48 protein-coding genes (1 of these 48 running past the window's edge) are annotated in these 57,671 nt (G+C 36.6%); 20 read left to right on the forward strand and 28 right to left on the reverse strand.

Annotated features, from left to right (window positions below; genetic code table 11):
• Positions 1-210: 210 nt before the first annotated feature.
• Both QM491_RS09855 and QM491_RS09860 read right to left on the reverse strand, forming a co-directional pair.
• The gene (locus QM491_RS09855) at positions 211-927 is read right to left on the reverse strand and encodes an MBL fold metallo-hydrolase (RefSeq protein WP_283327330.1); all 717 of its coding nucleotides are present in this window, start codon (positions 925-927) and stop codon (positions 211-213) included.
• Positions 928-948: 21 nt separating this feature from the next.
• Positions 949-2,151 (reverse strand): MFS transporter, encoded by a 1,203-nt coding sequence (locus QM491_RS09860; RefSeq protein WP_283327331.1) that lies wholly within the window; start codon positions 2,149-2,151, stop codon positions 949-951.
• 274 nt (positions 2,152-2,425) lie between these two features.
• Between QM491_RS09860 and QM491_RS09865 the strand changes: the two genes are divergently transcribed.
• The 3 genes from QM491_RS09865 (at position 2,426) to QM491_RS09875 (ending at position 5,400) form a co-directional block, all read left to right on the forward strand.
• Positions 2,426-3,307 (forward strand): LysR substrate-binding domain-containing protein, encoded by an 882-nt coding sequence (locus QM491_RS09865; protein WP_283327332.1) that lies wholly within the window; start codon positions 2,426-2,428, stop codon positions 3,305-3,307.
• A gap of 55 nt (positions 3,308-3,362) precedes the next feature.
• Complete coding sequence (locus tag QM491_RS09870; RefSeq protein WP_283327333.1) at positions 3,363-4,262, forward strand: helix-turn-helix domain-containing protein; 900 nt, start codon at positions 3,363-3,365, stop codon at positions 4,260-4,262.
• Positions 4,263-4,380: 118 nt separating this feature from the next.
• Positions 4,381-5,400 carry an aldo/keto reductase gene (locus tag QM491_RS09875; RefSeq protein ID WP_283327334.1) on the forward strand — a complete coding sequence of 340 codons (1,020 nt, stop codon included), beginning with the start codon at positions 4,381-4,383 and terminating at the stop codon, positions 5,398-5,400.
• A gap of 211 nt (positions 5,401-5,611) precedes the next feature.
• On the opposite strand, the gene QM491_RS09880 is transcribed toward QM491_RS09875, so the two are convergent.
• Positions 5,612-6,607: an alpha/beta hydrolase gene (locus tag QM491_RS09880; RefSeq protein ID WP_283327486.1), complete on the reverse strand. Its 996-nt coding sequence runs from the start codon at positions 6,605-6,607 to the stop codon at positions 5,612-5,614.
• Positions 6,608-6,780: 173 nt separating this feature from the next.
• Positions 6,781-7,653, reverse strand: coding sequence for a helix-turn-helix domain-containing protein (locus QM491_RS09885; protein ID WP_283327335.1), 873 nt, complete (start codon positions 7,651-7,653; stop codon positions 6,781-6,783).
• 88 nt (positions 7,654-7,741) lie between these two features.
• Between QM491_RS09885 and QM491_RS09890 the strand changes: the two genes are divergently transcribed.
• On the forward strand, positions 7,742-8,293 hold the full coding sequence (locus tag QM491_RS09890) for a DNA-3-methyladenine glycosylase I (protein WP_283327336.1): 552 nt from the start codon (positions 7,742-7,744) through the stop codon (positions 8,291-8,293).
• Positions 8,294-8,361: 68 nt separating this feature from the next.
• Here QM491_RS09890 and QM491_RS09895 read toward each other — a convergent pair whose 3' ends face one another.
• Both QM491_RS09895 and QM491_RS09900 read right to left on the reverse strand, forming a co-directional pair.
• Positions 8,362-9,018: an RloB family protein gene (locus QM491_RS09895; protein WP_283327337.1), complete on the reverse strand. Its 657-nt coding sequence runs from the start codon at positions 9,016-9,018 to the stop codon at positions 8,362-8,364.
• A 3-nt stretch (positions 9,019-9,021) separates the two neighbouring features.
• Entirely contained in the window at positions 9,022-10,401 is a 1,380-nt protein-coding gene (locus QM491_RS09900; protein ID WP_283327338.1) for an AAA family ATPase, read from the reverse strand.
• 365 nt (positions 10,402-10,766) lie between these two features.
• Between QM491_RS09900 and QM491_RS09905 the strand changes: the two genes are divergently transcribed.
• The gene (locus QM491_RS09905) at positions 10,767-12,503 is read left to right on the forward strand and encodes an Eco57I restriction-modification methylase domain-containing protein (protein WP_283327339.1); all 1,737 of its coding nucleotides are present in this window, start codon (positions 10,767-10,769) and stop codon (positions 12,501-12,503) included.
• Here the strand turns inward: QM491_RS09905 and QM491_RS09910 are convergent.
• The 4 genes from QM491_RS09910 to QM491_RS09925 all read right to left on the reverse strand — a co-directional run bounded on the left by QM491_RS09910 (position 12,490) and on the right by QM491_RS09925 (position 14,829).
• Positions 12,490-13,209, reverse strand: a complete 720-nt coding sequence (locus QM491_RS09910; protein ID WP_283327340.1) for a hypothetical protein — start codon at positions 13,207-13,209, stop codon at positions 12,490-12,492. The genes QM491_RS09905 and QM491_RS09910 overlap by 14 nt on opposite strands.
• Positions 13,210-13,211: 2 nt before the next feature.
• Positions 13,212-13,430 carry a helix-turn-helix domain-containing protein gene (locus QM491_RS09915; RefSeq protein WP_283327341.1) on the reverse strand — a complete coding sequence of 73 codons (219 nt, stop codon included), beginning with the start codon at positions 13,428-13,430 and terminating at the stop codon, positions 13,212-13,214.
• Positions 13,431-13,665: 235 nt separating this feature from the next.
• Positions 13,666-14,112 carry a carboxymuconolactone decarboxylase family protein gene (locus QM491_RS09920; RefSeq protein ID WP_283327342.1) on the reverse strand — a complete coding sequence of 149 codons (447 nt, stop codon included), beginning with the start codon at positions 14,110-14,112 and terminating at the stop codon, positions 13,666-13,668.
• A 129-nt stretch (positions 14,113-14,241) separates the two neighbouring features.
• Positions 14,242-14,829: a Crp/Fnr family transcriptional regulator gene (locus QM491_RS09925; RefSeq protein ID WP_283327343.1), complete on the reverse strand. Its 588-nt coding sequence runs from the start codon at positions 14,827-14,829 to the stop codon at positions 14,242-14,244.
• 326 nt (positions 14,830-15,155) lie between these two features.
• Here QM491_RS09925 and QM491_RS09930 point away from each other — a divergent pair, with 326 nt between their 5' ends.
• Together QM491_RS09930 and QM491_RS09935 are read left to right on the forward strand one after the other, a co-directional pair.
• On the forward strand, positions 15,156-17,978 hold the full coding sequence (locus tag QM491_RS09930; RefSeq protein WP_283327344.1) for a glycoside hydrolase family 2 protein: 2,823 nt from the start codon (positions 15,156-15,158) through the stop codon (positions 17,976-17,978).
• A 187-nt stretch (positions 17,979-18,165) separates the two neighbouring features.
• Positions 18,166-21,492, forward strand: a complete 3,327-nt coding sequence (locus QM491_RS09935; RefSeq protein ID WP_283327345.1) for a DUF5107 domain-containing protein — start codon at positions 18,166-18,168, stop codon at positions 21,490-21,492.
• On the opposite strand, the gene QM491_RS09940 is transcribed toward QM491_RS09935, so the two are convergent.
• Positions 21,487-22,383: an AraC family transcriptional regulator gene (locus tag QM491_RS09940; RefSeq protein WP_283327346.1), complete on the reverse strand. Its 897-nt coding sequence runs from the start codon at positions 22,381-22,383 to the stop codon at positions 21,487-21,489. The genes QM491_RS09935 and QM491_RS09940 overlap by 6 nt on opposite strands.
• Before the next feature lie 64 nt (positions 22,384-22,447).
• Here QM491_RS09940 and QM491_RS09945 point away from each other — a divergent pair, with 64 nt between their 5' ends.
• Together QM491_RS09945 and QM491_RS09950 are read left to right on the forward strand one after the other, a co-directional pair.
• A complete protein-coding gene (locus QM491_RS09945) occupies positions 22,448-23,773 on the forward strand; it encodes a sugar porter family MFS transporter (protein ID WP_283327347.1) in 1,326 nt (441 codons plus the stop codon).
• Between the two features lie 424 nt (positions 23,774-24,197).
• Positions 24,198-25,532, forward strand: coding sequence for a rhamnogalacturonan acetylesterase (locus tag QM491_RS09950; RefSeq protein ID WP_283327348.1), 1,335 nt, complete (start codon positions 24,198-24,200; stop codon positions 25,530-25,532).
• A gap of 282 nt (positions 25,533-25,814) precedes the next feature.
• On the opposite strand, the gene QM491_RS09955 is transcribed toward QM491_RS09950, so the two are convergent.
• From QM491_RS09955 to pgi, 3 genes are all read right to left on the reverse strand, one after another.
• Positions 25,815-26,645, reverse strand: coding sequence for a phosphatase PAP2 family protein (locus QM491_RS09955; protein ID WP_283327349.1), 831 nt, complete (start codon positions 26,643-26,645; stop codon positions 25,815-25,817).
• Between the two features lie 326 nt (positions 26,646-26,971).
• Positions 26,972-27,751 carry a carboxylesterase family protein gene (locus QM491_RS09960; protein WP_283327350.1) on the reverse strand — a complete coding sequence of 260 codons (780 nt, stop codon included), beginning with the start codon at positions 27,749-27,751 and terminating at the stop codon, positions 26,972-26,974.
• Between the two features lie 330 nt (positions 27,752-28,081).
• Positions 28,082-29,728 (reverse strand): glucose-6-phosphate isomerase, encoded by a 1,647-nt coding sequence (pgi, locus tag QM491_RS09965; RefSeq protein WP_283327351.1) that lies wholly within the window; start codon positions 29,726-29,728, stop codon positions 28,082-28,084.
• A 399-nt stretch (positions 29,729-30,127) separates the two neighbouring features.
• On the opposite strand from pgi, the gene QM491_RS09970 reads away from it, so the two are divergent.
• Entirely contained in the window at positions 30,128-30,325 is a 198-nt protein-coding gene (locus QM491_RS09970; RefSeq protein ID WP_095162902.1) for an MbtH family NRPS accessory protein, read from the forward strand.
• Between the two features lie 163 nt (positions 30,326-30,488).
• Here the strand turns inward: QM491_RS09970 and QM491_RS09975 are convergent, their stop codons facing one another.
• Together QM491_RS09975 and QM491_RS09980 are read right to left on the reverse strand one after the other, a co-directional pair.
• Positions 30,489-31,721, reverse strand: coding sequence for a DUF819 family protein (locus tag QM491_RS09975; RefSeq protein WP_283327352.1), 1,233 nt, complete (start codon positions 31,719-31,721; stop codon positions 30,489-30,491).
• A gap of 324 nt (positions 31,722-32,045) precedes the next feature.
• On the reverse strand, positions 32,046-33,926 hold the full coding sequence (locus tag QM491_RS09980) for an SPFH domain-containing protein (RefSeq protein WP_283327353.1): 1,881 nt from the start codon (positions 33,924-33,926) through the stop codon (positions 32,046-32,048).
• Between the two features lie 261 nt (positions 33,927-34,187).
• On the opposite strand from QM491_RS09980, the gene QM491_RS09985 reads away from it, so the two are divergent.
• The gene (locus QM491_RS09985; protein ID WP_283327354.1) at positions 34,188-37,490 is read left to right on the forward strand and encodes a UvrD-helicase domain-containing protein; all 3,303 of its coding nucleotides are present in this window, start codon (positions 34,188-34,190) and stop codon (positions 37,488-37,490) included.
• 141 nt (positions 37,491-37,631) lie between these two features.
• Here the strand turns inward: QM491_RS09985 and QM491_RS09990 are convergent, their stop codons facing one another.
• Positions 37,632-38,873 carry a hypothetical protein gene (locus QM491_RS09990; RefSeq protein WP_283327355.1) on the reverse strand — a complete coding sequence of 414 codons (1,242 nt, stop codon included), beginning with the start codon at positions 38,871-38,873 and terminating at the stop codon, positions 37,632-37,634.
• A gap of 553 nt (positions 38,874-39,426) precedes the next feature.
• On the opposite strand from QM491_RS09990, the gene QM491_RS09995 reads away from it, so the two are divergent.
• Together QM491_RS09995 and hslV are read left to right on the forward strand one after the other, a co-directional pair.
• Positions 39,427-41,082 (forward strand): dihydrolipoyl dehydrogenase family protein, encoded by a 1,656-nt coding sequence (locus QM491_RS09995; protein WP_283327356.1) that lies wholly within the window; start codon positions 39,427-39,429, stop codon positions 41,080-41,082.
• A 137-nt stretch (positions 41,083-41,219) separates the two neighbouring features.
• A complete protein-coding gene (hslV, locus tag QM491_RS10000) occupies positions 41,220-41,762 on the forward strand; it encodes an ATP-dependent protease subunit HslV (protein ID WP_095162887.1) in 543 nt (180 codons plus the stop codon).
• Between the two features lie 111 nt (positions 41,763-41,873).
• Here hslV and QM491_RS10005 read toward each other — a convergent pair whose 3' ends face one another.
• On the reverse strand, positions 41,874-42,338 hold the full coding sequence (locus QM491_RS10005) for a DinB family protein (protein WP_166552401.1): 465 nt from the start codon (positions 42,336-42,338) through the stop codon (positions 41,874-41,876).
• Between the two features lie 231 nt (positions 42,339-42,569).
• On the opposite strand from QM491_RS10005, the gene QM491_RS10010 reads away from it, so the two are divergent.
• Positions 42,570-43,205, forward strand: coding sequence for a peroxiredoxin (locus QM491_RS10010; RefSeq protein WP_166552402.1), 636 nt, complete (start codon positions 42,570-42,572; stop codon positions 43,203-43,205).
• Between the two features lie 405 nt (positions 43,206-43,610).
• Entirely contained in the window at positions 43,611-44,414 is an 804-nt protein-coding gene (locus QM491_RS10015) for a glycoside hydrolase family 25 protein (RefSeq protein WP_283327357.1), read from the forward strand.
• Between the two features lie 77 nt (positions 44,415-44,491).
• On the opposite strand, the gene hisS is transcribed toward QM491_RS10015, so the two are convergent.
• Complete coding sequence (gene hisS, locus QM491_RS10020; protein WP_283327358.1) at positions 44,492-45,856, reverse strand: histidine--tRNA ligase; 1,365 nt, start codon at positions 45,854-45,856, stop codon at positions 44,492-44,494.
• Positions 45,857-46,164: 308 nt separating this feature from the next.
• Here hisS and QM491_RS10025 point away from each other — a divergent pair, with 308 nt between their 5' ends.
• A complete protein-coding gene (locus QM491_RS10025; protein WP_283327359.1) occupies positions 46,165-46,320 on the forward strand; it encodes a hypothetical protein in 156 nt (51 codons plus the stop codon).
• A 24-nt stretch (positions 46,321-46,344) separates the two neighbouring features.
• Here the strand turns inward: QM491_RS10025 and QM491_RS10030 are convergent, their stop codons facing one another.
• The gene (locus QM491_RS10030) at positions 46,345-46,824 is read right to left on the reverse strand and encodes a hypothetical protein (RefSeq protein WP_283327360.1); all 480 of its coding nucleotides are present in this window, start codon (positions 46,822-46,824) and stop codon (positions 46,345-46,347) included.
• A gap of 121 nt (positions 46,825-46,945) precedes the next feature.
• Positions 46,946-47,476 (reverse strand): hypothetical protein, encoded by a 531-nt coding sequence (locus QM491_RS10035; protein ID WP_283327361.1) that lies wholly within the window; start codon positions 47,474-47,476, stop codon positions 46,946-46,948.
• Between the two features lie 177 nt (positions 47,477-47,653).
• On the opposite strand from QM491_RS10035, the gene QM491_RS10040 reads away from it, so the two are divergent.
• Positions 47,654-48,415, forward strand: a complete 762-nt coding sequence (locus QM491_RS10040; protein WP_166577489.1) for a 3-keto-disaccharide hydrolase — start codon at positions 47,654-47,656, stop codon at positions 48,413-48,415.
• A gap of 62 nt (positions 48,416-48,477) precedes the next feature.
• Here QM491_RS10040 and QM491_RS10045 read toward each other — a convergent pair whose 3' ends face one another.
• From QM491_RS10045 to QM491_RS10055, 3 genes are all read right to left on the reverse strand, one after another.
• Positions 48,478-49,236, reverse strand: a complete 759-nt coding sequence (locus tag QM491_RS10045; protein ID WP_283327362.1) for a hypothetical protein — start codon at positions 49,234-49,236, stop codon at positions 48,478-48,480.
• Positions 49,237-49,446: 210 nt separating this feature from the next.
• Positions 49,447-49,980: a hypothetical protein gene (locus QM491_RS10050; protein WP_283327363.1), complete on the reverse strand. Its 534-nt coding sequence runs from the start codon at positions 49,978-49,980 to the stop codon at positions 49,447-49,449.
• A gap of 2 nt (positions 49,981-49,982) precedes the next feature.
• The gene (locus tag QM491_RS10055; protein WP_283327364.1) at positions 49,983-50,225 is read right to left on the reverse strand and encodes a hypothetical protein; all 243 of its coding nucleotides are present in this window, start codon (positions 50,223-50,225) and stop codon (positions 49,983-49,985) included.
• A gap of 394 nt (positions 50,226-50,619) precedes the next feature.
• Between QM491_RS10055 and QM491_RS10060 the strand changes: the two genes are divergently transcribed.
• Positions 50,620-52,848, forward strand: coding sequence for a transferrin receptor-like dimerization domain-containing protein (locus QM491_RS10060; protein WP_283327365.1), 2,229 nt, complete (start codon positions 50,620-50,622; stop codon positions 52,846-52,848).
• Between the two features lie 274 nt (positions 52,849-53,122).
• On the opposite strand, the gene QM491_RS10065 is transcribed toward QM491_RS10060, so the two are convergent.
• Positions 53,123-53,380: a hypothetical protein gene (locus QM491_RS10065; protein WP_283327366.1), complete on the reverse strand. Its 258-nt coding sequence runs from the start codon at positions 53,378-53,380 to the stop codon at positions 53,123-53,125.
• 296 nt (positions 53,381-53,676) lie between these two features.
• Between QM491_RS10065 and QM491_RS10070 the strand changes: the two genes are divergently transcribed.
• Together QM491_RS10070 and QM491_RS10075 are read left to right on the forward strand one after the other, a co-directional pair.
• Positions 53,677-54,264 carry a TetR/AcrR family transcriptional regulator gene (locus tag QM491_RS10070; protein ID WP_283327367.1) on the forward strand — a complete coding sequence of 196 codons (588 nt, stop codon included), beginning with the start codon at positions 53,677-53,679 and terminating at the stop codon, positions 54,262-54,264.
• Between the two features lie 63 nt (positions 54,265-54,327).
• Positions 54,328-55,308, forward strand: coding sequence for a ketoacyl-ACP synthase III (locus QM491_RS10075; protein ID WP_283327368.1), 981 nt, complete (start codon positions 54,328-54,330; stop codon positions 55,306-55,308).
• A gap of 166 nt (positions 55,309-55,474) precedes the next feature.
• On the opposite strand, the gene QM491_RS10080 is transcribed toward QM491_RS10075, so the two are convergent.
• The 3 genes in view from QM491_RS10080 to QM491_RS10090 are tightly spaced (each overlapping or abutting the next) and all read right to left on the reverse strand, a layout consistent with a single transcriptional unit that may run on beyond the window.
• On the reverse strand, positions 55,475-56,185 hold the full coding sequence (locus tag QM491_RS10080) for a hypothetical protein (protein ID WP_283327369.1): 711 nt from the start codon (positions 56,183-56,185) through the stop codon (positions 55,475-55,477).
• Positions 56,185-57,321 (reverse strand): AAA family ATPase, encoded by a 1,137-nt coding sequence (locus QM491_RS10085; protein ID WP_283327370.1) that lies wholly within the window; start codon positions 57,319-57,321, stop codon positions 56,185-56,187. Before QM491_RS10085 ends, QM491_RS10080 begins: the two co-directional genes overlap by 1 nt.
• Positions 57,290-57,671: the 3' end of a DUF262 domain-containing protein gene (locus QM491_RS10090; RefSeq protein ID WP_283327371.1), read on the reverse strand. It continues 791 nt past the right edge of the window; 382 of the gene's 1,173 nt are visible here — the last part of the coding sequence; its start codon lies off the right edge, out of view — the gene reads right to left on this strand; the stop codon is at positions 57,290-57,292. Before QM491_RS10090 ends, QM491_RS10085 begins: the two co-directional genes overlap by 32 nt.

The raw sequence follows: 57,671 nt of genomic DNA on the forward strand, positions 1-57,671 counted from the left end.
TAGTTAATGTGTTAATTTTGTTCATGGCTCGTCTTTTTTAGTTTGTTTGGTTTTGCAACTACAAATCTAAAAAATTCAAGCCTTTTTTTATGATACTTCTGAAACCGTGATAATGTCTAATAATTCTTATTAAATGGATTTAGGTTTGATCTCGGGCTTTCGAAATCCTATTTTACTCCTGAACAAAATGTCATAAAATCGGAAAACAATCTATATCATCGTTTTTTCCATATCATGATAAAGTAAGATTTTCCAATTTTCTTCTTGGGCTTGATGCTTCCATTGAGTTCTTAGATCTCTGGCTTTTTTACCGTCATAATCCGATTTGTAGGCAATGCTATGTTGCCAGTAACTTTCCTGTGGAAGATTATCTGAGCCAAAGAAATAGGTTTCAGCACCGTCTCTAATCCAAAATACTTGTAAATATGGTGAGTGCCCTCCTACTACTTGATAGGAGATTTCAGGTGTGAGTATTCCGCTATCTTCCTGCATCCAAACCATGTTAGGTAGATGCTGTAATGGTATTAGTTTTGAGAAATTATAGGAGGTACTTTGTGTTTGCAAAAGTGCATATTCGTATTCTCTCTGTTGTCCAAAAACTTGGGCATTTGGAAAATTTATTTGGTATTTCCCATCCTTGATAACTCCCAAACCATCAATATGATCTTTATGAAAATGCGTCAGAAATACCTTAGTTATTTGTTCGGGACGAATTCCCTCTTTGGCTAACAAATCAAGGATAATCGGGCGCCCTAAGTCCTCGTGCCCCGAACCAGTTTCGATAAGGATATAATCGGTATTGGTAATGACTAGAAAAGGTTGCACTGCTAGTTTTAAACCTTGCTCATGTATCGCAGAGGTCAATGGGATAAACGCTCGATTTTTATCAACAAAATAGTTGCCTTCTTGTAAGGGGACAATTTTCATATTTTCAAGTGGAGTATGAGCCTATACACTCAGTACACGGCTCTTATTCAATATTTTATTTCTTAAAACAACCATGGTAATGATATTGACAAATGCCAAAACTACCAATAAACTGACAAATTTTTTGACACTAAAATGAGCAATCATATAGCCACTCAGCAGAGGTGTCAGCGCTTGTGCAACCATTGGTAGACCCGCTAATCTGCCCATGATTGTTGCATACGAGTCGGCGCCAAATATCCATAAAGGTAATGTTCCTCGCAAAATTGAGCGCATTCCATTGCCCAAACCAAAACAAATTACCGCTAAAAAAGCTATTTGCTGACTCATTAAAAATAACACCAGCCCAACAAAAATGGTTACTGACGATACCAAAGCTGAATTTAAAGGTGTTTTTTTAGGTAAAATTGCATCCAAAAATCGTATTCCCACTTGACTTGGCCCTAACATGGCACCAACACTTATTGCCATAGTCAAGGGAAGTCCATTGTCATTTAAGATTTCTACTAAATGGACTGAAATCCCAGTCATCAAGATAGAACCAATGGTAAAATTTACTAAAAGTATCGTAAACACACTGGTATTTTCTAAGCCTGTTGGGAGTTCTTGTTGAATATTCGTTGAGGTATTTTCCTCCTCTATCATTTGTACTTTTTCTGGAATCAAAAATTTGTGAACTGGAAAAACCCAAACGATAAGAATTCCTGCATACACAAAACAAGCATTGCGCCAGCCATAATGATTCAATAAAAAAGAAAGTAAAGGCCAAACAACCGTTGTGGTAAACCCAGAAATTAGAGTTACTTGTACAATAGATTTACGGGCGATTTTACCATATTTTTTACCTAAAGTAGCAAAAAGTGCATCATACAAACCCATTGCCATAGCTACACCAACCACACACCAGCCTAATAAAAATAGCAAAAAATGATGGGATAAACCTATGATAATAAGCCCCGCTCCCATGACAAATCCTGCATATAACAAATTGTAATTTTTAGCGATTGTCTCAATCATTTTTCCCACTTTAGATGCCAACATTCCTGATACCAACATCGCCAAAGACAAGGCGCCATACACCAATTGGTGCGACCATCCTGTTTCTGCAATAATTGGTTTGGCTAAAATAGCCAGCAAGAAAAATGACCCACCCCAAAGCAATATTTGGGTAAATCCTAAGATAAAATTTTTCGGTAATGAAACCGCCTTATATTCGATATTCATGAATTGGGATGTTTTACGTTATGCAACATTCTTCTCAATATCATCCACACTCTAGAAATGCTTCATGATTACGCTACAAAGTTGTAGAGAAGTTTTAAATTCGTAAAACGCTTTTTTTCTATCACATCAATCGGTATTTTCGATTTATAAAAGCCTTCTCAATTTCGGATTTGGGATATTTGATTTCGGATTTATAACAAATAAACCAAAATAGGGAATCCCCTAAAACAAACGCCAATTCACAATTCACTAACTCACAACTCACTAAATACCCATGGAGCTTCGTCAATTAAAATATTTCCTCAAGGCTAAAGAATTACTCAATTTTACAGAAGCAGCAGAGCAACTCAATATTAGTCAGAGCACTCTTTCTCAGCAGATTAAGCAGCTAGAAGATGAACTCGATATACCGTTATTCAATCGTATTGGCAAACGTGTTAACCTTACCGAAGCGGGTGCATTATTTGCAGATTTTGCTTTTCAAAGTATCAATAAGGCACAGGATGGATTGCTGATGCTAAGGGACTTACACAATTTTCAAACAGGAAAAATTACGATAGGGGTTACTTATGGACTGCGTTATGTACTGACTCCTGCACTGATTCGTTTTGCGACGCAATACCCACAAATTAAGATAAAAATCGTATTTGGTACTTCAGAAGAATTGATAGATAAATTAAATCATTTGGAACTTGATTTTGCCCTAAGTTTTTTTGGGGATATAGCTGTTGAAAAACATTTTGATTATCAAAATCTATTTTGCTCACCTATGACAGTTGTGACAGCTCCAAATTCAGCATTAGCGCAAAAAGAGATGATAACTTTAGAACAGATTACGCAATATCCATTGGTTCTTCCTGCCAAAGGATATATGACCAGCAAATTTGTTCATGATTTATTTGAGCGCCATGCCTTGTCGCCTAATATTGCGATTGAAATCAATGATATTCCGACTTTATTGGAATTGGTCAAAACAGGAAATTGGCATACGATTTTGGCAAAAACTTCGGTTAGTCAGAAAGACGGATTGGCAACGATTCCGCTTCTTGGTGAAAATATGGACCGAACGGCTATGATTATTTCAATGAAAGAAGTTTATCAGAAAAAGGCTGTCAAAGAATTTTATCGAATTCTGCATGAGGAAATTAACTTGTAATATAGTTTTCTCGTTGTCTTTTACATGTTCGTTTGATTTTTTATAACTTTACTTCATGGAAAAGGTTCATACATTAGAAGATTTTTATCTAAATAGCGCAGATTGTTTACCCGAAAACCTCCGTAAAGACGTAGGGCATTTCAATGTATTCAAGATGGAGGATTATATTGGTAAACCGACAAAATCTGTGCCTTATAGTCGCAAGGACTATTACAAAATTTCGTTGATTATTGGCAATAATATTTATCACTACGCTGACAAATCGATTGAAGTAAAGTCTGCAGGAATCTCATTTGCTAATCCTATGATTCCTTACAAAATCGAACGAATCGGGGAATCTCAGCGAGGATATTTTTGCGTGTTCACAGAAGCTTTTTTGAATCAAATTCCTAACATCAAAGAATATCCTATTTTCAAGCCTGGCAGTTTTCCCATTTATAATCTCGATGAGGAGCAAATTGAGGAGTTTCGACTTACTTTTGAACAGATGTCAGCTGAAATAAATGTCGATTATGCCTTCAAATACGATTTTTTGAGAGCATTAGTACAACAGGTTATTCATAAAGCCATGCGCTTGTCGCCCAATGATAATATCCAAAAACATACACATTCGGCCAATAATCGTATTACCTCTTTATTTGTGGAATTACTCGAAAGACAATTTCCGATTGAATCGCCTTTACAAAGAATGAAACTACGCATTCCTGCCGATTTTGCGGGGCATCTTTCCATTCATATCAATCACCTCAACCGTGCCTTGAAAACAGTTACAGGTAAAACTACCTCTCAGTTGATTCAAGAAAGGGTTTTGCAAGAGTCGCAAACCCTCCTCAAACATACCGATTGGAATATTGCGGAAATAGGATACGCCGTTGGATTTGACGATCCTTCGCATTTTACTTCCTTTTTCCGTCGTTCGTTGCAAACCACTCCAAAGTTATTCCGAGAAATATAAATTGTTTGATTTTTTATAGTTTCTGTTTCGTTTGGGATAACTGTACACAAGAGTTTTGTAAGAAATTTGCATCAGATTTTTAGTAAAAACTTTTTCAAAAACTAATAAAACAAAACCTATGAAATACAATTATGTAGGCGAAACTGGTCTTTTGGTATCAGAATTATGCCTCGGAACTATGACTTTTGGCGGACAAGACGCTGGTATGTGGAGTAACATTGGACAACTTCAACAGGAGGAAGTAAACCAATTAATCAAAGCAGCGATTGATGCAGGAATTAACTTTATCGATACGGCCAACATTTATTCATTTGGTCAGTCTGAACAACTACTCGGACAGTCACTTATTGACCTCGGTATCCGTCGTGATCAGGTGGTGATTGCAACCAAGGTTTTAGGCAGAATGGACGAATCGCCTAACAGTGCAGGCTTGTCACGCTATCATATTTTTAACTCAGTAGATGCAAGTTTGAAACGTCTTCAAATGGATTATGTGGACATTTTGTATGTTCACGGCGTTGACCCTCGTACTTCGGTTGAGCAAATTGTACATACCTTAAATGATGTAGTAAATGCAGGAAAAGCTCGCTACATTGCCATTTGTAACTGGCCCGCATGGATGGTGGCTACAGCGCAAGAAATTGCCAAAAGCCACAACTGGCATCATTTCATTGGTTTACAGTACTATTACTCGGCTGTTTCTCGTGATATTGAGCATGAATTAGTACCGATGGCACAGCATCACAAATTAGCAATTTTCCCTTGGAGTCCATTGGCTGGTGGTTTCTTAAGTGGCAAATATACCCGTCAGCAGGTAGTAGCGGGGTCGAGAAGAGAGAATTTTGATTTTCCTCCAATCGACAAAGAAAAAGCTTATGATTTGGTAGATGTTATGCAGGAAATTGCAATAGCTAATCAAACCACCGTGGCACAAGTAGCTTTGGCATGGGTTCGTCATCAACCAGGTGTTACCAGTACGATTATCGGAGCTAAAACAATTACTCAGTTACAAGACAATATTGCTTCGACTCAGATACAACTTTCGGCTGAAGATTTGCAGAAAATTGATGCAGTGAGTCCACTTCCAATGCAATACCCAGGCTGGATGGTAAAACGTCAAGGAGATTATAGAAAATAATTGAGTGGATTGTGATTTAGTGATTATTCTTCGTGAATTTAACTTGTAGAGACGCAACGATTGCGTCTGAGGATGTGTCAATGGGGAATAGAATAAATAATCAAAAAAGGCGTTCGAAATGAGTTTTTCGAACGCCTTTTTTGATTCTAATACATTTTACAATAATCCCTCAATCAAAAATCACTAAATCTAGGGAATGTCTCTTTTTTTGCTATTTCAACGCTTCTTTGATTGCTAATGCTGCTTGCAAGACGGCAACTTTAGAGGCCGTAACACCTGAAATAGGGTTCAACATACCGTAGTCATGAATCAATCCATTATATCTTGCTAAAGTAACTTTTACACCTGCTTCATTGAGCTTTCTCGCATAAGCCTCCCCTTCGTCACGTAACACATCATTTTCGGCTGTTTGTACCAATGCCTCTGGCAAACCTTTTAATTGCTCTACCGTAGCTTGTAAAGGTGAAGCGTAGATTTCTTGACGTTTTTCTACCTCTGGCAAATAGTTGTCCCAAAACCATTTCATCATATTTTTAGTCAAAAAGCGACCTTCTGCAAACTCGTTATATGAACCTGTCTCGAAGTTGGCGTCGGTAACAGGCCATAAAAGTACTTGTAGTTTTATCGCTGGTCCGTGGTTATTTTTTGCCATAAGCGCAACTACCGCTGACATGTTCCCTCCTACACTATTACCTACTACTGCTAAGTTTTTACCATTTACGCCTATCTCTTTACCATGTTCGGCTACCCATTGTGTAGCAGCATAAATTTCATTGATTGCTACTGGATACTTTGCTTCTGGCGATGGAGTATAATCAGGAAAAACAGCCACGGCGCTACTATTTACCACTAGGTCACGGACTAATCTTCTATGTGTTGGATAGTCTCCTAACACCCAACCTCCTCCGTGCACAAAGATAAAAACAGGTGCGTTTGGTTTTACGCCTACAGGCTTGGTGATATGTACTTTTACTTTATATCCATTTTGAGAAATTACTTTTTCGCTCTCTTGAATTCCAGAATAATCTACCTGAACCGATTTCTGAGCACCAATCAATACTTGACGTGCATCGGCTGGACTGAGTTGTTCGAGCGGTTTACCATTACTTGTGTTGAGTGCTTTCAAAAACAGTCTTATTTCGGTAAAAACTTGTGGGTCATCCTGACCAGCATAAGGGCGTAATTGACCCAATGTGATATGCGCCATTAAAGCGAATAATAGTACTAAAAATGATTTTACAATTGTTAATTCTTGAGTGCTGCCATTATTTAAGGCAAGTGCTTGAGCTTTCATGTTTTGATTTGTTTAGTTGTTGTTTCAAATTGATATGACAAAATTACTCCAACGAACCACCCAGATAAAGGCACAAAAGCATACAACTATTGTACTTTTTTCCCATGAAGGTATTTATTTCTAAAATTAGTCGTCGTATCACCTACTTTTTGAGCAAAAAGGCGATTAAAATAGGCAGGGTCGTCATACCCCAAGTGATACGCAATTTCTTTAGCGCTCATTTGTGTGTAGGTCAGAAGGCGTTTTGCCTCCAAAATAATACGGTCTTTGATTACTTCATTGGGCTGAGACAAATGCAATCTTTTAAATTTATGTGTCAAGGTTTTTGGGGCAAACCCCAATAAGTCCGCATAGTCAGCGACGCTATGTTTTTCTTTATAATGGATTTCTACCAATCGACTAAAATCTCGATAAAACTCCATGTCACTATTAGTTCCGTCTTGAACTTGGTGTAGTTCTTGCTTTTTCCAGATGCGAGTCGCACGAATGATTAACTGTTTCAAATATACTCTTAACATTTCTTCCTGCCCTGATTCGTTCATGGTCAGCTCCTCCTCTATTTGTGCCCAAAGTTGATTTGCCCATCCCTGTTCGCTTGTAGGAAGTTCCACCATCGGCATATTTTGCAAATTGTTAAACAATAAACCATCGCAAGCCACCTCGGCATCATGAATTTGAATACAATAAAAATCACGGTTGTAATACAACATGTATCCTATCTGCTCACCCACTTGGTCTATCTGTAAAAACTGATTGGAGTTCACAAAAAACAAACTCGGTTCTACCGTTTGGTATTCTTGAAAATCTACTTTTAGTTGGTATCCTTGGGGCAAGTACAAGACCTTAATAAATGGTTTGTACATATCACTATTAGCTGATGCCAAAGTATCCGTTGAAAGTGGTAATAAACCTAATTTTTTATAATGTGATTCGAAAATAGAAGGCGTTTGCTGAGTCATGTTAGCGGGAGGTAAGGATTCCTTTTTTAAAAGAACTATTTCGAAATTACTTACGTTGATTGAGTTTAACAAATCTATAACCCGACCTATGTCTTATTGCAAAGCTATTCAAAATATGCAAGCTGCCGACCGCAAGGCCTTGCATGCCAACTATCATGACTATCACTACGGCTTCCCGATTCACGACGATAATGCACTATTTGGAAGATTGATTTTAGAAATCAACCAAGCGGGTTTGAGCTGGGAAACAATCCTCAAAAAAGAACATGCCTTTAAAGAAGCCTATAGTCATTACGATATCAACAAAGTAGCTTCTTACACAGAGGAAGATAGAGAAAGGCTTTTATCAGATGCTGGCATTATTCGCAATCGCTTAAAAATCAATGCAGCGATAGAAAACGCAAAAAAAATTCAGGTTTTGCAAAAGGAATATGGCTCTTTCGAAAAATGGCTAGAAGCACACCATCCCAAAACCAAGGAAGAATGGGTAAAACTTTTCAAAAAGACTTTCAAATTTACAGGAGGTGAAATTGTAGGCGAATTTTTGATGAGCATTGGCTATCTCAAAGGTTCACACGACGACGATTGTCCGACACAACAAAAAGTACTTGCCCAAAACCCTAAATGGGCGGAAGTTTAATGGTGAATTCATTCTGGTTTCCCTCCTTTAAATGGGTTTAGAGGAGGGGCAACTAGGATATGAAATAGCTACCCATGTTTTTTTAGTTTCATAACAACTTTATAAACGTGAGAGCCTAAATTTTTAGGATATTCTTCATCTTTTTCATCTAATTGCTTTGCTTGTTCGATAGCAAAATCAACGGTTGGAAGAAATAACTCTGGCTTGGGATTACTTTTATTATACGCACCTAAAATTTCCACTATTTTAGCATCTACGTAATTTTTCTTGCTACTTACTTTCCCATTTTTCAACATTAAATTAAGCTCTTCTTCACTGTATTCTGCGATATCTTTAATGTGTAAAAGTAACCAAAACTCAAAGCAAGGATTACTCACAGCGACAAACATATTTGACTGCTTTTTACATTCTGAAATTATATCTGGAATGTTTTTCCATCTATCTGTATCAATTATCATCCAAAGCTCATCGGTATCCTTAAAATTATACTCATCTTTTGCTTCCTTTTTCAGTTTTCTAAAGACGTGATTTGGAGCACTATTGGTGTCTTTTTTAGGTCGTTTTAGGAGGTGTAAAAATATCAAGGCATCATTGAAAACCTCTGAGTTCTTAAATTCCTCAAAATAGATTTCTTCCGTATCGTTCCCTTCAAAGGCTAAAACTATTATTTTTTCTTTTTCTAAAGAATTGCTTTCTCTAAATAAATCCTCTCTTTCTCTTGGCATAATTTACAATAAATGATGATTTAAAATTGTAAGCTTATTTCTATTGCCTATGCGAGGTACTGCCTTAAATCTTCCTAATAAATAATCTTTTCTAATTTCTTTGTCGAATCGTACATTGTAATCTTCGAGAGAATGAAGTTTACTGGCTCCAAAATTATCTTTTACCACAAACCAAACTTCATCTTTTCGTAATAATTTTTGAGTTAATACAGATGATTCGTGACTAGCCAAAATAAGTTGGCTATTAATATTTGTAGCTTTTGAAATAAACAAATCGATTAAATCGTACATCAGATTAGGGTGCAGACTCCTTTCCATTTCGTCAATAATAAATACATTATCACCTTTTAACAAGTCCATTAAAAGTGGTATAAAATCCATTATTCTATTTGTTCCGTCAGACTCATCACTTGTATCAAACTTTTCTAATTCGTCCTGTCCTTTAACAGAATGCTTAGTCATAAATTTCTCTACAACTAAATCTGTATCTTTTATAGAAAGAAAATAGGTGGTATTTCTATTTGACAGAATTGAAGCTCTTACATTTTCTGACTTCTTACTTAATAGATCTTCTTTTATTTTACTTAAAATTGATTTAGGCACATCTACGCTATCAAAATCAACTTTTTCAAGGCATACACCATTAATACCAGTATCAAAATATTTTAAAAACTGCTCAAATGTTGTTAATAACTCTTCATCTTGATTCAATTCAAACTTCAAACCCTCATTGTATTTGTCATCAGGAAAAATAACTTTTAAAGAGTTTTGAAACCAATCTATCACATTCAGTATATCTTCAATTTTTGAAACATTTTCTTTAACTTTTCGAGTTCTGATTTCATTTAAAAACAACTGATTATTAGGTGTTCCTTTTGCGATAAATTTCAAAAATTGCTTTTCTTCGTCAGATTTGATATTTTTCACAATATTATCCAAATCATATATTTGGCTATTATTGATGTTTCTTTCAAATATTTTCACTTCGCTCTTCAAGCTCACCTCAAATAGCCATTCCTCCTTTATGGCAGTGGAATCAAAAACAAATCCATAAGCATAATTTTTGCCATTGTGTTGGATAACATATTCGATTCTAGAATCTTTATTAGTACAATTTTTATCTAATCTGAATTTTTGATAGTCAATAATAGATTCAGGATTTGTTCCTCGTAATACCAATCTTTTTCCAAATTCGATTGCTTTGATGAGGTTTGACTTTCCAGAAGCATTGGCACCAAATAACACGGAAGTTTTAAGGACAGAGATTCCTTTGATTTTTTTTGTCTTATGTTCTCCCTTTAGCGTTCCTTTGCCTGGTAATAATGAGAAATTCTGTCTGCCATTAAATGACGAAAAATTCTCTACAGAAAACTTAATTAACATACATTTTAGTTTTATCTATGCAAATTTAGTGATTTTTTCACAAATAGTGTATTTTTAATAGGTTTTAACAATCGGTATAAAGGCATTCTGAAAAAAATAAGGGCGTGCATATTAGCATAAGCTACTTTTATCCCCCTAAGCTTCTAAAACATCTATTTAAGCTAAGATTTGAACAAAAAAACCTCCTCTAAAATGGGTTTAGAGGAGGGGAATAAAATATTGGGGGTTGCAATAGAAATGACTGTTATCTATTAGTATTCTGTCATTCAAATATTTAGTCTATTCAGCAGAAAAGTACTTGTAGTTTATAAGTATCATTGTATATTTTTTTACATTTGTCAATGTTAATTAAACGTAATAGTATAATGCTAATTAAAGAACTTAAAAGTACAAGTCAAATCTCATCCTTTCTTCTAAGAATTGCCTTTGGTCAAAACGACTATGAACAAGGTTTAGACAAAATTGATAGGAAGAAAAAGGGTGTTTTCTTTACAAACTCTGTTAACACAGTCGAAAATTTACTAGATGTTGTTTTAATTGATTCAGGAATTTTTACCAAAAGAATCCTTGAACCGTCTTGTGGTCAAGGTATTTTTATTTTACAATTGTTATCCGATATTTATTTAAAGTTTCCTGATGCTTTACTGATTTCAAACTTTATAACAAATAATATTTTCTTTGTTGATGTCCAAGATGAAATGGTTGAAAAAACCAAAAGTAATATTCAAAAATTATACACTTTTCTTTTTGATGAAGCTTTTCAAGGTTCATTTAACGGAATAACTTGGGATTTTACAGATAAAGTTTCTTCTGGATTATCGCTGTTTGATGAAGTTAGGACTACTCCATTTTCTAATTTATATAATTCGTTCGATTATGTAATCGGCAATCCACCTTATATTACATTGTATGGAAGAAGAGATAAAAAGGAGAATGAAGAACAAAGAATAAATTACTTAAATAATTATCATCAATTTCCCAGTTCAGTAAAAAATGGGAAACTTAATCTTGTGATGTTATTCATAGAACACTCGCTTGATTTTTTGAAAGAGAACGGTCAGTTGAGTTTTATTATTGATGTTTCTTTTTTTGAAACAGCTTATGAGTTTACAAGAAAATATTTATTAGACAATACAACTATTGATGAGTTGCAGGTAAACATTAAAGATTTTGATGTTGCGAGTGGTCAAGTAATTATTAAACTTTCAAAAACTAAAAGTGTAAATCATAATGTACAAATCATTGACCATAAAACAGGAAATCGATATTTGGTTGAACAGTCAAGTTGGTATAATAAAAATGATGAGTATAAATTCAGATACAATGGGTGCTCCATTTCAAAGCAAATTTTAGACAAGGTTGAAGCCAAAAAAGATAAAACCATATTACAATTATACCCAAACAAGAATTTACGTACTTGTGTGATGCTTTTAGATATGGAAGATAAATTTACTTTCATAGACAAAGGAAATAGAGAAGAAAATTTATTGTATCCCTATTATCAAGGTTCAAAAGCGCTTTCCGAAAAGTATGGTAAACTGGATTTTAAAAAATATTTTTATTACGATAAATCCTTACAAGATTCTATTAATGATGAGTTAAAAATGGAACTTGAAAAACAAGGCATTAAGAATAAAAAAAGATTAGGGTTAGGCGAAACGATTATTTATGATAATCCAAAATTGTTTATTAGACAGTCGGCAAAAGAGATAATTGCTACAATTGATTTAGGTAAAAGTTCGGCAAATAATAGTCTTTACGTTTTTTCACTGAGAAATAATTCTGCAGAAACAATTGAATTTTTATATTTTTTATGTGGCTTTCTGAATACAGACTTTGTAACTTACTATGCTCAACAAATGAATATAATAAGGTTTTCACAAGGCAAACAACCGCAAATAAAAATTGGTGATTTAGGAACTATTTATATCCCTAGTGACATTAAATTACAAAATGAAATATCAAGATTCTGTAAAGAAATCTACACCAATTTTGGCTCAAAAGATTCAGTCAAAACTCAAATAGATAAATTGGTTTACTCTTACTATGAGTTGTCTAATATTGAAATTACTACGATTGAGGCAAGTATCAAAGATTTTTGATACTTGCTTCTTGTGATTTATTAAGCTCTTTGAGCTGGTCTAATGATAAGTCTTTTTTGAAATTACCTTGTTTTAAATTTTCTAATTCTTCCGTTGCCTTTTTCAGTTTTCTTTCGTTAGATTCAATTTTCTTTTGAAGTAAAAACTCTAAAAATTCTTCTCGGGTTCTGTATATTGGTTCTGCAAAACCATTGACTTGCATTTGGTTTGCAGGTGTTATTCTCATTGTACTACTAACATCCTTAAGGAAATATGATTTTACAAATATCTCCTTATTTTTCACAAACTCTAACCCTGTTTCATTTCCTTTGTAATAGACAAGAATATAAGCTAAATAAAAATACCCACTATTGATCAATGTCAGTATTTTGTCTGGTGTACCACTATCAGGATTTGTGTCGTCATTATCAACATTAATGGCTTTAAAATCAATCCAAAGCAATTCTTTGTGGTTGTTGATTTCAAAAAATGTTTGTATATCAAAAGGATTTTTTGTTTTCCCTTCGGGTGAAGCCAAAGACTCTTTAAAGTATTGATGTTTTTGGGTAAATTCTACAAACTTGCTTTCAAGAAATTTGCTAATTCCATCTCCAACTCGTTCACCCTTCTTAACAGCAATATTTAATTTGGGATTTGCAATGATTATATCTCTTACAAGTTCATCTAATTGATTAGTAATAAGTGTTTCGTATGCTTGAATATCCATATTTACTTAAATAATTCTGATTGAAAAAATTGATAAACAGACATATCAAGAGCTTTTGCAATTTTTTCAATGTTTGCTATTGAAACATTTCTTTTCCCTTGCTCAATACTTGCGATATAGGTCCTATCAAGCTCACAAATAAATGAGAACTTTTCTTGACTAAGCCCCTTTTCATTTCTAAGTTCTTTAAGCCTTATTCCTAGTTTAATTCTTATGTCCATGTGTATAAAGTTCCTTGTTTGTAGTTTATAAAACAACGGACTATAAGTATAGTTATGGATATTATTTGAAATAATTGCACATCATTTAATAATTATAGCCTCGATTCTGTGAGCTTGCTACCAACGAAAATCCCCCCCAACAACTTTCTTACCCAACGTCAATATACCAATAAAACCCTGACAGAAATATCCATTTCCATCAGGGTTTGTGTCACTATTAGCGTTTCTGGTTAAGCTAAAACTTCTCTCCTACGGTAATGTGTGTGCTTACCGAAATACGATTCCATGCATTTATTGCAACTACAATCATAATGACTTGGGCAATGTAATCTTCGCTGAAGTATTTCAGGGCGTTTTGATAGGTTTCTTCTGTCAAACCTTTCTCACTGATGAGCGTAATTTCTTCTGTTATGGCTAATACCACCTTTTCCTCCTCCGTAAATAGGTCTGTTTCTCGCCAAGCATCTAGTAATAGAAGGCGCTGCGTTGTTTCACCATTTTTTAGGGCGTCTTTGCTGTGCATATCGATACAAAAAGCACAATGGTTGATTTGTGAGGCACGCAACTTGATAAACTCTTTGTGAGTTTTACTTACTGAGGTCGTTGTCAAATATTGTTCTAATCCGTACATGGCTTTCCAAGCCGCTGGCTGTGATGCGTGAATTTTTACTCTAGTTGTCATGGTATGATGTCAATTTGTCGTTTAAAAATATCCATCGAATTTTATTATTATTTTCGTCGCTGGACTACATGACAAAGTTCACTTTTTGACTAAAGAAAAAACTTAAACCAGTTTAAGAACGCTCAAATGCTACTTTTTTTCTAAGGTTTTTTTCTTGCGAAGTTCACTCAAATACTCTGGTGAAAAACCCAGAAATGATGCCAATACTTTCTGCGGAATCCGCTGAACAAATTCGGGGTAATGCGAGGCAAAATGTTCATAAAAAATATCTTTCGACATCGTATAAAGGAATTTGACCCGAAGCAAGGACGCCGAGTACGCTCGTTGGTAGACTTTTCTAAAATACCGTTCCAATTTGGGTACTTCACACAAGAGTTTTTCCAAACTCTCGTGAGTAATTACCATCACCTCTACTTTTTCGAGTGCTTGTATGCTAAAACCCGATTCTCCAGATTTTTCGAAGGCCATCAGATCGGTCATCCACCACGTTTCAAGCGCAAATTGAATGGTTTGCTCCTGCCCTTTTTCATTCATAAAATACAATCTCAAACAGCCTTTCGACACAAAAAATAAGTTCTTACAGATATTACCCTCTTGTAACAAATGCTCTTTTTTTTGATATTCTTGCCCTTGAAAATAACTCAAAACACAAGCAATTTCGGTATCTGTCAATGTAATTTGTTCGGTTATATGTGTAATAAGTGGATGTTGAGACATGGTTTGGAGAGTTTAAATTGGCTTGTAGTTTTTGTATTTTTCACTTGATTCAGCAAACATAATTTCGTCTGTCGGATATTCATAATCAAATCAGAAAAGACTGTCAGATAGCCAGAAACAAAACCATAATTTTATCCATCTTTTTCAAGATTCTATCCATTTTACCTCAAAGTATAAATAGTGAATTTTGTATAAGTTTTTAAACTATTTCAACAGAGAAATAGCTTTAGGCTTCGTATCCACATAAACCTAGCCACTATATTATATTGATTTATGGATTTTAAATGTTGATGCTACATCAACTCACCCTTTTTCAACGCATAAACATGGATAAAATTAAACTTTACCTCGTTGCACTTTTATTGTTAAATACTTTTTCTATTTTTTCACAAAACAGTCTCAATTTATCAGGACAATGGCAAGTAAAACTTGACCCTGAAAATGTGGGCTTAAAGGAGCATTGGTGGTTTTCTGCGTTTTCAGAAAAAGCAAATCTCCCTGGTTCATTAGCCGAAAACAATTTAGGAAATGATATTACTCTTCAAACGCCTTGGGTCGGCGATGTGATTGATAGTTCTTATTTTTTTTCACCCAAATATGCCAAGTATCGTTCGGGAGACCTCAAAATTCCCTTTTGGCTTAAGCCTAAAAAAAGCTTTGTAGGCGTGGCATGGTACAAGCGTTCATTTGATATGCCTCAAAATTGGACAAAAAAACGTATTATTCTCCATCTTGAACGTTGTCATTGGGAAAGTTCTGTTTTTGTCAATGGTAATTTTTGCGGTACTCAAAATAGCCTAGTAGCCCCACACGATTACGACATTACGGATTACTTAAAGGCAAAAGGCAATAGTATTTCCATCAGGGTTGATAATAGCGTTCGACTATATATCGGTCCTAATTCTTCGAGTATTACCGACCACACTCAAACCAACTGGAATGGTGTAATTGGCGATATTAGTCTGCAAGTGCAAGAACTTGTGCACATTGCCGACGTCAAAGTTTATCCTCATATCAATACTTCTGAAGTTGAGGTAAAAGTGTTAGTAGAGAACAAGTCCAAAGAAGATTTTTCGGGTAAATTAGCATTAAATATCAGTTTAAAAAACGCTGATAATCAATCTTTTTCAGAAAACATTTCAGTCACTTCTCATGCTCAATGGATTATTAAAACCATCAAAATTAACAATCCTAAATTCTGGGATGAATTCAATCCTAATCTTTATACGCTAGTAGTAAATTTAACCAAAGAAAATCAAACACTTGATGCGCACAAGCTTCAGTTTGGTATGCGAGAAATCAGTGTTAAAAATAAAAGGATTCATCTGAACAACCGTCCTATTTTCCTCCGTGGCGATGTCGATTGTGCAGGATTTCCTCTCACAGGCTATCCTTCTATGGAGCGTTCTTATTGGGAGAAAATAGGTACAACCATCAAAAATTATGGTCTCAACCATTTGCGTTTTCACTCGTGGTGCCCACCAGAAATAGCGTTTCAAGTGGCAGATAGTTTGGGGATATATCTATATGTAGAAGGACCACTTTGGGCGAATCAAGGTAGTGCCGTAGGGACCGACGGGTTGATAGACCAGTTTATTTTCCAAGAATCTGAGCGAGTGGTACAAACTTACGGCAATCACCCTTCATTTATCATGATGTCTTATGGCAACGAGCCTGCTGGTAGTAAACAAAACGAGTTTTTTGCTCGTTTTGTCAAACACTTCCAAGCTCTCGATACCCGTCACCTCTATACGTCGGGCGCTGGTTGGCCGATGATTCCAGAAAGCGACTTTCATATTCATTCAGATGCTCGCATACAGCGTTGGGGCGAGGGCGTTAATAGTATCATCAACGCCAAAGCTCCTTCGACTACTTACGACTGGTCGGGAATCATGGGCAAAATAGACAAGCCTTATATCAGTCATGAAATTGGACAATGGTGCGCCTATCCCAACCTCGACGAAATCGCCAAATACAAAGGCGTTTTGAGAGCAACCAATTTTGAGATTTTTAAAGAAACCTTAGAAGAAAATGGGTTGGGCGACCAAGCGAAGGACTTCTTATACGCTTCTGGACGATTGCAAACTTTATGCTACAAAGCTGACATAGAAGCGGCATTGAGAACACCTAATTTTGGAGGGTTTCAACTTTTAGGGCTACACGATTTCTCAGGACAAGGCACAGCACTTGTGGGTGCACTTGATGCTTTTTGGGAATCTAAAGGTTATACTTCTGGAGACGAATATCGTCAGTTTTGTAACTCAACGGTGCTGTTGGCACGTATGCCAAAGCTTATTTTAACAAACCAAGAAAACTTTGAGGCGGCTTTAGAAATAGCGCATTTTGGTGCAAAACAGCTCTTGAATCAAACGATTCAATGGCGTATTCATGACGAATCAGGGAAGATTTATCAAAAAGGTTCGTTTATAAAACCAGAAATACAAATCTCTAATAACCAAATCATTGGCAACATTTCTGCATCGCTCAGAAACTTCAAAAAAGCACAAAAGCTCATTCTTTGGACAACCATAGCGGGCACTACTATTCACAATTCGTGGGAGTTTTGGGTATATCCATCACAAGTAGATTTGAAATCGGCACAAGGCAATGTCCTTATCGCAGAAGAACTAAGTCCAGAAGTAATGACTGCTTTGGAAGTGGGCAAAAATGTATTGCTTTTGACCCATGGTAAAATCAAAAAAGGCAAAGGCGCTGAAGTAGCTATTGGCTTTTCGAGTATCTTCTGGAATACCGCATGGACAAGTGGACAAGCTCCGCATACGATGGGATTATTGAACAACACACAGCATCCTATTTTCAAAGATTTTCCGACAGAAAAGTTTAGCAATTACCAATGGCAAGACATGCTATCTCATAGCCAAGTGATGTTGCTCAATGATTTTCCTAAAACGCTCAAAGCTACAATCCAACCTATCGATACATGGTTTGAAAACCGTCGTTTGTCACTAGCTTTTGAGGCAAAAGTTGGAAAAGGCAAGCTCATGGTGTGTAGTATAGATTTGGTGAAAGATTTAGAAAATCGACCGTCTGCACGACAATTCAAATATAGCTTGCTCAAATACCTCAACAGCAAAGACTTTAACCCAACACAAAACCTAGAGACAAAAGCAATACAAGCGCTTTTCTAATAAGTAGGAAGACGTTATTAGTTAATAGTATATGGGTTTTGTGAAGGCATTGTTATAACCAAACCATACCTTAAAAATACTATTAATTTAACCTTTCTTATTACTTAAAACACAACAGTTCAAAGGTAAATCCAGTGGTTCAAGGATTTACCTTTGAACCCACCTTTTTATACAACACTATATCAAAATGGAAGTAAAAGTTTGGGAAGAAGCCATCATCATTCCCACCTATGGCGTCGGGGAATCAGAAAAAAATCCCATGTTTCTCGAAAAAAGAGTCTATCAAGGTTCAAGTGGAGTGGTGTATCCTCATGCCGTAATCGAGAAAATCGAAGATACCAAACATGACCAAACCTATCAAGCTGTTTTTCTAGAAAATCAATACCTTAAAATCATGATTTTGCCCGAACTCGGTGGCAGAATCCAAATGGCTTTCGACAAAGTAAAACAACGACATTTTATCTATTACAATCAAGTCATCAAACCCGCTTTGGTAGGACTCACAGGTCCTTGGATTTCGGGTGGAATCGAATTCAACTGGCCACAACATCACCGCCCTAGCACTTTCGAACCCGTTGATTTTACGATAGAATCCAACACCGATGGCTCTCAAACCGTATGGGTAAGTGAAGTAGAACGAATGTTTTCGACCAAGGGCATGGCAGGTTTTACGCTATATCCTGACAAAGCCTATCTCGAAATCAAAGGAGTATTGTACAATCGTACCGCCTTACCACAGACTTTTTTGTGGTGGGCCAACCCAGCAGTGAAAGTCAATGACCATTATCAATCGGTATTTCCGCCCGATGTGTATGCCGTTTTTGACCATGGCAAAAGAGATGTATCTTCCTTCCCTATTGCCACGGGGACGTATTACAAAATTGATTATTCGCCCGGCACGGATATATCGGGTTACAAAAATATCCCTGTCCCAACTTCCTACATGGCAATTCAGTCCAAATATGACTTTATGGGCGGTTATGAAAACGATACCAAGGGAGGACTTTTGCACGTGGCTAATCATCATATATCCCCTGGCAAAAAACAATGGACTTGGGGGAATGGTGAATTTGGCTATGCTTGGGATAGAAACCTTACCGACGAAGATGGACCCTATATCGAACTCATGACGGGGGTATTTACCGACAATCAGCCTGATTTTTCGTGGATAATGCCTAACGAAGAACGTCGATTTACGCAGTATTTTATGCCCTATAGCGAAATCGGCATGGTCAAAAATGCGACGAAAGAAGCGGCTGTAAACTTACTTTGGACTGCCTCTGAAGTACAAATAATGGCTTATGGTACTGCCCCATATCATGCTGTTAGTATTATTTTCCGTAAAAATGACCACATAATTTTTGAAGAAAAAACGGATTTATCTCCTGAAAAACCATTCATCCAATCCATTGCTTGGACAATCGATACGCCCGAAGCCTATACCCTTGAGGTGATTTCTCAAGCAGGAAAAGTGTTGGTGAGTTATACCCCAGACGTTTATCAAACTCCCGAATTGCCAGAACCTGCCATTGCTGCGCAAGCACCTTCGGCTATTGAGCATATCGAGCAGTTGTTCTTAACAGCACAACATATTGAGCAGTATCGTCATGCCACCTACTCGGCGATGGATTATTATGAAGAGGCACTTCGTCGTGACCCTCATGACTTTCGTTGTAACAATGCTATGGGGTTATGGTACTACAAAAAAGGGCAATTTGTCAAGGCAAAACCTTATTTTGAAAAAGCCATCCAAACACTTACTGCTCGCAATCCAAACCCTTACGATAGTGAACCTTATTATAATTTGGGACTTTGTCTCAAGCAACTCAACGAATTAACGCATGCCTATACCGCTTTTTTCAAAGCCTCTTGGTCGGCAGCATGGCAAGATGCTTCTTTCTTGGAATTAGCACGAATTGCGAGTATTCAGCATAATTATGAAGAAGCGCTAAATCACGCCACAGACTCTTTGTATCGTAATTGGAAAGGGCATAGCACTCGACAATTGAAAGTTTCTTTGTTAAGAATTTTGGGTAGAAAAGAGGAAGCCTTACAACTGATTTCAGAAAGTTTAGCCTTTGATCAGTTTAACATGCTTTGCTATTTTGAGAAATATCTGCTTCAAAAAGACCAGCCAGAAGGTCTTGAAAGCTTGAATCAGTTCAAAAAATTGATGCGTGGGTATGTCCACAACTACCTCGAATATGCCAACGATTATATCCAAGCAGGACTATATTCGGAAGCATATCAGTTGTTGGAAACCTATTTACTAGAATTGTATTTATCGGAAAAAGACAAATCCAAAACTTATCCGATAGCCTTATATACCTTGGCATTTTTGGCAGACAAGCTACATTTATCTGCTCAAAAAGCAGGGTATTTGCAACAAGCGCAACTAGCATCGCCAGATAAAGTTTTTCCGAATAGGTTATTTGAACTAAACACTTTGCTTTGGGTATCTCAAGAAAGTACAAATGATGGTAATGTATTTTATTTCTTAGGAAATTTTTGGTATGCCCACAGACAATATCCTGAAGCGATTAGTGCATGGGAAAAATCGACTCACTTAAAACCTGAGTTTCCTACCTCCTATCGTAACTTGTCCTTGGCATATCACAATAAGCAAAATGAACCTGAAAAGGCGTTAAAAGCTTTAGAAAAAGCCTATTTTCTTGACCCAACGGATGCTAGGGTTTTGATGGAATTAGACCAATTGTACAAAAAACTCAACGTGGCTCCAGCAACTCGATTAGCATTTTTACAAGAACGTCAAGACATTTCGCTTCAAAGGGATGATTTGTATTTAGAGTATATTGCTTTGCATAATCAAACGGAGCAGTTTGAGGAGGCTAGAGTTTTACTGTCAACGCGCAACTTTCACCCTTGGGAAGGTGGCGAAGGAAAAGTAGTTGGACAATATCTTTTTACGCATATCGAACTTGCCAAAATAGCTTTTGCGCAAAAGAACTTTTATCAAGCCTTAGTTTTATTAGAGCAAGCCGAAACATATCCTGTCAATTTAGGAGAAGGCAAGTTGCTAGGAGCACAAGAAAACGATATTCATTATTGGAAAGGGCTTAGCTATGAAGCTTTAGGCAACAATGAATTGGCATTAAGTTATTTTCAAAAAGCCTCCTCAGGCATTTCAGAGCCTGTTCAAGCGATTTTTTACAACGATCCACAACCTGATAAAATATTCTATCAAGGCTTGGCTTGGCAAAAATTAGGCAAAGTTCAGAAGGCGCAAGAGATTTTTGAGCGATTGATTCAATTTGGCGAAAAGCACCAATATGACGCTATTAAAATCGACTATTTTGCGGTATCTCTTCCCGATTTGTTGGTTTTTGATGTTGATTTGGACGAAAGAAATCATATTCATTGTCAATATTTGCAAGGCTTGGGCTGTTTAGGTTTGGGTAAAAACCAAGAAGCCAAACAATTCTTTGATGCGGTATTAGCCAAAAACATCAATCACCAAGGCGCATTGATACATCAGAAAATGTTGGTTTTATAAATAATCAACTCCCTGTACCTTATCATTTCGAAAATCACGGGGCGATTTTCCCATGATGTTGGTAAATACCCTTGAGAAATGATAAGGATCGTGGTAGCCCATTTGAAAGGCAACTTCCTTGACTCTTAAGGTGGTAAACTCCAAAAGATAACAGGCTCGTTGCATTTTCAAAAAGGTAAAAAAGTGAACAGGCGTACTTTGTAATTTTTGACGAAATACTGCCGAAAAATGCGAGGCTGACATACCTGCTATTTGAGCAAAATCTTCCAGCGTTTTGATTTCAGACAGATGTTCTTTCATGAAATGAATCACATTTGAAATAGGGTCGTCTTGCTCAGCAGAAGTAGCAACAGTAGTAAAATGGGTGATTTTGAACGAATTCAAATACTGTCCCAAGGCAAGGTTGGCATATACCACATGTTCTTGATGATATGACATTTCGATATGAGCCAAAATATCCTTAAATAAAGCATTTCGTTCTTTGTTTTCAGGAATATCCTGCACCCAAACACTCTGATTTGGGAACAAATACTGAAGATATTCCTTGGCATTTTGACCTGTAAAATGTATCCAATAAATACTCCAAGGGTTAGATACATCAGCGCCGTATTGGTGGGGCGTTTGGGCTGGAATCACAAAAAACTGATGAGGTTTTATGACCCTACGAACTTCATTGACAGAATACCAGCCTTCGCCATCGACACAATAAATCAAAATGTATTGTTCGCAACCGCTGGCTCGCTCTCGATTGTGAAACGATGCTCTGGGATAATATCCAATATCAGTAATATACAATCCTTTGGATAAAGGATGTTGTTGGTTAGACAATATGAGGTAGTCGGGTAATACAAAAGACCTCTGTCCAATAAACCCCTCGCTTTTTTTGAGCATATCTGTTTGAAGTGCTTAATCTATTTTTTCAAACCCCTAAAGGCTTTTACAAATCTATTTGATTATGAAACATAATTCCAACTATACTCTACTCATTTCAGCAATTTCGGCGTTGGGTGGCTATCTTTTTGGCTTTGACTTTGCGGTGATTGCTGGTGCATTACCCTTTCTCAAAACTATTTTCGAGCTCAATGCTTGGTGGGAAGGCTTTCTGACAGGCACTTTGGCGATTGGTTGTATGATAGGCTGCTATTTGGCAGGAAAAATCGCCGAAAAATTTGGTCGTCGTCCTTCCTTGATGATTGCGGCTATCACATTTGCTTTATCATCTTTAGGAATGGCCTTTTCTTCTAGCCTAACTCTTTTTCTTGTTATGCGCTTGATGGCGGGTGTGGGCGTAGGTATGGCATCGATGCTCAGCCCAATGTATATCGCAGAAGTTTCGCCAGCCGACATTCGGGGTCGCAATGTATCTATTAATCAACTTACCATCGTATTTGGGATTCTCATCACCAACCTTGTCAATTATGCCATAGCCGATACAGGCGCAAATGCTTGGCGTTGGATGTTTGGCTTGGGAGCAGTACCTGCTTTGGCTTTTCTAGCAGGTTTATTTTGGTTGCCCGAAAGTCCACGTTGGTTGATTTTACAAGGGAAAAGGACCGAAGGTTTAGCTATTTTGCATAAAATTGGCGGAGAAGATTTTGCCCTCAATACACTCAATCAAGTGGAATCAAGTGTCAAAAAAACAACCACACAAGTTTCGATTTTTACCCCACAATATCTTCCAGTTTTGTTTGTAGGTATCGGATTGGCGGTATTTCAGCAGCTTTGCGGTATCAATGTGGTGTTCAATTACACCTCTACCATTTTCGAATCAGTGGGTGCAGATCTCAATAGACAGCTTTTTGAGACAGTTTCTATTGGTGTTGTCAATGTCATTTTTACGATACTCGCCATGTTTTTAGTAGATAAAATTGGTCGCAAACCACTGATGCAAGTCGGCTCGTTGGGATTAGCAATCGCCTATATTTTGATTGCTATTTTGCTAAAAACACAAGCCCCAGCGCTGTACCTATCCATTGTAGTCCTGCTTTCTATCAGTATTTACGCTACTACGCTTGCACCAGTAACATGGGTATTAATTTCTGAAATATTCCCCAATGCAATTCGAGGAAATGCAACATCTTTCTCAATCCTATGCCTATGGGCTGCCTATTTTATTTTGGTATTTACCTTCCCTATTTTGGCAGAAAAACTAGGTACTTATGGTCCTTTTGCTTTGTACGCACTAATATGTACGATAGGTTTTGTTTTTGTCAAAACTCAAGTAAAAGAAACCAAAGGCAAAACGCTCGAACAAATGGAGGAAGTTTTCACAGGACACTAGCCGCTTTAATATAGCATTTTGAGTTAGGACTGTACGAAAGATTTCAAACCATTGTGGATTTGGGATTTCTGATTTCGGAAATTATAGAAATATACTTTTATTTTTTACAAAATATAGAAGCTTACACTTCCGAAATCCAACATCCGATATCCGAATTTAATCCTTCGTACACTACTAGTGTCGAGTTGTAAATATTAATTCTCAAAGCTCCGTAGGTGTGATAGACTTTTACGGAGCTTTTAAATGGGTTAATAAAACGCTGGCTTATTCTGAAAAAATCAGTAAGTTATTGCTAGTTTTTGCTTTATTTATACGTAAAACGTATTATACCTTTTACAAAAATCCCCTATAAAATCGATATTATTACAATCAACTGTTGAAAACAAAGTGTTTATTCCGAGGCAATTAACTAAAAACAAAACAAATGTTTTCACAAAAATCCGTTTTATCACTCTGCCTGTTGATAGCAGTAAATTTGACTGCTTTTTCACAAGTAAAAAATTCATTTAAGTTTGATTTTGGTACAGGTGCTGTTGCCAAAGGTTATCAAGCTGTAAGTCCAAGCGACTATTATTCAAAGGCTAAAGGTTTTGGGTTTATGCCCAACGCTAAAATCTTATCCGAAAATCGAGCTACTAAGGATGCAATTACCTCAGATTTCTGCACCAGCAATACTTCCTTTTTCTTTACGGTTGATATTCCTGAGGGAAATTATGATGTCAAAGTAATCTTGGGCGATGCCGAAGGGACTTCTGCCACAAGCGTTAAAGCCGAATGTCGCCGATTAATGTTAGAAAAAGTAGAGACCGAGAAGGGAAAATTTGTCACTAAAAATTTTACTGTAAATGTTCGCTATCCCGAAATTTCAGATTCTTCTAGCGTAAAACTCAAAACTCGAGAAAAGGAATATTTACATTGGGATCACCAACTGACGCTCGAATTTAATGGTAAATCGCCCAAAGTCTGTGCCATAGAAATTACGCCTGCCTCGAGTAAAATCCCAACTGTATTTTTGGCAGGAAACTCCACCGTTGTAGACCAAGCCATTGAACCTTTTGCCGCTTGGGGACAAATGATTCCAAGTTTTTTCCAAGCAAGAAAAGTAGTTTTTGCCAACCATGCCGAGTCAGGCGAAACTATTAAAAGTTTTACTTCTGAAAAACGTCTTGAAAAAGTCATGAGTCAAATCAAAAAGGGCGATTATTTCTTTATTGAATTTGCACACAACGACCAAAAACCAGGCTCTGGACTCAAATCTCAAACTACCTACAAAGAATATTTGATTAGTTTCATCAAAAAAACGCGTGATAAAGGGGCTACTCCTGTACTAGTTACCTCAATGCATCGCCGTAGATTTGATGAAAATGGTAAAATCATTAATACGCTTGAAGATTTCCCTGAAGCTATGCGTCAGGTTGCCAAAGACGAACATGTAGCCTTAATTGATTTGAATAATATGAGTAAAACACTTTGGGAAACACTCGGCGTAGAAAATTCAAAAAAGGCTTTTGTCCATTATGAGGCTAATAGTTTTCCGAATCAAGAAAAAGCTATTCATGACGATACACACTTCAGCAACTATGGCGCATACCAATTGGCAAAATGTATCGTAGAAGGAATCAAATCCAATCATTTAGGGATAGAAAAGTATCTCAACAAAAATTTTAAAGCCTATAATCCAGCTCAACCCGATGATTTGAACACATGGGATTTCCCTGTAAGTCCTTTGGTTTCAGTAAGCAAACCTGATGGAAACTGATTGGAGTTGTGAGTTTTGAGTGCGGAGTTGTCCTTGCCTAAAATAGGTTGCCCTGAGTTTTGAAACAAGGACAAGTCCTAATTCACCATTTTCAACTAGGACTGTACGAAGGATTATAAAAACTGTTTATTTCGGATATCGGATATTGGATTTCGGAAGTATAAGCTTCTGTATTTTGTAAAAAATAAAAGTATCTTTCTATATTTCCGAAATCAGAAATCCCAAATCTGAAATATTTAGAAATCCTTCGTAAAGTCCTAATTCACCATTCACAACTCACCATTAAAATGCCAACGTAGCCGCTACTCCCCCAAATTGTGGAGAATAGATCGGTTGAAAACTTAAGTTTTTCTTTTGTTGTAATCGTTTATGAAATTCAGGAACGAGAATACCACAAATAGCTCCCGATACAAAACCTGTAATTACATCTGATTTAAAATGCTTACCAGCTTCTGTTCGGTAATAGCCAACCAAGGCTGGCGGAATGGCAGCAAGCGTAAACAGTCCTATTCTTTTCAATCCTTTTATTTGATGGTAATCAGTATAAACTTTTGCCAAGAAAAAAGTCGCTGTTGAACTAAAAGAAACGTGTCCACTAAAAAACGAGTTACTTCTTCCATCTCCCATTTTTTCCTCCGCAGTCAAATTGGGATTGTACGTCAGCGGACGTGGTCGACGAATAGAATACGCCGCACCAAAATACAGAGCATTATCTACAGCATGGCTCATCATATACATACTCAGTAAGTCAACCCAATCTTTTCGGATATTTTTATCAAGCATCAATAGCGCTGGACTTACCAGCGAAAGATTTAAGAATAAGTCAGAATTCTTCTCGGCAGAGGCAAAATTGGCAGGATTTTTAAACGCAATCGGTCTATCAAAACTATTCAAATCGTTGGGATTCAGTTTTAGAATATCTTCTTTTGATAAGTGCGCTACCTTATCTAATTGTCGAAAACCGAAAAAAGACGCTACCGTCAACCCAATGCCTGTGGTTAATTCAATTTTGGGTTTTACAAAATAGATTTTTTGATGCACCAATGAGTCATTTTGTCCGTAAGACTGAGCACATATCGATAAAAAAAGGAGAACTGAGAAAGTTAATTTCATAAATAATGAATTAAAAACATAAAAAGTAAGTTGGTGGGCAAAATTAAATTAATTTTACCCGCATTAATCTCTAGTTTTTTGCATTCGGCTAAAAGTTAAAAAGTATTTCTCATGAAATAATAGAAGCTTTTTTGCCTAATGCCTACAGCTTATAGTCTAAAGCGTATTAATGTAATTTTATTTTGCATGAATACTTAAGTAATCGTGCAAAATAAAATCTAAGAAATTGATGAGATAAAATATTAGTAATCATAAAATTACACTCAAAATTCAGCACTCATACTTAAGTCTTGTTATCATAGTATTTTAAATAAGTCGACTCAAAACTATTTCTTATGCTCAAACAACCAAGGTAGTAGATTTGGTTCAGCAAAAGCGTTATCCCAGCTATTATGATTCACATTGGGATACTCGGTATATTTCACTTCTTTGGCTTCCAAAGCACGCAAGGCCGCATACATATCTCTCGAATAGCCAACTTTTACGACACCATCAGCATCGCCATGAAATATCCAAACGGGAATAGTCTGAGCATATTTTTTGGCCCAAGTCAGATTGGCTCCTCCACAAATTGGCGCGGCAGCGGCAAATAATTTTGGATTGCGAGCAATTGCCTCAAATGTCCCCATGCCTCCCATCGACAAGCCCATGATATAGATACGATTTTTATCTACTTTTTCAGTTTTACTGATTTGTTTTACTAAATCTACTGCGGCAGCTAACGGCCAGTTAGGTTGTTCGTTATAAGTAAAATCAATATCTAATGGAGACTTACTTCTATCAATTTTAACAGAAGCCCAATAACTATCTGTAGGACATTGTGGAAAAATAACAATGGCAGGAAATTTCTGGCGATTTTCAGGGCTCAAAAATAATTTAGAACCATGTGTCAACTGCTTTTCATTATCGTTGCCACGCTCGCCTGCACCATGTAAAACTAATACGATAGGATATTTTTTTGAGGCATCGTAATTCTCTGGAAATAAAATTCTGTATGGCAATATATGCCCTTCTTTATCAGTAAAGATTCTTTTCTCAAAAGTTTCAGATTGCGAGAAACCCGAGATTGTTGATAATAGTAAAAATAAGTTGAGAAGGTATTCCATAATTATTTTTGGGGTTTGAGTGAAAGCACGTTATTAGTTAACGGTATATCAGTTAATAGAACAAAACAAATAGACACTGTGCAGTGCCCTAGCATTTGCAAGTTACAAATAACAAATTCGAGAATTTATCTCGGACTATCACTCTTCAATTACTAAAATTTAGTTTTAACAATAATCAATCAAAAAAGGCGGTCAAAAACAAATTTCGACCGCCCTTTTTGAAGCTATAATTCCAGTTGATATATCCTCAGACGCAAACATTGCGTCTCTACTCGTAAAAAATCAATCACTAAATCACAACTCGCTCAATCACTAAATTCATCACTCACTCTATCTCCAAGCTTTGTATGCGTTAATCAAACCGTTAGTTGAAGAGTCGTGCGAGGTAATGCTATCTTCCGAAGCTAATTCTGGTAAAATCTTATTTGCCAACTGCTTACCTAATTCTACACCCCATTGGTCATAACTAAAGATATTCCAAATAACTCCTTGAACAAAGATTTTGTGCTCGTACATTGCTACCAAGCTACCCAAAGTGCGTGGAGTTAATTTTTTGAACAAGATAGAGTTAGTTGGTCTGTTTCCTTGAAAAACTTTGAATGGTGCTAATTCAGCAATTTCTTCAGCAGATTTACCCGCTTTCTCGAATTCCGCTACTACTTCTTCATACGTTTTGCCGTTCATCAATGCTTCAGTTTGAGCAAAGAAGTTCGACAACAATAATTGATGGTGATTGCCAATCACATTTTGAGATTGTGCAGGCGCCAAGAAATCACAAGGAATCAATTTTGTACCTTGGTGAATCAATTGATAGAAAGCGTGCTGACCGTTTGTTCCTGGCTCGCCCCAGATAATTGGACCTGTTTGATAATCAACCGCTTTTCCGTCTCGTCCTACATATTTACCATTTGACTCCATATCTCCTTGTTGGAAATATGCTGCAAAACGGTGCATATATTGGTCATAAGGCAACAAAGCGTGAGAATCAGCATCGAAGAAGTTATTATACCAAATACCAACTAATGCCAAAATCACGGGGATATTTTCGTTGAAATCTGTAGTTCTGAAGTGCTTATCCATAGCGTGAGCACCTTCTAACAGTTCAATAAAGTTTTCGAAACCAATAGAAAGGACAATCGATAAACCAATAGCCGACCACAAAGAGTAACGACCACCAACCCAATCCCAAAAACCAAACATATTGGCAGAGTCGATACCGAATTTAACCACTTCTTTTTCATTAGTCGAAATGGCTACGAAGTGTTTGGCAACAGCCTCTAATGAACCACCGTTTGCTACAAACCAATCACGAGCAGAATGTGCATTGGCCATAGTTTCTTGTGTTGTAAAAGTTTTAGAAGCAATCAAAAACAAGGTTGTTTCTGGATTAACTTTCTTTAAAACTTCTGCAATATGAGTACCATCTACATTAGATACAAAGTGTAAATTAAGGTGATTTTTGTATGGTTTCAAGGCCTCTGTTACCATTACAGGTCCTAAATCCGAACCACCGATACCGATATTTACCACATCGGTAATAGCTTTGTCAGAATAACCTTTCCAAGCACCTGAAATAACTTTTTCAGAAAAGTCTTTCATTTTATCCAAAACAGCATTTACCGCTGGCATCACGTCTTCGCCACCTACTGCGATGGGTGTATTTGAGCGATTACGTAGCGCTACGTGCAATACTGCACGGTTTTCTGTTTTGTTAATCAAATCGCCAGTGAACATACGTTCGATGGCATCATCCAATTCACATTCGTTGGCCAAAGCAATCAAAGCTGCTTTTGTTTTTTCGTTGACAAGGTTTTTAGAATAATCAACTAAAATGTCTTCAAAACGGATTGAGTATTTCTCGAAACGCTCTGAATCGGCTGTGAAAAGTTCTTTAAGAGGTGTTTGTTCGACTTCAGCTTTTAATTTTGTTAAATGTTGAAAGGCGACAGTTTGGTTGAACGGGACAGATTTAAGCATGATTAGTCTTTAAATTTATAAAAAGGAATTGTTGGACAAAAGTACGAAAACCAGTTATAAGATACCGAAAAAAATAGCTTTTTAGCTTTGGTAATTTTTATTAGGTGTAAAATAAGAATAGAATCATCCAAAACCATAACCATATCGCCAAAATTCTGGAATGATACAGACCTATTACACTCTTTCTATTAACATTGATAGTCAAATGTTTATGGAATAATTTTCTCAATTATATACAAAAATCAAAGCTCTTCACCACAATCCCTATTAACAAAATAGATTTTAACCATTTATTGATAATTATTTAATAGTTTTTTTGCTACTTATGTAATTTTTTCTTGATTTTTTTGTTATATTTATAATTCGTATTCTAATCACTTTACGTAAATAAGTGCTGCAATGAAACAAGAAACAATCTATCAGGTGATTTGTGATGGTCATATTCATACCATCATTCCTGCGGAAAATGATGTTCCAGCAGGTTGGAAAACAACGGGTCGTTCGGGGACAAAAGATTTGTGCCTAGAGTATATCGACGAGGTAACGAGAAATTCAATCATTTCTTTTTTGAGGAACAGAGGTAATTGTACCTATTAGGCGTGAGAGCAGGATTGTGAATGTCACATCGTATCCATCATTTGCTCCTCAAAATTTCTAGATTTCAAAACGATTTTTTCCAAATAATAAAGGGTTCTAGCTGAAGCTAGAACCCTTTTCTTTTAGATTTTATAAAAAAATTACTTAATCACCAACCACTAAATTACAGATTATTAACCCATTGCATCATCAAACCTGTCAGATAACCACAATACGTGCCCAAGGCATAACCCAATATTGCCAGCAAAACACCTACCGAGGCCAAAGAAGGATGAAAAGCCGCCGCTACTACCGACGCCGAAGCTGCACCACCTACGTTAGCCTGAGAGCCCACAGCCGTGAAAAAGAAGGGAGCTTTGACAATATAAGCCGCTAGCAAAGTAAATCCTGCATGAAAAGACATCCAAATAAGTCCAATCAGAAATAGCTGAGGTTTGTCTAAAGCCGAAATAACGTTCATCTGCATACCGATGGTTGCAATGAGGATATACAAAAAAAGTGACCCAAATTGTGAAGCTCCCATACGTTCTATCTGACGAGCTTTAGTTTGTGATAATGCCAGTCCAAACAGTGTAACCAAAGAAATCACCCAAAATGATGACGAGGTAAGACTAAATTTCTTCAAATCAGGATAATGAGTTTCGATAAATGGTACAATTATATCGGCACAGGCATGAGCAAAGGCTGTAGTTCCAAAGCCCACAAACAAGACCATCATCAAATCTTTCACACTCAAACTTTGTTGTTGGTTGGCTGCCTCTGCTTCCATTTTCTGCTTTACTTCCTCCACGGCTGTCGTATCAGCACCAAGCCATTTGTCTAGTTTGGCACTACGAGCTACCCCAAATAGCAATACAGCCAGCCAGAGTTCAGCTGTAATCACATCAACGGCAATTGCTTGAGAAAAGACCTCAGGACTAGGTTGAAAAACTTCCTTCAATGCTGTCTGATTGGCACTTCCTCCTATCCAACTACCTGCAATAGTGGCTAATCCACGCCATACTTCTCCTGCTAGTACTTCTGGCCATATTGTTTTGACTACCCAAATTGAAACGGGCCCGCCAACCATAACGCCCAACGAACCTGCCAAAAACACAATTAAGGCTTTAGGACCAAGTTTTTTGAGTGCCTGAAAATCGATACTTATGGTAAAATAAACTAAACAAGCTGGCAACAGAAACTTAGACGCTACTGCATACAATTTAGATTCTTCTCCAGAAATAATATGAAAAGAATTGAGTAACCCTGGCACAAAATAGCAAACCAGAATACTGGGAATAATTTGATAGAACTTTTGCCAAAAAGAAGATTTAATACTTGAAGTATAAAAGGTAAAAGCAATGATTCCAATAAGTAAACCAAAAACAATGGCATCGTTTGTAATGAGTGTCTGCATAGAAAACTGAGGTAAGTATATATTCTGTTAATCAGCAAATTAAGGGATTATTGCGAAACAGACAAATATCTATATTCCTCTCAGTTTCTTATTCCTGATATTATTTCTACTCAAAAAATGCGACAACAAAACAATCTTTATAGCCTTATTTTAGAAAAAGAAAGCATATTTCGAGGGTAATTATATCAAATAATAGCAGTGTATTAGAGTCGGCCTGGTACAAGAATTAAATTAATAGAGTATTCAAAGTGAATGTCATTTCAAAACACCGACTGCCAAATTGCTAGTCGGTGTTTTTGTTTTTGTAGTTTTTATTCCTGACAATTATTCAGCAGGATTTTCTTCATTTTTTTGTTTTTTGGTCATTTCTTCCATCAATTTTAATCCTAAAAGCCCACTCAATGGACCACCTTGTTCATTGTTACCTCCAGTAATTAAAATATCTGGCATTACTTTGATTTTTTCTTTACCGATACTTTCAGTGATTTTCAATTGTGTAAAATTATCACCACCCATAGCAGATACTTGTAACTGATACGATTCTGCTTCGGCTTTACCAATGGCCAAAATTTTCTCGGCCTCTGCATTACCAGTTTTACTAATTTTTTCGGCTTCCGCAGTTGCCAACAACTTCACTCTTTCCGACTCGGCACTAGCTTGGAGTTTTACTCTCTCTGCTTCTGCTCCAGCTTGTAATTTCAAACTTTGGGCTTCGCCTTGTGCTTTTTTCACAGCAGCGTCAGCAATTCTTTCCGCAATTAATACACCTTGGTCAGCTTTTACAATATCTTTCTGAATATCAGCAATCGCCGTTTCTTTCTCTAATGCCTGACGGGTTTCTTGCGCCATTTTTTGTGTATCATAGGTTACTTTTTGCTCTTCAGCCAACTTCCGATCGGTCAAAGTTTTCATCAAAGATTCTGGCGGAACGATATCCCCTATCAGCGTATCTACGGCATTTACATTGTATTGATTGAGTACTTCGGCAATATATCTTCGGGCTGTATCTTGGCGCTCGGCACGAGAACCTAAAAATGAAATTACGTCTGAATCCTGTGCCGAATTTCTGAAATAGTTACCAATCGTTGGTTCTAGCACCTGACTAACCAAGTTGTTCATATTACCAAAACGAGCAATTACTTTTGGTGCTTCATAATTAGGAATATGAATGATTTGCGAAACATCCAGATTAAATGGAAAACCATCTTTAGAACGCACTGTAATCGTCGAAAGATTTTTATCCAACTGGTGGGATTCAGAACGGGCACTTGCCCAGTTTAATACTAAGTTGGTTGTTGGTACCAATTCAATTTTTTGCACATAAGTATTCAAGGGATATTTACCAGGACCGAGAGGTTCATTCCATACACCTTTAAAGCCTTTTTCGACAATATTGCCATGCTTAAACTCCGTCCCACTTATATCTACGCCGTCTTCGCCTACATACGAAATCACAACCCCAACGTGTCCAATCGGAATCTCGGTCATGTGGATTTCTTCGACGCGGGCAAACCACGGATTGAGGTTATACGAACCTGCCAAGATTACTTGCTGTTGCAAACCTTTGTTACCTCCAGCATTCAGAAACTGGTCGGCGTCTTGAAAGTTATTATGCCCTTCGATAGGCTTACCAGAAATTTGTCCGACAGGAATCGACGCACCATCCATTGTGGTGATAATTCCCACCATATTCTCCTGAATTTCTGTGATGTCTGTAATTTCTACTTCAAATAAAAGTGTGTTTATGCGGTAAGAACCCGCTGTGATTACGGCAGTTTGTCGACCTTTTCGACCACCAATTTTCAAAAATGCTTCAGCATCTTGAAAACCATCGCATTCGACCTTGCGTGCCAAAATACTACCTGTTTCTAACTCCTTACCATCACGTGCCAAAACCAAACCAATTTTACCTGTTGGCACTACGGTAAGAGGTTGTAATACGACATCATACTGCCAAATCCAAAGCCAAAAGTAAATCCCTGGCGCTAATGGTTTTGCTTGAAAACCAGCCTCTCCTTCGGTAGCAAAAATCCTGCCTTCGGGCAAAGACTTTTTATCACCAAACAAGACAAACTTCTTGGTTACTAGACCAATACGGTCTTCTGGAACAATAATAATACCTAATAAACGGAAAATAAATTTGTAAAAAATGAGGCAAAGTATGGGTATCAAAATCACCACATACGTAGAATAGGATGTTAACATTGAAGTATGTATATTATGTAAAAGTATCAAACCGCTGATTAGCAGTGGTTCACGTGCTAAATTTGGCGGGAAGTCAGACTCATTATACTGCTTTTGTGAAGAATGGTAGGCGGTTAGGATAAAAGGAGCTTTTTGATTTTATCCTAAAAACACCTTTAAAATCTGAATATTTTTTCAGTTTTCGTTTTAGAAAAATAGCCTAAATATTTCTCTAAATTTGTATCTCCAAAATGTACCTCCTCAGCTTTAACAGCAAAACTTATGACGGATTTTTTGAGTGCATCTCAGCACGAAACATATTTCAAAATATATTCTTCCTCGGCAGGTTCGGGGAAAACCTACACTTTAGCAAAGGAATACATCAAACTAGCGCTTCGTTCCAAATCTCCTTGGTATTTCAACCATATCTTGGCAGTAACATTTACGAACAAAGCGGCGGGCGAAATGAAAGAACGTATCCTGAAATATCTCCGTATTTTTTCAAGTAACGACCCGCAAGAACAAGCGACGGAACAAGGACTTTTTAATCAGATTTTAGAAGAATTACAGCAAGAAGGTATCGAGATAGACGACGTTACCTTACGTGCCCGTGCCTCCGCTACTTTCAAGCATATCATACACGAATACGCTAACTTTTCGGTTTCGACTATCGACTCCTTTGTTCAGCGAGTGGTAAGTGCCTTTACAGAAGAATTAGGTTTTCCGTTCAATTTTGAAGTAAACCTCGATTCTGAAGTGCTATTGGATGCTGCTGTTGAGCAATTATTACAAAAAACTAATACCGAAACCTACGAGCAAATTACCGAGGCTATCAAAAGTTTTGCATTAGACAAAGCTACCGATGGGCGCTCATGGAATGGTATCAATGACGAAATTGCCAATTTTGGTCGAGATTTATTGAATGACCAATTTCAAGAACATATTGAAAAATTAGGCGCACTAGAGCCTCTGGATTTTCTAAAAATTGAACAGCAACTCAAGGATTTTAATCAAGGTGTCGAAAAACATATCAAAGAAATCGTGGCGATTGCGCTTGAAACTGCCAACGAAAATGATTTGACGGTAGATGATTTTCCATTCAAAAAGTCTGGTCCGTTTGGTTATTTTATTCAATTGGCCAATGGTGCTGATATTTTTAAAGAACCTGGTGCAAGATTTCTGAATGCTTTGTCCGACAATACTTGGCATGCCAAAAGTACAACTAAGCCTATCGCTGCCACTATCATGGGTATTGCCGATACGCTAACTGATACAGGAAACTTTCTATTAGAAGCGCAAAAGCGTTTAAAACCAAGATTTTTGCTTTATCGAGAAATCTTAAAGCAAATCAAAAAGCTCGCTTTGTTGAGTCAGTTGAAAAAAGAAATCGCTGCTATTCAGGACGAATCGGGACAAATCCATATTTCGGAATTTAACCGTAAAATCCTCGAAATTGTCGTAAATGAGCCTATTCCTTTTATTTATGAGCGTTTGGGCGAACGATATAATCATATTTTGATAGATGAATTTCAGGATACTTCTACCCTACAATGGCATAACTTTTTGCCTTTGATAGAAAACGCCCTCGCGAGTGGTCACTTCAACTTGGCTGTGGGCGACGCCAAACAATCTATTTATCGATTCAGGGGTGGCGAAATGGGTTTGATTGTCAACTTGCACAAAAAGCAAATTGATGATTTGACCAAACCTATTGCCGACGATACCTTTTTGGTTGAACGCTATGAGAGTATTCGCCCCTATATCAAGCCCGAAAACTTGAATACCAATTACCGAAGCTCGGCAGAAGTCATCAGCTTTAACAACGCTTTATTTGAAGCCATCAAAGTTGACCCTGAGTATTTGGCAATAGCCCCAAGTTTGCCGAGGGTTTATGACGAATATTTTGCGCAAAAAGTACCTGCAAAACCTTTGGAGGGCGGTCATGTACAGGTTGATTTTATCATAGGAAAAGAAACTGACCGCTTGATGATTGAAAAAGTTGAGCAAGTGCTAGAAGAAGTACTTGCCATCGGTTACAAGCTCAAAGATGTGGCTGTTTTATGTCGTAGAAATAAGGATTCTAAGGTAATAGCTAATGCGCTGAAGGAACGAAATATCGATGTAATTTCTTCCGATTCTTTGAGCTTAGCAGCCTCAGACGCCGTCAATTTAATCATGGCGATCATGAAAGTAGTACAAAATCCAGATAATGCGCTTGCCAAATATGAAGCGGTGTATTTGTACTATCGAGTGGTTTTGCACAAAGTTCCTAATACGCAAGAAAACAAGGTTATCAAGGATACCATAGAGAGTCGTGACATCTTGAAGTTTTTTGAATTAATTGACAAAAGCCTTGTACCTACCGCCTTACAGCAAATGAGCTTGTACGAAATAGCCGAAAAGTTATTACAGACTTTCGAGCTTTTCAAACATGACAAAGAGCTTGACTTTATTTTCAGATTTTTGGATGTTGTCATTGAGTTTCAGCACATGAAAAGTACTCACTTGACAGACTTTATCAATTATTGGGAAAACAAAAAAGAAAGCCTTTCGATTATGTCTCCAGCAGGGCAAAATGCCGTTACGGTGACAAGTGTACATAAATCTAAAGGTTTAGAGTTTCCTGTGGTCATTATTCCTTATTGTCATTGGTCAATTGACACAGGACTTAATTCTTCTCGTTGGTTCGGATTAGAAGACGAAGGACTTTTTGAAGAATTAATCGTTGAACAAGCCGAAGAGAATATTACCAAAGCATTGACGACTGCACCGCTCAAAATGGTCAAGGAGTTAGAAAATACGCATTTAGTAGATGAATATCGTGCAGAGAAAGAAGAAACTTTTCTTGAAAGCTTAAATATGCTCTACGTAGCGCTTACTCGTCCGAAAGATAGGCTGTATATGGTGGTTAAAAGAGATAGTAGAAACCTCAATAAGACTGTCGGTGGCTTATTGCTACGCTTTGTAGATGGCGAAGGAATGCCTTCCGAAGAACCTTTCACGAAGGTGCTATACGATGGTTTGCCAAAGGTCCTAAAACCTGAAAAAGAAAAGATTGCTCCTACGATGACCATTCAGGAAATTGTGACCTCAGAACGTAGCCAGACCATTCAGCTCAAACAATCGGCGGAAAGACTATTTGATTTAGAGACTTTTGAAAAAAGTAAAGATTACGGAAATAAAGTCCACGCAGCTTTTGCCAAAATAAAAACCAAAAAAGATATAGATAGTGCTTTGGCAGATTTGCAACGTGAAGGGTTAATAGTCGAAAATGAGCAAGAAGAGTTAAAAGCAACTATTCAAAAAATCATTGATTTACCTGAAATTAGTCCGTTTTTTGAAGTTCCTGAGCGATTTATCAGAAATGAAAGAGAAATTCTAAGACCCAATCAGTCGCCATTACGTCCAGATAGAGTAATCAAAATGGGCTCAAAGATTGTGATTTTGGATTATAAGACAGGTTCAAAAAGCAATAGCCACAAATATCAAGTCAAAGACTACCAGAAAATCTATCAAGCTATGGGCTATACCGAAGTGGAAGGGTATTTGGTATATCTTGAAACGATGGAAATAGTAAAAGTTTAGGAATATTTCTGATGAAATGATGGAAACACTTTTGTCAAATGCCCATAGCTGATTGCTTAGCTTAAATCATGTTTAACAACAAATGTGCCCCAAACACCATTTTTATTGTGATGTTTAGGGCGCTTTTGTTTGTTTTAGACCTTATAATTTTTTCATCTCCTTATAAGCATTCCTCATCCAATAAATTACCCCAAAGAAAATAATCAGTTGAAAAGCGTATTCGATGACAAACTTGATTTGTAAGAAATATAGCCAATTATAAAACGGTTTTCCAATTCTAAACCAAAGTGATGCTTGTAAAACTGCTGCTGTTTGAATGATAAAAGAGTAAACGAAATACTTTTTATCTTCAAAATTTACTAATCCAAAAAGCATTGGCATGGCATAGATAAAAATATAATTGGAGTAAGCTCCTATTTGAAATATCATCATTACGCCAAAAATACCTAGCCACACAAAAGGTACAAATTGTTTTAATTCAAGATTTTTAAATTTGACAGCCTGCCAAGACGAAACCCCAATAATCACAAAAAGTCCAATCCAGTTTAAGATTCTAATATTAAATTTGGCGATTAATTCGCCCAATATAGGGTAAGTTATTGACCAAACATTAGGACACATAGGCTCTTGTGCCAATTGGATTGGCATCAAAAAAGCGGTACCTCCATGCAAATACAAGAAAGCTAATGTTGGGATTCCTAAAGCAGCCATTCCTAAAATAAAATTCCAACGATTGCTTAGTTTTAGAAAAATTGGAGGTACAAACAATACAAAAAATGCTTTTGTAACAATCAACCCTAAAGCCACAATTACTCCCAACACAAAGTCTGATTTACCCTTCAACCATGCCCAAACCATCAAACAAGCAAATCCCCACATCCAGATATCTTCTTGTCCACCAATAACACAAAATATAAAAGGTGCAGGAAAACACAGATAAATCAAAGATTTAAACAAAATTTGTCCATTAGATAAACCATTGCGGTATGTCTTCATCGTTAGAAGCAAAATCAAGAGCTCAACGATAATCATTAATAGCGTTAAGGCCCTAGCTGTATCCCAGAAAACTAGCGGAATAGCGGTAATATAAGCAAACAAAGGAGAATACAAAGAAGGGAAATCTCGATAAACTATACCTAATTCCTGTGCCTTTTGTGCCGAGTGCCAAAAAATCTGTACATCAGACTGTGCATCAAAACCGTAATACACATACACAACCAAAAATGGAAGTATCCTAAATATAAAAGCTAATAATGAAAAAGAAGCAATTTTGCCAATACGGTCAAAAAATGATTCGACTTGCGGTCTAAACCTAAATGCCAGCCATGCAATCAAACAGAGGCTTAAAGAAAGATATGTTTTGTTGTAAATAACTTCGTACATAAAGAGATTGTTTGTGGATACTTCCTCAGAAATACTAAAAAGTGATAGAATATTCTGAGTTAAGTTACGGAACCACTTTTACCGATAGTCTGTATTATTAGATAAACACCGTGATAGATGTAACTAGCAAGAGAAATCACGAAGTTACATAAACAAAATGTGATTAGAATCGTTACAAAAACAGGGTAAAAAACCAAAGGAATTTTCTTTTAACAATGATAATTCCCATTGGGATTGCAAAATTAACTTTTCTAAAATTAATTATAGAAAGTTTGAGTAAAAACTATCAGGATTAATAAAGGACAAAATTATATTTTTCAAAGATAACTTTTGAAACAAATCCTTTACTCTTATTTTTGGCGTCTGAAATGAAACAGGGTACCGCCAGAAAAAAGATTTGATTAGTGGTTATTGACTAATACAAATGTGTTGTCTAGCTTTAATGCTTGTTTTATATTTGTGAATTACTTTAAAACGGTATTTTCAATCCCTTTAATTAAAGATTGATGCAACGCAAGTTGCTTCGACCATAAATTTCCTATAACTAAGAATCATGGCAGAAATTATTACGATGCCCAAAATGAGCGACACCATGACTGAAGGTGTTGTGGCAGAGTGGCTCAAGAAAGTTGGCGACGTCCTCAAGCCAGGCGACGGTCTTTTGGCTGAAATCGAAACAGATAAAGCGACAATGGAGCTTGATTTGGATGAGAGAATGGACTTGAGCAATTTTAAAGATTGTAGACTTTTATACATTGGCTTAGAAAAAGGTAAAGCTGTACCTATCGATAGCATCATCGCTATCATCGGTGAAAATGGCGAAGCATACGAGCATCTTTTGAGTGGTGCTCCTGCGGCGGCGGCTCCTGCACCTGTTGCTGAAGCTCCTGCTGCGGCTCCTGCTGCTACAGCAGCTCCTGCGGTTGATACGTCAAATATCAAAGCTGAAATCATTGGTATGCCAAAAATGAGTGATACCATGACAGAAGGTACACTTGTAGCTTGGCTTCGCAAAGTTGGGGATGTTATCAAACCTGGCGAAGCACTTTTGGCTGAAGTTGAAACAGACAAAGCAACAATGGAGTTTGACCTTGACAACTTCATTGACATTTCTAAATATTCTCCTTGTACGCTGTTGTACATTGGTATCGAAGAAGGTAAAACAGTTGCAGTAGATGACGTTATCGCTGTTATTGGTGAGCCAGGTGCCAACTATCAAGCATTGTTGTCAGCGGGTTCTGCACCAGCAGCCACTCCCGCACCAGTAGCAACTGCTACTCCTGCGGCAGCTCCTGCACCAGCAGCTCCAGTAGCTGAGGCAACTGTGACTTCTGCGGATGGTCGAGTGAAAGCTTCTCCTCTAGCAAAAGCTTTGGCAAAAGATAAAGGTATCAATTTGAACGAAGTAAAAGGTTCGGGAGAAAATGGTCGTATCGTAAAAACTGACATCGACAATTACGTTCCTGCTCCTAAGGCTGCACCAGCTGCTAAACCAGCGGCGGCGGCACCTGCTACAATCTTGGGTCAAGAAAGCTACGAGGAATTCTCAGTAAACCAAATGCGTAAAACTATCGCACGTCGTTTGTCTGAGTCTAAATTCTCTGCTCCTGAGTTCTATCTAACGATGGAAATCAATATGGACAAAGCTATGGCTGCTCGTACTTCAATGAACGAATTCTCTCCAGTAAAAATCTCGTTCAACGACATGGTAATCAAAGCTGTAGCTGCTGCATTGACTAAACACCCGAAAGTAAACTCTTACTGGTTGGGCGACAAAATCCGTATCAACCACCACGTACACATTGGTATGGCGGTAGCAGTTGAGGACGGTTTGTTGGTTCCAGTAATCCGTTTTGCTAATACGAAGTCATTATCACAAATCTCGGCTGAAGCGAAAGATTTGGGTGGTAAGGCTAAAAATAAACAATTGCAACCAAAAGATTGGGAAGGCAATACTTTTACCGTAAGTAACTTAGGTATGTTCGGTATCGACGAGTTTACTTCTATCATCAACCAACCAGAATCTTGTATTTTAGCTGTAGGTGGTATCAAAGAAACAGTTGGTGTGAAAAACGGACAGTTCTATGCTACTAACGTAATGAAAGTAACATTAACTTGTGACCACCGTACTGTGGATGGCGCAACTGGTGCTGCTTTCTTGCAAACATTCAAGCAATTGCTTGAAGATCCAATCAAATTATTGGTGTAATCCAAGTATTTGAACCATCAAAAGATGAAAGATACTTCTTATCCAAAAGATGGGAAGCGTCTTTCATCTTTTGTGTTTTATAGAGGACTTAACGTCTTTCGTTTCTTTACCGACAAACATTTTATTCTTGAAAATAGATGGAAAAAATTAGATCAACCACCGTCTTGGCGATTGTGCACAATGGCGAGGTAGCCATCGGAGCAGATGGACAAGCAACTATGGGAAGCACCGTAGCCAAAAACCATGTTCGTAAAATCCGAAAACTGTTGAATGGTAAAATTGTGACAGGTTTCGCTGGTTCTACTGCCGATGCATTTACCCTTTTGGAAAGATTTGAAGAAAAACTCAATGCTTTTGGAGGTAATATGAAGCGTGCTAGTATTGAATTAGCAAAAGACTGGCGTACCGACCGCTATTTGCGCAGATTAGAAGCCATGATGATTGTAGCTGATAAAGAGGAGGCTTTGATTATTTCAGGTACAGGAGATGTCCTAGAACCAGAAAATGGTATTGCTGCAATTGGTTCTGGAAGTAACTATGCCCTTTCAGCAGCTTTGGCTTTGAAAAAACATGCTCCTCATCTAACAGCTGAAGAAATGGTTAGAGAAGGGTTAACTATTGCGGCAGATATTTGTATTTATACTAATCATAACTTCGTTATCGAAAAACCTGCTGTTTAGGTATAAATGCGAAATTATGAGCTAAGTCAAAAGCTCCGTAGCGACGATAGAATTATACTAAATTTGTTTTCTATCGTCGCTACGGAGCTTTTATATGTATCAATCGCTACTTTACTTTCTGGTCTCTTCTCTGGCAAAAACAATAAAATCAGTGACAGGTAGTTCCTGCATTTTGCCCTTCAAATGACTCACCAATTGCCCACGGTGATAGCCCGAATGAAGCATCAAATGTGTAAGTATTTCATATAAACTAGAAAAATGTGTTTCGTCCTTGCTATTAGTATAGGATACAGTCCTCCCAAAGGTCAATTCTTCACTCTGATCTATGAGTTCTTGCCATCTTTGAGTAATATTTCTCAACATAATTACACATTCCGAAAAATCCTTAGTTTCCCATAAAGGAATATACGCTCGTACTTCTCTAGCACGATTATACCATGTCAAATGAGCTGCCAAAATATGTGATAATAGTTCTAGTGAGCGTGTATCTGGTCTATCAAGTGATTGTAAGGCTTGGATAACTTGTTCGTTTGCCCAAACTTCATAATTCATTAATTTAGCAAAATGATACTTCATAGTAAGAGTGTTTTTTGGATGATATTTAAAGGTATCAAAGTGGACATTTATCATTAAAATAATAAAAAATAGACCTAATCTTTGTATATTCGGCTAAATCTTTTCGAAAAAAGTTGATTTTTATCAAGATTCATAAAGTTTTCTTCAAAACTGGAACTAAAACAAATATAATCTTGTAAGTTTATAGACTAATTAGAGTACCCATAGTATAAACCTAAAACAAATATTATTATGTCATTAAGATTAGGAGACATTGCCCCAGACTTTACGGCAGAAACAACGCAAGGTACAATCAATTTCCACGAGTGGATTGGCGATTCATGGGCTTTATTGTTCAGTCACCCAGCTGATTTTACTCCTGTTTGTACTACAGAGTTAGGTAAAACAGCGCTTTTGAAAGGTGAATTTGAGAAAAAAGGCGTAAAAGTTATTGCTGTTTCGGTAGATGATTTGGACTCTCACCAACGTTGGATTCCAGATATTGAAGAGGTAAATGGTGTGTCAGTTAATTTTCCTATCATTGCTGACGAAAGCCGTAACGTTGCTACTTTGTACGATATGATTCACCCGAATGCTTCTGAAAAAGCTACAGTTCGTTCGGTGTTTATTATCGGTCCAGATAAAAAAATCAAATTGACTCTTACTTACCCAGCTTCTACTGGTCGTAACTTCCAAGAATTGCTTCGTGTAATTGACTCTTTGCAGTTGACTGCCAACTACCAAGTAGCTACTCCAGCAGACTGGAAAGACGGTGAAGATGTAATTATTACGCCTGCGGTAAAAACAGAAGATGCTGCTGAGAAATTCCCTAAAGGATTTACAGTAGTTAAACCATATTTGCGTACAACACCACAGCCAAATAAATAGGTTGTCTTATGCTATGCTTAGTTTCAAAATCTAATTGAGTGAATTGAAATTGAGTGATTATTTTAAGCTGTATAGGCGCAATGCTTTGCATCTTAAGCTGAGTCAGCCATAGCAATGTAGTAACAAAACATGAATCATTCCTAATTTAGTGATTTCGTGATTGAATGAGTGATTAATTTAAAATTTGTATTCTAATATTGCGTCTTAAGCTGAATAAAATCTAGCATAGTAGCATCAAAAAAGCGGTCGGAAAATATTTTCCGACCGCTTTTTTGATGAAAACTTAGAGAATAACCCCAATTCCAAAATCTGAGAAGACTCAAGTTTGTATTTTCTGTCAAAATCTTCTATCAAAAGCGCAAGTAGTTCAGAAATAGTTTACTATGAATTTTATATTTTTGCAATATGATTCAACTATTACTGAAAAGATATTTCGCTTTACCACGCAATATAAAGATTGCCATACTTCTTACGATTTTCTTGTCAATTGTTTGCCTAATCATTTGGGGCATTTATGGTATTGTCATGCTTTTTAGACCTAATCCTAATGGCTGGGAAAATGTTTCTAAATTAGGTATTTCAGTTCCTTTACGCTACGAAGTACATGGCATTGATGTATCTCATCACAATGGTGAAATAAATTGGAAGAAAGTCGAGAAAATGAGATTTGATGAAAATCGTAAGATTGAATTTGCTTTTTTGAAAGCTACTGAAGGTATTACACACGCCGACCGCCAGTTTGACCGCAATTGGGAGCATGCACGCAAGTCAGGAATGCGACGTGGCGCCTATCATTTTTATATTGCTTGGCGCGAACCAGTAGGACAAGCAAGAAACTTCATTAATTCGGTAAAACTCGAAAAAGGAGACTTTGCTCCTGTTTTAGATATTGAACAAAATTCCTTGAAATCCGACGAACAAATTATTAAAGAAATTGGTGTATGGCTCAATATGGTCGAAAATCATTACGGTACAAAGCCAATTATTTATACCAATCCTAATTTCTACAAGAAGTTTATCAAAGGTAATTACGACGATTATCCACTCTGGATTGCCGATTATTCTAATGAAGCACTTAAAGGATATGGTTCAAATCTTTGGTTTTGGCAACATAATAAAAATGGCTGGGTCGAGGGTATCAAAGGAACAGTAGATTTTAACGTTTTTTTAGGAAGCAAAGCTGATTTAGATAATCTATATATCAAATAATTTCTCGAAAGTACCAACCAAAAAAGCCCCACTAACTCTTGTCGGTGGGGTTTATTCATTTATATTGATGTAATCAGTTATTCGTTAATTTTTGCAAAAATATCGTCAATCGAAAGTTTGAATTGTTCCCCAGAAGTCATGTCTTTCAGAGTCAACAAACCTGATTGTAACTCGTCAGAACCAATAATTACGACAAAAGGAATCTTCTTACGGTCTGCATAATCCAATTGCTTTTTGATTTTGGCATTGTCTGGAAAAACCTCTGCATTAATACCTCTTTCACGAGCAGCACGCAGCAATGGTAAGGTATAGTTTTGTTCTTCTTTTCCAAAGTGACAGAATAATAATTTGGTAGTTACAGCCTGATTATTAGGGAATAAGTTTAATTCTTCCAAAACATCATAAATACGATCAACTCCAAAAGAAATACCTACACCCGACAATCCTGGCACCCCAAAAGTACCAGTTAGGTTGTCATAACGACCACCACCTGTGATAGAGCCAATTTGAACATCCAATGCTTTTACTTCGAAAATTGCACCAGTATAATACGACAAACCACGTGCAAGCGTAATGTCTAATTCAATATTTTCGTCGGTCACGCCAAAGGCTGTCATGTAATTCCACATTTCACGAAGCTCTTCAATACCTTTTTTACCAACTTCCGAAGTTTGAAGTAATTCCTCCAATTTTGTAAACTTCTCTTGGTTAGAACCTGTGATAGAGAAAACAGGCGTCAAATTAGCCAAAGCCTCCGCTGAGAAACCTCTTTCCGCCAACTCTTCCATTACTTTTTCCTGACCAATTTTATCTAATTTATCAATTGCTACAGCTAAAGCGGCTTCTTGTCCAGCAGCACCAATGGCTTCAGACAAACCAGAAAGAATTTTACGGTTATTGATTTTCAGGTTAAAGTTGATATTCAAACTTTGCATTACCTCCTGAATCATCATGACGATTTCAGCTTCACAAATCAGAGAATCCGTACCTACCACATCGGCATCGCATTGGTAAAATTCACGATAACGACCTTTTTGAGGGCGGTCAGCACGCCAAACTGGTTGGATTTGATATCTTTTGAAAGGAAGAGGCAATTCGTTACGATTCATCACCACGTATCTTGCAAATGGCACTGTAAGGTCATAACGCAAGCCCTTTTCTGAAATCTTAGTCGTTAGTTTTTTATACCCTTCATCCAAATCTGTTTGTGAGATTTTCTCAGAAAAGTTTCCAGAATTCAAGATTTTAAATAAAAGTTGGTCACCTTCATCTCCATATTTACCCATCAAAACCGAGAGATTTTCCATCGATGGAGTTTCCAATGGTTGGAAGCCAAATCTTTGAAAAACGGCCTTGATTGTGTCAAAAATATAATTTCTTTTGACCATTTTCTCTGGGCCAAAATCTCTAGTTCCTCTTGCTAATGATGGTTTGCTACTCATGATTCTGAATTAGTAATTTGATTAACTCTTAAAAAGTAGGTGCTTTTGAGGGCAATACGAATATAAAAGCACTGAATCGCAACATATTTAAGCATTTTTGAGATTCAAACTTGATTTATTGATTTCCTACTCTTTATTTAAAATGTCTGCAAAAATAACAAACCCTTTAGGTTTTTGGAAGCCTAAAGGGTTTTAATATCCGAAAATCTCTATATTTCAGGGGATTTCTTAAAGGAATATCCAATATTATGTTGGATAAGAATGTTTAATTCTGTAATTTTGCACCTCAAACAAAAAATCTGTTTACAATGGCCGTTACAAGACTAAAAAGAAAAGACAGAAGAAATAAGGCTATAGCTACAAACAAAGTCGAAGCAATTAAGCGTTTGCGTATTAAGCCAGAAATCAAGTTAATTGATATCGAAGCAATCAAAGCTGAATTTGCTGCGAAGGCTGCGAAGTAATTTTCGAAATTTCTTCTAAGAGATTTAAACCTCGTCGGTAGTGGCGGGGTTTTCTTGTTTATCTACCCTTGGTTTTTCGTTGACCTTTCTCTGATTATTAAGCTTTCCTTTTCTATCATCTTTTTTATCCTCTTTCTTTTCCACTTTTTTATCTTCTTTATTTCTAAGCACTTCACCCAAGTGATTTAATTTCTTAATTTGCTTTGCTAGTTCTTTTTCTTGCTTATTCATTTTCTTATTGATATCCATCAATAATCTAAAGCGAACAGCCTGTCCAAGGCATACCAATCCCAAACTTGTCAAGATTAATCCGTACAAGCCTAGCAAAAACCATATATAAAAGGCCTCATTCATGCCTTTTTTGAATGCAGCAGTAGCTACCACAGAAAGGCCAAATCCAAATAATAAAATACCAGCAGCGGCGCACAAAATCCATTTGGTACGCAATGGCATACGCTTTACTAATCTTTCTCCTGGTGCTTTTTTTGCAATTTTTGGTCTCATTTCGTATTGTAAAAGTATTAGGGTTAAAAGAAGTGTTCGTTTAGCTTGGACTTTTGGCGGTAGACCATCAGCCAAAATAACGATGATTGTTATCGCTTGTCAGCAAAATACTGCTAGAAGTTTATTTAGAAAGCCAATAGTCGGCCAACAGTTTTTCTACCTCTCTAAATTCGTCGTACAAACTTTGTGGCAAAATGGCTTTTGAATACGAATAACCATGTTTTTGCCAGAGAAAAAAAGTATAGTAGTCAGACTCATAAATGGCTTTCATGATAGACTTTTGTTTGGTATTGAGTTTGGTTGGCAATTTTTTCTCAACACTCATCAAAAAGTATGCTTTGGTTTTGAAAAGTAGCATTTTTTTCCCGTTTACATACTTTTCAACGGGTTGTGCTTTCATTTCTATACTTTTTAGCGCCTCTTTGGGCAAATATACATCATCGATACGTTCGATATAAAAATTTGAACCATTGGTTTTAAATATCCAACCTTGTGGTAACTCGTTTCGGAGAGCCAAAACACGTTTGTCTTTGCATAATGTATTTACATCAAGATAGCGAAAAGCTGTATTTTGTCCAAAAAAAGTATGTGCTATAAGTATAAACCCTGATAGGATATAGAATTTAATCCAATTAATTTGGGCATTTTTCATATTTATTCAAGTTTGCTGTTAAATTTACAGGCAGTTTATTTCGGTAAACTTAAAACTATTTTTATAATCAATAACTATTCCCGAATTACAGTTCAATAAAACGTCTTATTGGGATACACTCAAAACAGTCGAATTGTTTTACTGTAGATTAAAATTTAAACTTAAACAATTTTTCCAATGAAAATCAAGAAGAAGGTAATTTTAAGTGCCGCAGTTTGTCTTTTGGGCTTAAAAGTCCAAGCACAGGATTTCCGATTTGTAGAAAAAAATCCTGAAAAGCCAGACGCTACTGAATATTGGGACCCAGAAGTTCGCGTTGTAACCCCAGGAGCTATTCCTTCAGATGCTATCGTGCTATTTGATGGCAAAAATCTTGATCAGTGGGAGTCTATCAAAGACGGTAGTGCTGCTAAATGGGAAGTGAAAGATGGTGTTTTTACAGTAGTTAAAGGTGCTGGAAATATCTCTACCAAAAAGCATTTTGGTGATTGCCAATTACATATCGAATGGCGTTCTCCTGAAGAGCCAGAGAATGTAAAAAGCCAAGGGCGCGGCAATAGCGGTGTTTTCTTCCACGGAATTTACGAAGTACAAGTATTAAATTCGTACAAAAACAGAACGTATCGTAACGGTCAAGCTGGTTCGATTTATAAGCAAACACCTCCAATGGTAAATGCAACAGCGAAACAAGGTGATTGGAATACTTACGATATTATCTATACAGCGCCACGTTTTACAGTAAATGGCGGTATCGAAACGCCTGGTTATGTTACAGTAATCCACAACGGTATCATCGTACAAAATCACACTAAAATTCAGGGTGTAACCAACTATATCGGTCAACCAACCAATCCTGTACACGGGCCAAAAGGTCCAATCTCATTGCAAGACCACGGAAATGCAGTAAGTTTCAGAAATGTTTGGATTAGAGAATTGTAAGATTTTTATACAATCAAACAAAAAAGCGAGCGTTTTGAAAAACGCTCGCTTTTTTGTTTTTATTACTTACTCAAATTATACCCCAATGAAAGACCAACCTTGGTGATGGTGGCTTTTACAAAATTGCTCCACGATGTTCTTCCTGAATTGTTTTGAGAAAAGTTTATACTGGTGAATAATCTGCCAAATCTTGTTCCTAGACCTACTCTATATCCAATTATATCATCATGATAAACAAATGTTTTCATAGGGGTACTATCACTTATAACTTTTTCAAAAGTTGGGCCAGCTTGTACAAATAAAGCGACCGTTTCTGCTTCATTTTGGTAAAAAACGTATTGTGGTAAAAGTGCAAAACTTAGGGCTGTTACATTTCTTGCGGGTAAAAATCCAGCGTTCATTTGTGCAAGTTCTTGATAGCTTGCAAAAGCTGCATCAACCTCTATCCCTAGCTTTCGATTAAATCCCTTTGGTTCCCATAACAAACCCGCTCCCAAAGACATATTCGACAACGCTGATTTATGAAATAGCCTCTCATTATCCGCATTTCTGTAGGTATTATATCTATAGGTATTATACTCTGCTTTTACAAACATTTGAATCCTCTTTTTTTCAGTAAATATATTATAGGTTGAAAGACTCCCTGTCGGTCTAATTAACTCAGAATCATCAGAGATATCAAGGATGTGTTCCGTGGTATTTTTTGTTTCAGTGGTAGAAATCTGCACTATTTGAGCTGGACTATCAAGTATATCTTGGGCAATCAAAGGTGCAGTACAGACAAAGAGCAAACAGGAGGCGAACATAAAATTTTTCTTCACGAGCTATTAAAATTTAGGTTGAAACTAAAAAACAATAGCTAGATTCACCTAAAATATGAATCTAGCTATTCTATGCAACGATTGGATGAATGCTTTATTTTAGTGTTTATATGTTAAAAAATGTTATAATAGTCACGAATTATTAAGATATTCAAATAACTGATTATATCTAACCAAAAACACTTTATCAGGTTCTGAAGAAGATTCTCGTTACAAAACCTCCATCCTTTTTACATTACCATCGATAAGTGCAATAATAAGCTTCTTACCTTTTTCTGGCACATAAAACAGATAGGTAGAATTTTGCCCTATAATGGTCACGTTCTGGATTTGTCCGTCATCAAAAGTAATTTGGTAATTGGGCTTAGTTTTACCTTCGGCAATAAGACTCTTTTGTTTAGAGCCTCTTCCTAGTTCGATACCAATAAAAAAACCAAAAAAGATAAGTCCAGTACAGAGGATAAGTAAATTCATCGCTTGCTCTTTGTCATGTTTTGCGTTAAACTTTTCGCTCAATTTATTCACTAGCACCAGTAGTAAAACCATTCCTAAAATGGTAACAGGAATCAGCCAATGGCTCATGAGTAAGGTTAATGGAGCGGTTAGAATATCTGACAAAGAGGCAAAATAAAGGATATTGATCCCCAACATTTTGTAAAAAATAGACTCGCTAACGACGCCTAATATCAACAAATAAAGATACCCAATAGATAGGTATTCCTGAAATCCTAAATTTTTCAGCATTATTAAATACGGTTTTTAATTTCTTCTTGAACTTTTTTGAGACTTTTTTGCGTAAGAATCAAACTTGGTATCAAGCCCCCTGAAATAGCAATGAAGGTAAATTGCTTTTGGGTAATCATCAAGTAAATCGCTAATATTACTATCAGAATCTGTAATCCCAACAAGGCTCCCAATACAACTTTATACGTCTTTTCTTTGGCTTTTAGTTCTTCGAGGGTCAATTTTGAATAGGTTTCATCTTTCATTTCGAGAGGTGATTTAGTTTAGTCGTGATTTAATGAACTTCAAGTTATAAAAAATATAGTTGTTCGTACATTAAAAAAGTGATTATCAGCAAAACCAGATACAAATTTCTCTTCTTTTCGAACTTTAGGGTATTTAATTCTTTTGCCAGTCGATAAACTTCTTATCTTTACTAATACCGAATTTGACTAAAGTATTAATGCAAAATAAAATTGCATCAATACGCTTTAAGCAATAAGCTGTAGGTTTTAGGCTAAATGAGTTAATAATTTCGTAAGAAATATTTTTTATCTACAGGTTATGGCCTAATGCCTAAAGCGGATAAAATTAATTTCGTTTTGCCTACTAATTTATTTATTCGGCGATTATGTTCACTTTTCTTCATCATAACTTATTATGAAAAAACTGATTACACTCCTAGGATTTTTGTGCCTAGGACAACTTACCTCGTCGGCTCAAAACCTCCTCGGATTCTCTGAAAAAGGTACTGCTTCCGAAAAAGAATTAGAAGCCAAATTTGATGCTCAACTTAACGCCCAAAACTTACGTACTTGGATGAAGTTTATGAGTTCGAAACCACATTATGTGGGCTCGCCACACAACCGTGCCAATGCTGTATATATGCGCGATTTGTTTAAATCGTGGGGATTTGAGGCTCGTATAGATACACTTTACACGCTTTTTCCAACTCCTAAAGTACGTGAAGTTAGTTTGGTAAGTCCTACGCTTTTCAAAGCTAGCTTGGTTGAGCCAATGCTCAAAGAAGATGGCACTTCGAACCAGCTAAAAGATCATTTACCGACTTACAATTGCTTTTCAGCAGATGGTGATGTGACCGCTGAGTTAGTTTATGTAAATTTTGGTCGTCCTGATGATTATGAAGTACTCGAAAAAATAGGTGTTAGTGTTAAGGGAAAAATTGTGATTGTGCGCTACGGTGGTTCATGGCGTGGCTTAAAACCTAAATTAGCTGCCGAAAAAGGTGCAGTGGGTTGTATTATTTACTCCGACCCTAAAGACGATGGCTATGGTCAAGGTGATGTATATCCAAAAGGCCCTTTTCGTCCAGAAGCTGGTGTTCAACGAGGCTCGGTGTTAGACTTGCCTGTTGCGCCTGGCGACCCTCTTACTCCTGGTTATGGCGATACCAAAGATGCCAAAAGATTGGAGGTAAAAGATGCTACAACCATCATGACGATTCCTGTCTTACCTATTTCTTATGGCGATGCCTTGCCCCTACTCAAAGCATTGGATGGAAGAATAGCACCCGAATCTTGGAGAGGTGGCTTACCTATTGCCTATCATGTGGGTCCTGGAGCTGCCAAAGTGCATTTAAAGCTCCAATTCGATTTTAAAGTAGAACCTTTGTTCAATGTTATTGCAGTAATGAAAGGTTCAGAATTTCCTGACCAGTGGATTCTCAGAGGCAATCACCATGATGCTTGGGTATTTGGCGCAGCCGATCCTTTGAGTGGGATGGTAGCCGTTATGGAAGAAGCTCGTGCTATTGGAGAATTGGCCAAAACAGGCTGGAAACCAAAAAGAACCTTGGTATTTTGTGCTTGGGATGGTGAAGAACCAGGTTTGTTAGGCTCAACCGAATGGGCTGAGGCAAATCGTTCTGAGTTACAGAAAAAAGCTGTAGCATATCTTAACTCAGATGGCAATGGACGTGGCTTTCTGTCTGCTGGTGGTTCGCACACATTAGAAAAATTCTTTAACCAAGTAAGCCGAGATGTAATCGACCCACAAAAAAACATCAGTGTTTATGACCGTTTACGTTCGTATATTTTGGTAAATGGGTCTGGCGAAAGCAAAAAAGAAGCCTTAAGTCGCGGCGATATTCGTATTGGCGCTTTGGGTTCGGGTTCGGATTTTACACCATTTTTACAACATTTGGGCGTGTCTGCTATGAATGTGGGTTATGGTGGCGAAGATGAAGGTGGCGAATATCACTCTATTTATGATTCTTTTGACCATTACACTCGTTTCAAAGACCCTGACTTTGCTTATGGTGTAACATTGGCAAAAACCATGGGAAGAACAGTTTTGCGTCTTGCAAATGCGGATGTATTGCCTTTTGAGTTCCAAAACTTTTCAAATACGCTTCAAAACTATGGTACTGAAGTAAAAGCTTTACTAGAAAATATTCGTAGCAAAACTGAAGAAAACAATCGTCTGGTAAAAGAAGGGCATTTTGCGGCAGCCGCTGACCCGAACGAACCGATTGTTGTGAAAACTTATGAGGAGGTTCCTTATATTAATTTTGCTCCGCTCGAAAATAGTTTGAATCGTCTCAACAAAAGTGCTAATGCTTACGCTTCTGTGGTAAAAAATAGCAATAAATTAGCACCAGCGAAGCTTGAGGCATTGAACCAACTTCTCTATACGATTGAAAGAACCTTGACCCTGCCAGAAGGTTTACCGAATCGTCCGTGGTACAAACACCAAATTTATGCTCCTGGATTTTTTACAGGATATGGTGTAAAAACAATCCCTTCAGTACGTGAGTCTATCGAGCAAAGAAAATGGAAAGATGCAGAAAAAGGCATTGAGATTGTCTCATCAGTACTAAATAAATACTGTGATCAAATAGACAAAGCAGTTGCTTTGCTTGGAGAATAAAGGTAAAAGTTTAGTCATCACGAAGGCTCCATTTTTCCAAAATACATGAATCTATCTTCATTGAGTGAATTTGGATTGAGTGATTTAGTGATTAATATGAATTTGACCAGTAGAGACGCAAAGCATTGCGTCTAGAGAGGTGTCATTTTGAAATTTAGTATCAAAAAGGCGGTTGAAAAATTAATTTCAACTGCCTTTTTTGATAAACATTTTGCCAAGTACCCATAGCTAACTGCCGAAAGCCCAATAATACAAATTGCATTATTACCTAGAATTACTTTCTTCTTGAATAAATCTCCTCCTCTACCATTTTCAATTGCAGTCTATGTTTGTTGCGATATAGCTGTACCCCAACGTTCAACAAAATTAAGAGAGCAATCCAGCCCTGTTTGTTGATTGCAGAGATAAGATATACTGATATAAGTACCAATGTAATTTGGAATACTAAGAAAGTGTTAACATAAAACTTTAGAGATTGTTTTTTGCTCAAAAGTTTAGATAAGGTCCAGTTAGCAAAGACGGTATCTTTCATAAAATATTTGTATAAGTTGTTGAGGATTAAGTTTTACTACTTTACTAGAACAAAAAAGAGACACTTTTATTGCAACAAAATGTAATTTGTAGACCTATTTAAGATTATTTTTCATCAGAAAAATATGTTCTTGATTCTCTAGTATCTTATATGTGGGTAAAATTTTGTAAGAGACCTTTTTTAATAGTTCTCTCTTTAATGTTTTATGTTAGAACATGTTACTTTTCTTTAGCCCGAAAAAATAATTCACATACCGATTGGTATGTGAATTATTTTTTTTCTTATATTTACAATCCATGGAAACGACGCAAGAATACATACTCGAAAAAGTAGCTCCTCTTTTTAACAAAAAAGGCTACAATGGTACGTCGCTTTCTGAGATTACCAAGGCTACCAATCTCACCAAAGGAGCGGTATATTTTTACTTCAGAAACAAAGAAGATTTAGCTTTTCAGGCTTTTCATTTGAATGTAAAAAAATTGGTAAAACCCCTTAATAATGTAGTCATTGAACGTAAAGGTGCTATAAATAAGCTTTATGGTATGACCTTTTATTTCAAAGAATACTATTATGAGTTAGCATCAGAAAGAGGTGGTTGTCCGCTTCTTAATTTGGGAGTTGATGCTCGTTTCAACAATCCAATTTTGTTTGAGGAGGCTCGTAAAATTTGTGATAGACTTATCCAAAATACGGCAACTATTATCGCCCATGGCATTAAGCACAAAGAAATCAAAGAAGCCACTGACGCACATACCTTAGCTACCAATATTTACTCTATGATTGAAGGAGGAATATTCATGTCTTTGATTACCCAAAATAAAAATTACATAGTAAATATCGCTAATCATATTGAGTCGGCTATTATTGAACAAATCCGCCTCTAAAAAAATTTGTAGTACCACATACCATTCGGTATGTGTATTCAAACAATTCAAAAACAAGTTAATATGAATGCAATTATTGATTCTATCGGGGTGTATCTTCCTGAAAAGAAAATCGACAACCATTATTTCGAACAATTTTTGGAAACTACCGACGAATGGATAGTGAGCAGAACAGGGATTAATACCCGCTATTACAGCTCAGAAACCGAATATACCAGTGATTTGTGTGTAAAAGCGGCTCAAAACTTGGCTGACAATTATCAAAAGAATCTTGCAGACATTGACTTTGTAATTGTTGCTACCAGTACACCCGAACAATCCTTTCCTAGTATGGCTAGCCAAGTACAGAGCCGTTTGGGTATTCCGAATGCAGGATGCTTGGACGTTTCGGCTGGTTGCGCAGGTTTTGCCTACGGTTTGATTTTGGCAAAGGGTCTTATCGCAACAGGTGACTACCAAAAGGTATTGGTTATCGGTGGCGAAACGTTATCAAAAATTTCTGACTTTACCGACCGCACTAGTTGTGTATTATTTGGTGATGGCGCAGGTGCAGTTTTAGTAGAAAGCTCAGAAACGCAATATCTACATAAGTCTATTTCAACAACCAACGGCGACTTAGGAAAAGATTTGTATTTATCGAATCAACCAGCTCCAATCAATTTTGAGCAAATAGACTACAACGGAAAAATCCACCAAAATGGACGTACCGTATTCAAGTGGGCTGTATCGAACCTCCCTGCAAATATTATCAAATTGGCAGAAAAAAATGGTATCACCACAGATCAAATCGATTGGATGATTCCTCACAGTGCAAATATTCGTATTTTGGAAGCAGCTTGCTCACAGATGGATTTCCCTATTGAAAAATGCTTGGAGAGCGTTGTCAACTACGGAAATACCTCAGCAGCCTCTATTCCAATTGCTTGGTACAACGGTATCCAAAATGGGAAAGTACAACTTGATGACAAATTAATGTTAGCAGGTTTTGGCAGTGGACTTACGTTAGCAGGTATTTATTTGACTAATCGTATTCAGAAAGCTTAATATATTCATGAGTTTTTGAGATAAACAAAAGCGGTCGAAATGAGTTTTTCGACCGCTTTTGTGATTTTATTTTTTAAAGAACTCTCGAATTGATTTAGGAACTTTATTCCATAGTTTTTCATCCTCCAAGTGGAAAGCATGATACTGGTTCTGTGGGTTATCTCCTTCAAATGGAAATACTAGGTAAGTATCTATCATCAAAAATATAACACCAAGGGGTTTCTCGCAAATCAAAAATCGCATTATCCAATAAGTTTTGTGCTTCTTCATCACTACATTTCAATTGTGATGCTTGTTCGTTTCTTTTAGGAGGATTTGCTTTTTTCTGGCTATTACCATGTTTTGATGAGAAATGGTATATACGTTTAGGTAGCTTGCTGTTAATAAATTTCCAGAGCAAAATATCTGAACAAAAATAGTTAATTTTCACTTTTTCAAATTCACTTTCTGAATCTACTTTAAGTAAGTTACTTTCTCCTGACAGGCTTACTGAAATAATTATATGATTGGCTGCATCTGTTAAACAATTTAAACATTTACTATCAGCATAAAATGCTAAACTTGACTGTTTTTCATTGAAGACAACTTCAAAATACAAACCCCTAGATTTATGAGGTATTGCATCCTTAAACAAAACCTCTAAATAAGCCTGTGGACTTTGAATATATTCATCAAAGCCTTCTACGTCACTAATTTCTGCAAATTTTTCAGCGAGCTTTTCTATATCCTCTGAAGAAAAATAAATATCAGCTTCAAGTTGTCTAGCAACCTCCAAAATTGAGTAAGTAGCTTTTCTATATATCTCAAAATTTTCAGTTGTGAAATGCTCATCATTGAACATTTCGGAATGGATGTAGAATACAAATTCGTTTTTCATTAAAATCCCATTAAAAACTTTCTGTCAATTGTAAATTGGTCAAAAAAACCTTTGGGTGGATAACGTAACCTTCCACCACTTTCCAATTTAATCTTGTTTGCTACAGTACAGTGATTAGTTTCGTCACGATCAAAATGATAAATTTTTACATTATCTTTTGAAATGCCCTCGTTCCCTTCTTCAAATCTTTTACATTGTACCAATACTCCATTAATGACATGATCACTATGTGTTTCTATAATGATTTGTATTCCTAACTCAGCAGCCAGACATATCAACTCAGTGAGTTTAGATATACCATGCGGATGTAGGTGAGCCTCTGGGTTCTCTATTATTAACAAAGCACCAGGCTCGGCAGAGAGAATAGCTATAATTATTGGCATCACATAACTAATACCAAATCCAACGTTCGATGCTTCAAATAAATTAGTTCTACCAGTACTTCCTCTGTTAGTCTCAAAAGAATACTTTAATGTAAAACCTAACTTTCCTTGATCTCTAATATCTATATTAATTCCACTACTTATCTCTTGTTCCCATGCTATGACCTGAGAAAATAAATCATCATAATCATTTTTAATACATAAAGCTTTAGCCACTGTCAAATTTCTATACTGATTCAGAAAATGAACAAAGTATTCAGCCTTACCATCCATTTCCGATATTTGTCGTCGAATATCTACAATTTTATCATCCTTGGGATATTGCTCTTGTGGACCAAGTCTGTTTGCACTTATGTATTGAAATTTGTAGGAAAATAGACTCTCTTCATCAATCTTACTATTTGCACTGGATTCGACAAGATTAATAAAACTCTTTATCTTTGCCTCTTCCTTTTCAGCTGAATACTTAAAAAAATAGGAGTCAATTGAAGTCAAAAAATGAAAAGTAAAGCCATCTTCCTCTGCATATTGATAAATAGCATCTCCTGCAGTGCCAATTTTAACGGAGTTAGATTTCAAATCCAGATTTTCGAAATTCCGTTCTTTAATATAGTTATCTCGTAGTAATAAGAGGGCTTGTATAGAAGAAGACTTACCTACCCCATTAGCACCACACAAAAGGGTTAAATTTTCAAACTCAACAAGAGTTTCAGCATGACTTTTAAAATTTTGAAGCTTTATCTCTTTTATCATTAATGAATGTAGTTAATAGTGTATTAAACTCGGTATTTCTATTTATAACACTTTCTTTAGTAGCTGTTCCAGTAGTTATAGCATCAAGAAATTTTTTATTATTGGTTAAAAATTCTATAAATTTCATTCTAAACTCCAACGAGTTTAATTCTAAAAGAGATATTTCATCTTCAGGTAAGTTAGCAAATGCTACACTAATTACCTCAAAAATTGGCTTATTTACAGGTTTACGTGGATCATTGACGCTAAACCTTTTCCTAAAAGCGTCAGTTCCAAAAATATTAAAAGCTAACTTCAGCGCTTTAGTAAAATTAGCTTTTATTTCGCTGAGTTTTTTTTCATCGCTAGGA

Origin of the sequence: Flectobacillus longus (assembly GCF_030056705.1) — a bacterium.
In the GTDB taxonomy this organism is placed as follows: Bacteria; Bacteroidota; Bacteroidia; order Cytophagales; family Spirosomataceae; genus Flectobacillus; species Flectobacillus longus.

Excerpts from the sequence above, each read along its gene's own strand:
- QM491_RS10075 (WP_283327368.1), top strand. The coding sequence starts at position 54,328 with ATGAATGCAATTATTGATTCTATCGGGGTGTATCTTCCTGAAAAGAAA.
- QM491_RS09995 (WP_283327356.1), top strand. The coding sequence starts at position 39,427 with ATGGCAGAAATTATTACGATGCCCAAAATGAGCGACACCATGACTGAA.
- hslV (WP_095162887.1), top strand. The coding sequence starts at position 41,220 with ATGGAAAAAATTAGATCAACCACCGTCTTGGCGATTGTGCACAATGGC.
- QM491_RS09905 (WP_283327339.1), top strand. The coding sequence starts at position 10,767 with ATGCTAATTAAAGAACTTAAAAGTACAAGTCAAATCTCATCCTTTCTT.
- QM491_RS10015 (WP_283327357.1), top strand. The coding sequence starts at position 43,611 with ATGATTCAACTATTACTGAAAAGATATTTCGCTTTACCACGCAATATA.
- QM491_RS09865 (WP_283327332.1), top strand. The coding sequence starts at position 2,426 with ATGGAGCTTCGTCAATTAAAATATTTCCTCAAGGCTAAAGAATTACTC.
- QM491_RS09980 (WP_283327353.1), bottom strand. The coding sequence starts at position 33,926 with ATGTTAACATCCTATTCTACGTATGTGGTGATTTTGATACCCATACTT.
- QM491_RS09880 (WP_283327486.1), bottom strand. The coding sequence starts at position 6,607 with ATGGCGCATATCACATTGGGTCAATTACGCCCTTATGCTGGTCAGGAT.
- QM491_RS10050 (WP_283327363.1), bottom strand. The coding sequence starts at position 49,980 with ATGCTGAAAAATTTAGGATTTCAGGAATACCTATCTATTGGGTATCTT.
- QM491_RS10065 (WP_283327366.1), bottom strand. The coding sequence starts at position 53,380 with ATGAAAGATACCGTCTTTGCTAACTGGACCTTATCTAAACTTTTGAGC.
- QM491_RS09890 (WP_283327336.1), top strand. The coding sequence starts at position 7,742 with ATGTCTTATTGCAAAGCTATTCAAAATATGCAAGCTGCCGACCGCAAG.
- QM491_RS09895 (WP_283327337.1), bottom strand. The coding sequence starts at position 9,018 with ATGCCAAGAGAAAGAGAGGATTTATTTAGAGAAAGCAATTCTTTAGAA.
- QM491_RS09870 (WP_283327333.1), top strand. The coding sequence starts at position 3,363 with ATGGAAAAGGTTCATACATTAGAAGATTTTTATCTAAATAGCGCAGAT.
- QM491_RS09915 (WP_283327341.1), bottom strand. The coding sequence starts at position 13,430 with ATGGACATAAGAATTAAACTAGGAATAAGGCTTAAAGAACTTAGAAAT.
- QM491_RS09910 (WP_283327340.1), bottom strand. The coding sequence starts at position 13,209 with ATGGATATTCAAGCATACGAAACACTTATTACTAATCAATTAGATGAA.
- QM491_RS10030 (WP_283327360.1), bottom strand. The coding sequence starts at position 46,824 with ATGAGACCAAAAATTGCAAAAAAAGCACCAGGAGAAAGATTAGTAAAG.
- QM491_RS10025 (WP_283327359.1), top strand. The coding sequence starts at position 46,165 with ATGGCCGTTACAAGACTAAAAAGAAAAGACAGAAGAAATAAGGCTATA.
- QM491_RS10005 (WP_166552401.1), bottom strand. The coding sequence starts at position 42,338 with ATGAAGTATCATTTTGCTAAATTAATGAATTATGAAGTTTGGGCAAAC.
- QM491_RS09975 (WP_283327352.1), bottom strand. The coding sequence starts at position 31,721 with ATGCAGACACTCATTACAAACGATGCCATTGTTTTTGGTTTACTTATT.
- hisS (WP_283327358.1), bottom strand. The coding sequence starts at position 45,856 with ATGAGTAGCAAACCATCATTAGCAAGAGGAACTAGAGATTTTGGCCCA.
- QM491_RS10070 (WP_283327367.1), top strand. The coding sequence starts at position 53,677 with ATGGAAACGACGCAAGAATACATACTCGAAAAAGTAGCTCCTCTTTTT.
- QM491_RS09955 (WP_283327349.1), bottom strand. The coding sequence starts at position 26,645 with ATGAAATTAACTTTCTCAGTTCTCCTTTTTTTATCGATATGTGCTCAG.
- QM491_RS09960 (WP_283327350.1), bottom strand. The coding sequence starts at position 27,751 with ATGGAATACCTTCTCAACTTATTTTTACTATTATCAACAATCTCGGGT.
- QM491_RS10010 (WP_166552402.1), top strand. The coding sequence starts at position 42,570 with ATGTCATTAAGATTAGGAGACATTGCCCCAGACTTTACGGCAGAAACA.
- pgi (WP_283327351.1), bottom strand. The coding sequence starts at position 29,728 with ATGCTTAAATCTGTCCCGTTCAACCAAACTGTCGCCTTTCAACATTTA.
- QM491_RS10080 (WP_283327369.1), bottom strand. The coding sequence starts at position 56,185 with ATGAAAAACGAATTTGTATTCTACATCCATTCCGAAATGTTCAATGAT.
- QM491_RS10060 (WP_283327365.1), top strand. The coding sequence starts at position 50,620 with ATGAAAAAACTGATTACACTCCTAGGATTTTTGTGCCTAGGACAACTT.
- QM491_RS09860 (WP_283327331.1), bottom strand. The coding sequence starts at position 2,151 with ATGAATATCGAATATAAGGCGGTTTCATTACCGAAAAATTTTATCTTA.
- QM491_RS09935 (WP_283327345.1), top strand. The coding sequence starts at position 18,166 with ATGGAAGTAAAAGTTTGGGAAGAAGCCATCATCATTCCCACCTATGGC.
- QM491_RS10085 (WP_283327370.1), bottom strand. The coding sequence starts at position 57,321 with ATGATAAAAGAGATAAAGCTTCAAAATTTTAAAAGTCATGCTGAAACT.
- QM491_RS09985 (WP_283327354.1), top strand. The coding sequence starts at position 34,188 with ATGACGGATTTTTTGAGTGCATCTCAGCACGAAACATATTTCAAAATA.
- QM491_RS10035 (WP_283327361.1), bottom strand. The coding sequence starts at position 47,476 with ATGAAAAATGCCCAAATTAATTGGATTAAATTCTATATCCTATCAGGG.
- QM491_RS10040 (WP_166577489.1), top strand. The coding sequence starts at position 47,654 with ATGAAAATCAAGAAGAAGGTAATTTTAAGTGCCGCAGTTTGTCTTTTG.
- QM491_RS09920 (WP_283327342.1), bottom strand. The coding sequence starts at position 14,112 with ATGACAACTAGAGTAAAAATTCACGCATCACAGCCAGCGGCTTGGAAA.
- QM491_RS09930 (WP_283327344.1), top strand. The coding sequence starts at position 15,156 with ATGGATAAAATTAAACTTTACCTCGTTGCACTTTTATTGTTAAATACT.
- QM491_RS09940 (WP_283327346.1), bottom strand. The coding sequence starts at position 22,383 with ATGCTCAAAAAAAGCGAGGGGTTTATTGGACAGAGGTCTTTTGTATTA.
- QM491_RS09950 (WP_283327348.1), top strand. The coding sequence starts at position 24,198 with ATGTTTTCACAAAAATCCGTTTTATCACTCTGCCTGTTGATAGCAGTA.
- QM491_RS09900 (WP_283327338.1), bottom strand. The coding sequence starts at position 10,401 with ATGTTAATTAAGTTTTCTGTAGAGAATTTTTCGTCATTTAATGGCAGA.
- QM491_RS09970 (WP_095162902.1), top strand. The coding sequence starts at position 30,128 with ATGAAACAAGAAACAATCTATCAGGTGATTTGTGATGGTCATATTCAT.
- QM491_RS09875 (WP_283327334.1), top strand. The coding sequence starts at position 4,381 with ATGAAATACAATTATGTAGGCGAAACTGGTCTTTTGGTATCAGAATTA.
- QM491_RS09885 (WP_283327335.1), bottom strand. The coding sequence starts at position 7,653 with ATGACTCAGCAAACGCCTTCTATTTTCGAATCACATTATAAAAAATTA.
- QM491_RS09925 (WP_283327343.1), bottom strand. The coding sequence starts at position 14,829 with ATGTCTCAACATCCACTTATTACACATATAACCGAACAAATTACATTG.
- QM491_RS10055 (WP_283327364.1), bottom strand. The coding sequence starts at position 50,225 with ATGAAAGATGAAACCTATTCAAAATTGACCCTCGAAGAACTAAAAGCC.
- QM491_RS09945 (WP_283327347.1), top strand. The coding sequence starts at position 22,448 with ATGAAACATAATTCCAACTATACTCTACTCATTTCAGCAATTTCGGCG.
- QM491_RS09990 (WP_283327355.1), bottom strand. The coding sequence starts at position 38,873 with ATGTACGAAGTTATTTACAACAAAACATATCTTTCTTTAAGCCTCTGT.
- QM491_RS09855 (WP_283327330.1), bottom strand. The coding sequence starts at position 927 with ATGAAAATTGTCCCCTTACAAGAAGGCAACTATTTTGTTGATAAAAAT.